Origin of the sequence: Paenirhodobacter ferrireducens, from assembly GCF_004022265.1 — a bacterium.
In the GTDB taxonomy this organism is placed as follows: Bacteria; Pseudomonadota; Alphaproteobacteria; order Rhodobacterales; family Rhodobacteraceae; genus Rhodobacter; species Rhodobacter ferrireducens.
In genome coordinates, this window is sequence record NZ_SAVB01000024.1 from 1 (window position 1) to 54,473 (window position 54,473).

At 67.6% G+C, this 54,473-nt stretch carries 55 protein-coding genes and 1 tRNA gene (1 of these 56 running past the window's edge); 28 read left to right on the top strand and 28 right to left on the bottom strand.

Annotated features, from left to right (window positions below):
• Positions 1-84: 84 nt before the first annotated feature.
• Together EOW65_RS16115 and EOW65_RS16120 are read right to left on the bottom strand one after the other, a co-directional pair.
• Positions 85-429 carry a hypothetical protein gene (locus tag EOW65_RS16115; RefSeq protein ID WP_128151177.1) on the bottom strand — a complete coding sequence of 115 codons (345 nt, stop codon included), beginning with the start codon at positions 427-429 and terminating at the stop codon, positions 85-87.
• Positions 430-559: 130 nt separating this feature from the next.
• Entirely contained in the window at positions 560-808 is a 249-nt protein-coding gene (locus tag EOW65_RS16120; protein ID WP_128151179.1) for a hypothetical protein, read from the bottom strand.
• A 364-nt stretch (positions 809-1,172) separates the two neighbouring features.
• Between EOW65_RS16120 and EOW65_RS16125 the strand changes: the two genes are divergently transcribed.
• The 4 genes from EOW65_RS16125 to EOW65_RS16140 all read left to right on the top strand — a co-directional run bounded on the left by EOW65_RS16125 (position 1,173) and on the right by EOW65_RS16140 (position 7,116).
• Positions 1,173-2,309, top strand: coding sequence for a hypothetical protein (locus EOW65_RS16125; protein WP_128151181.1), 1,137 nt, complete (start codon positions 1,173-1,175; stop codon positions 2,307-2,309).
• A gap of 272 nt (positions 2,310-2,581) precedes the next feature.
• Positions 2,582-3,205 carry a recombinase family protein gene (locus tag EOW65_RS16130; protein WP_128151183.1) on the top strand — a complete coding sequence of 208 codons (624 nt, stop codon included), beginning with the start codon at positions 2,582-2,584 and terminating at the stop codon, positions 3,203-3,205.
• A 535-nt stretch (positions 3,206-3,740) separates the two neighbouring features.
• The gene (locus EOW65_RS16135) at positions 3,741-6,902 is read left to right on the top strand and encodes a phage tail tape measure C-terminal domain-containing protein (RefSeq protein WP_128151185.1); all 3,162 of its coding nucleotides are present in this window, start codon (positions 3,741-3,743) and stop codon (positions 6,900-6,902) included.
• Between the two features lie 10 nt (positions 6,903-6,912).
• Positions 6,913-7,116 carry a hypothetical protein gene (locus EOW65_RS16140; protein ID WP_128151187.1) on the top strand — a complete coding sequence of 68 codons (204 nt, stop codon included), beginning with the start codon at positions 6,913-6,915 and terminating at the stop codon, positions 7,114-7,116.
• 226 nt (positions 7,117-7,342) lie between these two features.
• Here EOW65_RS16140 and EOW65_RS16145 read toward each other — a convergent pair.
• The 9 genes from EOW65_RS16145 to EOW65_RS16185 form a co-directional block, all read right to left on the bottom strand.
• Positions 7,343-7,419: transfer RNA gene (locus tag EOW65_RS16145), tRNA-Pro, on the bottom strand.
• 181 nt (positions 7,420-7,600) lie between these two features.
• A complete protein-coding gene (locus EOW65_RS20465; RefSeq protein WP_394342754.1) occupies positions 7,601-7,900 on the bottom strand; it encodes a transposase in 300 nt (99 codons plus the stop codon).
• A 6-nt stretch (positions 7,901-7,906) separates the two neighbouring features.
• Positions 7,907-8,662 carry an HpcH/HpaI aldolase family protein gene (locus tag EOW65_RS16155; protein WP_128151189.1) on the bottom strand — a complete coding sequence of 252 codons (756 nt, stop codon included), beginning with the start codon at positions 8,660-8,662 and terminating at the stop codon, positions 7,907-7,909.
• Between the two features lie 162 nt (positions 8,663-8,824).
• Complete coding sequence (locus EOW65_RS16160; RefSeq protein WP_128151191.1) at positions 8,825-9,694, bottom strand: transporter; 870 nt, start codon at positions 9,692-9,694, stop codon at positions 8,825-8,827.
• Positions 9,695-9,727: 33 nt separating this feature from the next.
• Positions 9,728-10,249 carry a flavin reductase family protein gene (locus tag EOW65_RS16165; protein WP_128151193.1) on the bottom strand — a complete coding sequence of 174 codons (522 nt, stop codon included), beginning with the start codon at positions 10,247-10,249 and terminating at the stop codon, positions 9,728-9,730.
• 79 nt (positions 10,250-10,328) lie between these two features.
• On the bottom strand, positions 10,329-11,501 hold the full coding sequence (locus EOW65_RS16170) for a p-hydroxyphenylacetate 3-hydroxylase oxygenase component (RefSeq protein ID WP_128151195.1): 1,173 nt from the start codon (positions 11,499-11,501) through the stop codon (positions 10,329-10,331).
• 41 nt (positions 11,502-11,542) lie between these two features.
• Complete coding sequence (locus EOW65_RS16175; RefSeq protein ID WP_128151197.1) at positions 11,543-12,223, bottom strand: alpha/beta fold hydrolase; 681 nt, start codon at positions 12,221-12,223, stop codon at positions 11,543-11,545.
• A complete protein-coding gene (locus tag EOW65_RS16180) occupies positions 12,220-12,690 on the bottom strand; it encodes a nuclear transport factor 2 family protein (protein WP_128151199.1) in 471 nt (156 codons plus the stop codon). Before EOW65_RS16180 ends, EOW65_RS16175 begins: the two co-directional genes overlap by 4 nt.
• A gap of 56 nt (positions 12,691-12,746) precedes the next feature.
• On the bottom strand, positions 12,747-13,661 hold the full coding sequence (locus EOW65_RS16185) for a VOC family protein (RefSeq protein ID WP_128151201.1): 915 nt from the start codon (positions 13,659-13,661) through the stop codon (positions 12,747-12,749).
• 662 nt (positions 13,662-14,323) lie between these two features.
• Between EOW65_RS16185 and EOW65_RS16190 the strand changes: the two genes are divergently transcribed.
• A complete protein-coding gene (locus tag EOW65_RS16190; protein ID WP_128151203.1) occupies positions 14,324-15,079 on the top strand; it encodes a TetR/AcrR family transcriptional regulator in 756 nt (251 codons plus the stop codon).
• Positions 15,080-15,088: 9 nt separating this feature from the next.
• Here the strand turns inward: EOW65_RS16190 and EOW65_RS16195 are convergent, their stop codons facing one another.
• Complete coding sequence (locus EOW65_RS16195; RefSeq protein ID WP_128151205.1) at positions 15,089-16,006, bottom strand: hypothetical protein; 918 nt, start codon at positions 16,004-16,006, stop codon at positions 15,089-15,091.
• A gap of 161 nt (positions 16,007-16,167) precedes the next feature.
• Here EOW65_RS16195 and EOW65_RS16200 point away from each other — a divergent pair, with 161 nt between their 5' ends.
• Entirely contained in the window at positions 16,168-16,755 is a 588-nt protein-coding gene (locus EOW65_RS16200) for an NAD(P)H-dependent oxidoreductase (RefSeq protein WP_128151207.1), read from the top strand.
• On the opposite strand, the gene EOW65_RS16205 is transcribed toward EOW65_RS16200, so the two are convergent.
• Together EOW65_RS16205 and EOW65_RS16210 are read right to left on the bottom strand one after the other, a co-directional pair.
• Positions 16,740-17,507 carry a DNA-binding transcriptional regulator gene (locus EOW65_RS16205; RefSeq protein WP_128151209.1) on the bottom strand — a complete coding sequence of 256 codons (768 nt, stop codon included), beginning with the start codon at positions 17,505-17,507 and terminating at the stop codon, positions 16,740-16,742. The two genes, EOW65_RS16200 and EOW65_RS16205, sit on opposite strands and share 16 nt — an antisense overlap.
• A 212-nt stretch (positions 17,508-17,719) precedes the next feature.
• The gene (locus EOW65_RS16210; RefSeq protein ID WP_128151211.1) at positions 17,720-18,265 is read right to left on the bottom strand and encodes a flavin reductase family protein; all 546 of its coding nucleotides are present in this window, start codon (positions 18,263-18,265) and stop codon (positions 17,720-17,722) included.
• Between the two features lie 147 nt (positions 18,266-18,412).
• Here EOW65_RS16210 and EOW65_RS16215 point away from each other — a divergent pair, with 147 nt between their 5' ends.
• The 4 genes from EOW65_RS16215 (at position 18,413) to EOW65_RS16230 (ending at position 21,302) form a co-directional block, all read left to right on the top strand.
• Positions 18,413-18,871, top strand: a complete 459-nt coding sequence (locus tag EOW65_RS16215; protein WP_128151213.1) for a RidA family protein — start codon at positions 18,413-18,415, stop codon at positions 18,869-18,871.
• A complete protein-coding gene (locus EOW65_RS16220) occupies positions 18,868-19,632 on the top strand; it encodes a glycerophosphodiester phosphodiesterase family protein (protein WP_128151215.1) in 765 nt (254 codons plus the stop codon). Before EOW65_RS16215 ends, EOW65_RS16220 begins: the two co-directional genes overlap by 4 nt.
• Before the next feature lie 49 nt (positions 19,633-19,681).
• The gene (locus EOW65_RS16225; protein WP_128151217.1) at positions 19,682-20,848 is read left to right on the top strand and encodes a GNAT family N-acetyltransferase; all 1,167 of its coding nucleotides are present in this window, start codon (positions 19,682-19,684) and stop codon (positions 20,846-20,848) included.
• A 64-nt stretch (positions 20,849-20,912) separates the two neighbouring features.
• A complete protein-coding gene (locus EOW65_RS16230) occupies positions 20,913-21,302 on the top strand; it encodes a 4a-hydroxytetrahydrobiopterin dehydratase (protein WP_128151219.1) in 390 nt (129 codons plus the stop codon).
• 28 nt (positions 21,303-21,330) lie between these two features.
• On the opposite strand, the gene EOW65_RS16235 is transcribed toward EOW65_RS16230, so the two are convergent.
• A complete protein-coding gene (locus EOW65_RS16235) occupies positions 21,331-21,819 on the bottom strand; it encodes a peroxiredoxin (RefSeq protein WP_128151221.1) in 489 nt (162 codons plus the stop codon).
• 74 nt (positions 21,820-21,893) lie between these two features.
• Here EOW65_RS16235 and EOW65_RS16240 point away from each other — a divergent pair, with 74 nt between their 5' ends.
• Genes EOW65_RS16240 through EOW65_RS16250 form a run of 3 tightly spaced genes read left to right on the top strand, consistent with a single transcriptional unit; the run spans position 21,894 to position 24,294 of the window.
• Positions 21,894-23,090, top strand: coding sequence for an NAD(P)/FAD-dependent oxidoreductase (locus tag EOW65_RS16240; protein ID WP_128151223.1), 1,197 nt, complete (start codon positions 21,894-21,896; stop codon positions 23,088-23,090).
• Entirely contained in the window at positions 23,087-23,650 is a 564-nt protein-coding gene (gene rsmD, locus EOW65_RS16245) for a 16S rRNA (guanine(966)-N(2))-methyltransferase RsmD (protein WP_128151225.1), read from the top strand. The genes EOW65_RS16240 and rsmD overlap by 4 nt, the downstream gene beginning before the upstream one ends.
• The gene (locus EOW65_RS16250) at positions 23,647-24,294 is read left to right on the top strand and encodes an HAD family hydrolase (protein ID WP_128151227.1); all 648 of its coding nucleotides are present in this window, start codon (positions 23,647-23,649) and stop codon (positions 24,292-24,294) included. Before rsmD ends, EOW65_RS16250 begins: the two co-directional genes overlap by 4 nt.
• Before the next feature lie 64 nt (positions 24,295-24,358).
• Here the strand turns inward: EOW65_RS16250 and map are convergent, their stop codons facing one another.
• A complete protein-coding gene (gene map / locus EOW65_RS16255) occupies positions 24,359-25,171 on the bottom strand; it encodes a type I methionyl aminopeptidase (protein WP_121534041.1) in 813 nt (270 codons plus the stop codon).
• 115 nt (positions 25,172-25,286) lie between these two features.
• Between map and EOW65_RS16260 the strand changes: the two genes are divergently transcribed.
• From EOW65_RS16260 to EOW65_RS16270, 3 genes are read left to right on the top strand one after another with little or no spacing between them, the layout of a single operon-like run.
• Complete coding sequence (locus tag EOW65_RS16260) at positions 25,287-26,015, top strand: competence/damage-inducible protein A (protein ID WP_128151229.1); 729 nt, start codon at positions 25,287-25,289, stop codon at positions 26,013-26,015.
• A complete protein-coding gene (locus EOW65_RS16265) occupies positions 26,012-26,722 on the top strand; it encodes a GNAT family N-acetyltransferase (RefSeq protein WP_128151231.1) in 711 nt (236 codons plus the stop codon). Before EOW65_RS16260 ends, EOW65_RS16265 begins: the two co-directional genes overlap by 4 nt.
• The gene (locus EOW65_RS16270; protein ID WP_128151233.1) at positions 26,719-27,654 is read left to right on the top strand and encodes an OmpA family protein; all 936 of its coding nucleotides are present in this window, start codon (positions 26,719-26,721) and stop codon (positions 27,652-27,654) included. The genes EOW65_RS16265 and EOW65_RS16270 overlap by 4 nt, the downstream gene beginning before the upstream one ends.
• 34 nt (positions 27,655-27,688) lie before the next feature.
• On the opposite strand, the gene EOW65_RS16275 is transcribed toward EOW65_RS16270, so the two are convergent.
• The 9 genes from EOW65_RS16275 to mutM form a co-directional block, all read right to left on the bottom strand.
• Complete coding sequence (locus EOW65_RS16275; protein ID WP_128151235.1) at positions 27,689-28,594, bottom strand: LysR family transcriptional regulator; 906 nt, start codon at positions 28,592-28,594, stop codon at positions 27,689-27,691.
• A 178-nt stretch (positions 28,595-28,772) separates the two neighbouring features.
• Positions 28,773-31,223: a DNA topoisomerase (ATP-hydrolyzing) subunit B gene (gene gyrB, locus EOW65_RS16280; RefSeq protein WP_128151237.1), complete on the bottom strand. Its 2,451-nt coding sequence runs from the start codon at positions 31,221-31,223 to the stop codon at positions 28,773-28,775.
• Between the two features lie 73 nt (positions 31,224-31,296).
• Positions 31,297-31,743, bottom strand: coding sequence for a VOC family protein (locus tag EOW65_RS16285; RefSeq protein WP_128151239.1), 447 nt, complete (start codon positions 31,741-31,743; stop codon positions 31,297-31,299).
• A complete protein-coding gene (recF, locus tag EOW65_RS16290) occupies positions 31,740-32,795 on the bottom strand; it encodes a DNA replication/repair protein RecF (RefSeq protein ID WP_128151241.1) in 1,056 nt (351 codons plus the stop codon). Before recF ends, EOW65_RS16285 begins: the two co-directional genes overlap by 4 nt.
• A 52-nt stretch (positions 32,796-32,847) precedes the next feature.
• Entirely contained in the window at positions 32,848-33,966 is a 1,119-nt protein-coding gene (gene dnaN / locus EOW65_RS16295) for a DNA polymerase III subunit beta (RefSeq protein WP_128151243.1), read from the bottom strand.
• A 100-nt stretch (positions 33,967-34,066) separates the two neighbouring features.
• Positions 34,067-35,431, bottom strand: coding sequence for a chromosomal replication initiator protein DnaA (gene dnaA, locus EOW65_RS16300; RefSeq protein WP_240664743.1), 1,365 nt, complete (start codon positions 35,429-35,431; stop codon positions 34,067-34,069).
• 478 nt (positions 35,432-35,909) lie between these two features.
• Positions 35,910-36,176 carry a 30S ribosomal protein S20 gene (gene rpsT, locus EOW65_RS16305; RefSeq protein WP_113901618.1) on the bottom strand — a complete coding sequence of 89 codons (267 nt, stop codon included), beginning with the start codon at positions 36,174-36,176 and terminating at the stop codon, positions 35,910-35,912.
• Positions 36,177-36,349: 173 nt separating this feature from the next.
• Positions 36,350-37,126, bottom strand: a complete 777-nt coding sequence (locus EOW65_RS16310) for an enoyl-CoA hydratase (RefSeq protein ID WP_128151247.1) — start codon at positions 37,124-37,126, stop codon at positions 36,350-36,352.
• 86 nt (positions 37,127-37,212) lie between these two features.
• Positions 37,213-38,058: a bifunctional DNA-formamidopyrimidine glycosylase/DNA-(apurinic or apyrimidinic site) lyase gene (gene mutM, locus EOW65_RS16315; RefSeq protein ID WP_128151249.1), complete on the bottom strand. Its 846-nt coding sequence runs from the start codon at positions 38,056-38,058 to the stop codon at positions 37,213-37,215.
• A gap of 75 nt (positions 38,059-38,133) precedes the next feature.
• Here mutM and ubiE point away from each other — a divergent pair, with 75 nt between their 5' ends.
• Positions 38,134-38,886 (top strand): bifunctional demethylmenaquinone methyltransferase/2-methoxy-6-polyprenyl-1,4-benzoquinol methylase UbiE, encoded by a 753-nt coding sequence (gene ubiE / locus EOW65_RS16320; RefSeq protein ID WP_128151251.1) that lies wholly within the window; start codon positions 38,134-38,136, stop codon positions 38,884-38,886.
• 1 nt (position 38,887) lies between these two features.
• Entirely contained in the window at positions 38,888-40,417 is a 1,530-nt protein-coding gene (gene ubiB / locus EOW65_RS16325) for a 2-polyprenylphenol 6-hydroxylase (RefSeq protein ID WP_128151253.1), read from the top strand.
• Here the strand turns inward: ubiB and EOW65_RS16330 are convergent.
• The gene (locus EOW65_RS16330) at positions 40,405-41,079 is read right to left on the bottom strand and encodes a flagellar hook capping FlgD N-terminal domain-containing protein (RefSeq protein ID WP_128151255.1); all 675 of its coding nucleotides are present in this window, start codon (positions 41,077-41,079) and stop codon (positions 40,405-40,407) included. The two genes, ubiB and EOW65_RS16330, sit on opposite strands and share 13 nt — an antisense overlap.
• Positions 41,080-41,089: 10 nt before the next feature.
• Positions 41,090-42,106: a flagellar hook-length control protein FliK gene (fliK, locus tag EOW65_RS16335; RefSeq protein WP_164880133.1), complete on the bottom strand. Its 1,017-nt coding sequence runs from the start codon at positions 42,104-42,106 to the stop codon at positions 41,090-41,092.
• A gap of 1,671 nt (positions 42,107-43,777) precedes the next feature.
• Between fliK and EOW65_RS16345 the strand changes: the two genes are divergently transcribed.
• The 10 genes from EOW65_RS16345 (at position 43,778) to EOW65_RS16390 (ending at position 52,313) form a co-directional block, all read left to right on the top strand.
• Positions 43,778-44,065 (top strand): rod-binding protein, encoded by a 288-nt coding sequence (locus EOW65_RS16345; RefSeq protein ID WP_128151260.1) that lies wholly within the window; start codon positions 43,778-43,780, stop codon positions 44,063-44,065.
• Entirely contained in the window at positions 44,058-44,402 is a 345-nt protein-coding gene (gene flgN / locus EOW65_RS16350) for a flagellar export chaperone FlgN (protein ID WP_128151262.1), read from the top strand. Before EOW65_RS16345 ends, flgN begins: the two co-directional genes overlap by 8 nt.
• A gap of 391 nt (positions 44,403-44,793) precedes the next feature.
• Positions 44,794-45,306, top strand: a complete 513-nt coding sequence (locus tag EOW65_RS16355; RefSeq protein ID WP_128151264.1) for a hydrogenase maturation protease — start codon at positions 44,794-44,796, stop codon at positions 45,304-45,306.
• Entirely contained in the window at positions 45,303-45,725 is a 423-nt protein-coding gene (locus tag EOW65_RS16360; protein ID WP_128151266.1) for a hydrogenase expression/formation C-terminal domain-containing protein, read from the top strand. The genes EOW65_RS16355 and EOW65_RS16360 overlap by 4 nt, the downstream gene beginning before the upstream one ends.
• Entirely contained in the window at positions 45,722-46,825 is a 1,104-nt protein-coding gene (locus tag EOW65_RS16365) for a hydrogenase small subunit (protein ID WP_128151268.1), read from the top strand. The genes EOW65_RS16360 and EOW65_RS16365 overlap by 4 nt, the downstream gene beginning before the upstream one ends.
• Positions 46,825-47,478, top strand: a complete 654-nt coding sequence (locus EOW65_RS16370) for a nitrate reductase (protein ID WP_121534062.1) — start codon at positions 46,825-46,827, stop codon at positions 47,476-47,478. Before EOW65_RS16365 ends, EOW65_RS16370 begins: the two co-directional genes overlap by 1 nt.
• Positions 47,475-48,851: a (Fe-S)-binding protein gene (locus EOW65_RS16375; protein ID WP_128151270.1), complete on the top strand. Its 1,377-nt coding sequence runs from the start codon at positions 47,475-47,477 to the stop codon at positions 48,849-48,851. Before EOW65_RS16370 ends, EOW65_RS16375 begins: the two co-directional genes overlap by 4 nt.
• Complete coding sequence (locus EOW65_RS16380) at positions 48,848-50,569, top strand: nickel-dependent hydrogenase large subunit (RefSeq protein ID WP_128151272.1); 1,722 nt, start codon at positions 48,848-48,850, stop codon at positions 50,567-50,569. The genes EOW65_RS16375 and EOW65_RS16380 overlap by 4 nt, the downstream gene beginning before the upstream one ends.
• Before the next feature lie 16 nt (positions 50,570-50,585).
• Positions 50,586-50,984, top strand: coding sequence for an SCP-2 sterol transfer family protein (locus EOW65_RS16385; protein ID WP_128151274.1), 399 nt, complete (start codon positions 50,586-50,588; stop codon positions 50,982-50,984).
• A gap of 81 nt (positions 50,985-51,065) precedes the next feature.
• Positions 51,066-52,313, top strand: a complete 1,248-nt coding sequence (locus EOW65_RS16390; protein ID WP_128151276.1) for an OmpP1/FadL family transporter — start codon at positions 51,066-51,068, stop codon at positions 52,311-52,313.
• 41 nt (positions 52,314-52,354) lie between these two features.
• Here EOW65_RS16390 and EOW65_RS16395 read toward each other — a convergent pair whose 3' ends face one another.
• Positions 52,355-54,473, bottom strand: the 3' portion of a protein-coding gene (locus EOW65_RS16395) for a hypothetical protein (RefSeq protein WP_128151278.1). It continues 80 nt past the right edge of the window; 2,119 of the gene's 2,199 nt are visible here — the last part of the coding sequence; its start codon lies beyond the right edge, outside the window; its stop codon occupies positions 52,355-52,357.

Here is a 54,473-nt window from a genome sequence, read left to right on the forward strand (position 1 = left end):
GCCCCACGCCGCCCATGGCGGAAAGCCGCCCGCCGTGGTCTACTTCAACCAGATCGAAACCGACCAGCAGGCGCAGAGAGTAGCTTAAATCATCCCGGAAACTGTCCAAGGGATCGGGAGTAGCTCACCATCGGTCGAATGCAGCGGGACCATCGCTTTTATGAAGCTATCTTCGGGTTCCGGGATCATCTGCCGAAGGCGATCCTCGCCATACCGATCTATGCCCATCTGAACGAACCGCTCGAAATCAACATCGAATGCCACACGTTTCGCCTGCATTCCCCTTGGCTCTGCAAACTGGAGGTATCCCGTCACATTCACATAGGCTTGAAGGCAAGTCCGGTAGTCTTTGACAGAAGCACTAGCGGCACCAGTAACCCAAGCTGACACTGCGAGCGCAAGGAACGGGATCATACGGCGGTTGATCATACGGCTGTCCTCTCCAAACACACCGCATCTAGCCAAAGAACATGGCAATTATTAGGCCCTCATCGCCAGCAGACAGCCCTACTGGCGGGGAAGGTTAGCCGAAGACACAAGCACGGTCCTTTCCTTTCAGTCAGCGCTTCTTGTTCGACTGCGACAGGACCGACCCCGCCAATGCCTTTGTATCCGCGCTGTACTTCGGACTGGAAAGGACCTGCGATGCGCGATCTTCCATCCGTGCGCCTGTCTGCTTGGCTGTCCCGGCCTGCGCCAGTGCCGACCCCGCGAGGCTGCGGGCGGTTACCGAAGCGTTCGGGTTGCCGAGGATAGAACCTGCCTTCGATGCCATACCGCCCGAAGTGCCTTTGGTATTCTTAGACATGGCATTGCTCCAATGGGTGACTGACACCACATCTAGCAGATGTTCGCCTTTCGTCCAAATGGATTCCGCAAGACATAGTGCTAGACAGAAGCGCGGCGAGGTCGCACACTGCGCGACATGATCAAACGTAGAAACTGCCCCACCTGTCACGGGACTGGCGTCCTGACCTTACCGCCCACGCCTTGCAGTTATTGCGGTGGCAAGGCGCGAGAGCGGGACTCCGAGGAATGCCCAGCCTGCGGCTTCTCCGGCGTTCAGTCAGAGCGGATCACCTGCCCAAGCTGTCGGAACAAGGGCTAATTAACCTGATCGTTTTTTAGATGACCCCATGAGAGTAGTTGTAACCTATAAGGTAAATAGCCGAGTGAGGGTTCAGACCCCCTTTTCGATCAAGTCGGAGGGGCGAATTTACCACGTTGAACGGGATGGCGAACGGATCAGTTCTGTTTCTGTTATATTTCCCGGTGTAAGCGTTGATGAGGCGCCAAAAATAATTCCAGCCGTCGAGGCGAAAACAATTCCAACAATCTCCATCACGGACAGGTATACTCTGATTGCCGAACGGGACATAAGGACATGGCAAGCCATTCTTGCGACCTATCAAGGTCTGGAAATAGACTTTAATCATGCTGAGGTGTCTTACAATGCCGAGACACCGGAGGAAGAATCCTTAATATCACTCAAGTCTTTTACTATTGGAAAGGATCACTATCCAGAAATCGCCGCTCAGGACTATTCCATGTTTGGCCGCGCATTTCTGGCCATCAAGGATAGCTATGAGGATATAGACAAGATAGCATTCTATGTTGAGGGTTACAGGCACCTCAAAGCAGGTCACTGCATTGATGCCTATAATCAATTTTACCTGTTTCTTGAGGCAAACTTTGGGCTTCCCTTCAAAACAAAGGATGCAGTCAAGGCTCTACAAGGCAACAGGCAGTTCATCGACGCAGTCAATGAAGTTATCTCTGAAAAATCTTGGAAGACGGACAGGGTCAAGCTTACCTTAAAAGGTTTTGAGGGGGACACCTACGATATTTCGGCTGTCACAAATAGCATTGTGCTTTTGCGAGGCCACCTGCGACACAATACACTATCAAATCCCAATAGATGGAATCCAAACGATCAAGAGAAGCATCGCTTGGACGCGTTGTTCATTGCCGCAGTTTGTCAGGCAATAGCCCGACCAACTTTCTTAAAGACATTCAATGAAATATACGCGAAGGAGTTTTTTGATCAAGCCGTGGAGAACAAGCACATGCTAAAGGTTCGCGTCACTATCACCATGAAAGATATGGAGCGGGTTCGCGATCAGCAGATCGACATGAATTTCCCCACAAGAGACGAGTCACCGGAACTTGCAAAGGTCGTTATGCAAAAGGCACTTGAAGCCTTCGATCACAATGCGGCTGGTGCTGATCTGTACGCGATCAGAGCAGTGGTAATTCCCACTGGCAAGGAGCTATTCCGCTATGATCTTGGCCCGAGCATTTCTCGTTAAGTTCCGCATTTAGCCGCCGCCGACCGATGGGTCAGCAACTTCCCGGATTCGTTCACATCCCAGATGAGAATCGTTCTCAATCCCTAAAGCCCGAAACCGCCACTCCCCCGCCAGAATCCCCGCCTAACGGCGGGCACCGTACCCCTTCGCCATGACTTTTTGGGTACACCTTTGCCGAACCGCCCTTTGCCCGGTTCTATAAATACCATTTTACAACCCATAGCGAACCGAATATAAGGGAACCATCCAAAACGAACCGATGGAGGTTTGCCATGTTCATTCGCGCCTATCTGCGCGCATCCACCGCCGACCAAGACGCCACCCGCGCCGCCGCTGATCTGGAAGCCTTCGCCGCTGAACGCGGCCTCAAGATTGCCGCCCGCTACGTCGAGAACGAGTCCGGGGCCAAGCTGCACCGGCCTGAGCTGTTCCGGCTTCTGAATGACTGCCAGCCGGGCGACGTGCTGTTGATCGAACAAGTTGACCGCCTTTCCCGCCTGACGGCGGCGGACTGGGCACTTTTGAAGGCAAAAATTGCGGAAAAGCACGTCCGAGTCGTCGCTCTGGATTTGCCCACCTCGCACCAGCTCGCACAGGTGAGCGATGACTTCACCGCCCGGATGCTGGACGCACTCAATAGCATGATGCTGGACATGCTCGCCGCCATTGCCCGCAAGGACTATGAGGACCGGCGCAGACGGCAGGCGCAGGGCATCGCCAAGGCCAAGACGGAAGGCACCTATAAGGGCCGTCCTGAGGACACCAAGCGCAACGCTGCGCTCATGGGAATGCTCAAGGCTGGGCAGTCTTGGGCCTCTATCGTGGCGGCAACTGGGTGCTCGCGGTCCACGCTGGCCCGGCTGTCGAAGAGGCTGGCAGAGGCGGGGCAGGCATAGGCGGGCTTGCTCTGGTTGCCCGCGTGAGCGGGCAAAATTGCCAAACACGACACTGTTGCCGCCTTCGGGACAGTCGCCCCGCAACCCACCCCCACCCCCCCCACCCCACCAGATTTAGTGCCGGGGGACCCAAGGACCACTACCCATAGGGGAGGCAAAGGGCGCGCAGATACTACCAGCAGGTTGCAGAGCAACTTTTCAGTTTCCAAACTGGCGATAGTCAGGTTTATGAATCCCGCGTTGTACCCCTATTGACCGGTGCAACTTCGGCCCCAGAAGTGCGGGCCAGAAGTAAACTAAACCCCTAAACGGATTACACAAAAGCTGAACCGTTGCAGGCGGTTTGCTAGGTGGCTCGCGCGTGCTGTGCTATCATGTCCCTGTCGAGTGGAGAGCTTGCGCGGGCGGGCGGTTCTGGGTCTTTCGCCCGCCCGCGTCTTTTCTCCCGTGACCCCGACAAACTCCCCTCCCTCACCCCGCGCCTGTGCTGGACCCAGCACGCCCCCGACAGGCAATAGCGCGAAAGCTCACCACCTTGGAACAAACCCACGAAATCCGACTCAAGATTGACGCCGCTGCCGCCGAAGCTGGCAGCAAGCGTTTCACTGCCGCGCTGTCCGCCGTCAAGAAGGCGGTGCAGGACCTTGACCGCGCCGCCGATGGCACCTTTGCCAAGCTCGCCAATCACAAGCCGCAGTTTGACGTTACCCCGCTGACGCGGGCCACCACCGAAGCCCAGAAGCTCAACACCACCCTTTCCGCCACCACCCGCGCATCCGACAAGGCCGCAGCCGATATGCGCCGCGTCATGTTGGCGGCGGATGCTTCGATCCGGCAGGCCGACACGTCCGCCCTCAAGCTGGGCTACCGCCTCGGCGATCTGGGCGACACCGCCGGAATGGCGAAGCTGGAGTCGGCGCTCGCCCGCCTCAAGACGGCCCTTGCCGCACCTGCCGACTTGATGGCGGTCAAGACCGCCCGGAACGATTACGAAAACGCGCGCGTGGCTATCAACAATGCAGCCACGGCGGCGGAATACGCCAAAGGGTCCCTCGCCCAGCTCGCGCGAGAACAGACCGAAGCGGCGCGTTCCGCCGCGACCCACAGCGCCGCGCTGGACGCCCTGCGGGCTGAATTCAACCCGCTCTTTGCCGCCAGCAAGCAATACGAAGCCACCCTTGAGCGGATCGCAGCCGCAGAGCGTGCGGGCGTGATCAGCACGCAGCTTGCCGCCCGCGCGCGGGAACAGGCCGCTGCCACCCTTGAGGGGGTAGGCCGCGTAGGCACCGCAGCCAGCAAGGCGGGCTATCAGGTCCAGAACGCCAGCTATCAGGTGGGTGACTTCTTTGTGCAGGTCGCGGCGGGCACCGACGCCACCCGCGCCCTCGCCATGCAGTTGCCCCAGCTTCTCGGCGGCTTTGGCGTCTGGGGTGCCGTCGCCGGGGCCGTCGCTGCGATCATGGGCGCGCTTGTGCCGATCCTGCTTTCCGGTGGCGAGGCCACCCGGAAGTTTGACGACGTGGTCAGCGATCTTAACACGACCCTGACCACCTATCGCGACTCCGCCGCCGCCGTAAACGGCGGGACGCTCGCGCTGCGGGAGGAATTCGGGCTGGCAGCCGAGTCCGCGCAGAAGTTTCATGCCGCAATGGCAGCCGTCGCGGCGATGAAGATGGAACAGCAGTTGCAGGAAGGCGTTGCCGCCCTCGCCGCCACCATGTCGGGGGTGACGGACCTCATGGCCCAGTGGGACTCCGCGACCTTCCTCCCCGAGGCCCTGCGCCCCGAAACCATCTATCTCACGGCTGACGCCGTTTCCCGACTCCAGTCCGAATTCGGCCTTACGTTGAATCAGGCGCACGCGCTTTCCGAGGCGTTGAACGAAGCCAAGATGGCGAAGGGACCGGAAGCAACGTCCGCCGCCATGGGCAAGGTTGTGGCCCAGCTTCTCGCGGCCCGCGACGCCGGGGCCAAGCTGCCGCCTGAACTGGTGAAGGCCGTGGAAGAGGCTGCCACGCTTGGCCTGACGGCTGACCGCCTGTCTGCCATCCTCGCGCCCATGCCGTCCATGATCGGGCAGGCCACGGGCCAGACCAATTCTTGGGCCAGCGCCATGAGCGGCGTCCGCGCGGAAATCAGCGCCATCATGTCCAGCCTTTCCGCCATCGGCGGCGGCGCGATCAGCAATGCCGCCAAGCGGGCCGAACTGACTGCCTTGCAGGCTGGGCAGACGGTTCGGCAGGCCGAAGTCGCCCGCCTGCGGTACGAGAATGAACAGCGCCTTGCCGCGCGGGAAATGGGCGCAGGAAGCGGAATTTCTGGCTGGGCACAGCGCCAGTTGATCGGGATGGAACGCTTCCAGTTCGAGGAAGGCATTCGGCTGGACGATCAGTTGAACGCCCAGCGCGAGGCTGCCCGGAAGCGCGAAACCTCGACCAAGGGCGGCGGTGGAGGTGGCGGGGGGCGCAGCCGCGTGGAAGCGCTGGGTGACGAAGAGCGGGCGCTGTCTAAGCTCACGAAGTCCATGAATGACCGTATCGTCAGCCTCGACTCCGAGAACGCCGCTTTGATGTTGCTCGCGACGGGTCAGGCCAAGACCGAAGAGTCCGCCCGCTTCATGGCTGACGCCATGGCCGCGAACGGCGGCGTGCTGGACGATACGACCATGGCCATCGTTCGGCAGTACGAGGCCGCAAGCGTTCTGAATGAACAGCTTACGCGCTTGGCGCGCGATCCGGTCAAGGAGTGGATGGACTCCGTTCCCGACTGGCAGTCCGCCGCGAAGGACATTCAGGCGAGCATGACCGAAACCTTCTCGACCACGCTTGCCGACTTCCTCAAGACGGGCGAATTCGACGCCACCGCCTTCGCGGATGCGCTCTTTGCGCCGGTCTTTGACGCCGTGGCGCAGAAGGCCACCAAGGAGCTTTTCACCGCCCTTGGCGCTGACAACGGCGGTCTTCTGTCTGGCCTGTTCTCTTCGCTGGGCCTGTCCAGCATGGGCGCCACCGACGCCACCGACGCCGCCGCGATGACCACGGGCGCGGGTCAGGCAGGCAGCACCATCGCCGCGTCTATGGTGCAGGCGGGTGGACAGGTCGCGGCGCAGATTCAGGCTGCCATGACCGGCGCAGGCGCGCAGGCTGGGGCCGCTGTGCGTTCTGGCGTCCAGACGGGTGGCGCAATGGCCGGGGCGCAGATCAGCACCGCCGCCAGCACGGGCGGCGCAACGCTGGGCGCTGGCGTGGTACAGGGCGCGGCACAGGGTGCGCCCATCCTTGCGTCTGGCGTGGCCTCTGGCGCGTCTGGCGGGGGCATCCTGTCCGGTATCGGCGGCTGGCAGGAGCTGCTTGGCATGGCCTTGGGGGCGTTCTCGGAGGGGGGCGTGTCCACTTCGCCCGTGGGCTTCGCCGCCATGCCCGCTTCCGCGTTCCGGCACGCGCCGCACTTCTCGCAGGGCACCGCGAACACCAGCGGCATTCCTGCCGTACTCCACCCGAATGAGGCAGTCATTCCCCTGTCGCGCGGGCGGAAGATTCCGGTGGAAATGGGCGAGACGGCGGGCGGAACGATCATCCACGCTCCCCAGACGATTAACATCAATACGCCCGACGCAGACAGCTTCCGGCGCAGCCAGAAACAGATTGCCGCAGATATGGCCCGCGCAGGGCAGCGGGCAGTCAGCCAGAACGGATAAGGAGTCCGACATGACCGGTTACGTATACGCAGGCGCGCCGAACCCGCGCGGCATGTTCAACACCCCTGAGATTGAGGCCAAGGCGGAAAGGCTGCGCGACCTGTTCGAGTCGAAGGTCCCGGTCACCGCTTCCGGCGATGGACTGAGCTTCACCGCCCATGGGAAGCGCCCGCCGCCCGCTGACGCGGGCGAAGACGAAGACCACGACACCTAGTCGCCTGAGCAAGGAAGGGGCCAGCTAGGCCCCTTTTCTATGTCGGTGGCTTGCCGATGGCCCCGCGTCAGCGGGGAGTCTGGGTCTGGACGGGGCTTCCACCCTCAGGAAAGGCCGAATCCTGCACAGATGCGCGTGGCAAAAACTACCATACAAAAACACACAGGCCACCATACAGAGGCCTAGCGTTTTTCGCGTAAGTTGTTGATTTTGTTCGGGAAAATTTTGGTCGGAGCGAGAGGATTCGAACCTCCGACCCCCTGCTCCCGAAGCAGGTGCGCTACCAGGCTGCGCTACGCTCCGACCGTGAGCGCGGAACTACAGAGTTGCCCGGGGATTTGCAAGGGGCTTTTCGCGGATTTTTCGATGCATCGCATGCGCCGCCTCTTTGAGGCTCCGCGTTTGCGTGGTTCCCCGGTGCCGGCTTTGGTCCCGCGCTGACCAGGGCGCCGATGCTGTTCCACCGGGGGGCTGGCTGCGATCGTCACCGTGTTACGTGGCGCGGGGCCGCCTGATCAGGAAGCCGCGGCGGGCGCTGATGGCGGCACCTTCGCCCGTCAGCGGGCTTCCCGCGCCATGTCGCGGACGCGCTGGACAGCCCATTCGTCGCTCTGTTCCAGAAACGGGCGGCGACGATCCGCCCGCCGTGCCGGACCTTGCAGTCGGTGGCGTCGATCCACAAGGAGGGCCAGTCACCTTCGAGAGGGTGGGGGAGGAACGCCTTCACCTCGCCGTCGATCTCTTCGCAAAGCCTCAACACTCGGCTCGTGCCGCTCCCCGACATGTCCCCTCAGCTGTCCGGGCGTGGCAGGAAGCTTGCCCGCGCCTGCGCCGCGCTGGCAAGCAGGAAGCCCTGATCCGACCCCGTGAGAAAGCTCGTTGCCCCATGCGCGCGCAGATGGGTCAGTTCGACCGAATTGGCGGCCAGGATCATCACCGGCAGGCCCACGGCCACCGCCGCCGCAAGCACACGGTTCACCGCCGCCTCGAGATCGCTGCCGCGCAGATTGTCCCCCATCGACACCGCCAGATCGGCGCGCCCGATGAAGATTGCATCAAGCCCCTCGACCGCGACGATTTCCTCGATCGTGCCGATCGCCTCGGCATCCTCGATCATCGCGACGACCGCACAGCGCGCATCCTGTTGCGCGAGATGCTGTGCCATGCCCAGGGTGCCGAAAGCACCCGCCCGCGTGCTCGGGGAAAAGCCCCGCGCGGCGGCATAGCGCGCCCGCGCCACCGCCTCGCGCGCAACCCGGGCATCGGTCACATGCGGAACCAGCACGCCATCGGCGCCGCTGTCGAGCACGCGCAGGATCTCGGAGGTGGCCCGCACGCGCACCAGTCCGGCCATGCCATGCGCCCGACAGGCAAGCACGATGGCATCGGTGGTCTCGGGGTTCAGCGGCGCATGTTCCTCGTCGATCACCGCGAAGTCGAAGCCGAGCTGACCGAGGATCTCGGCCGGCTGTGTCGAGGGGATCTTCAGGAAGGTGCCGAGCAGCGGCTCGGTCTCCCGCAGGCGGGCTCGAAAACCGGTCAGCATCGCGCCCCGGCCCTTTCCGCGCCGGGGGCGCAGGCTGCCCGCGACGCGACGCAAAGCGGCACGGACCGCCGCGGGGCGGCGGCGTCGGCTCGGAACAGAGTGGTCTTTGACATGTTCGCTCCTTTCAGGAAGACGGCCCGGGGCTGCCCGGGCCGGTCGGGGTCAGAACACCTTGACGAGGCGCAGCTGCACGGCGCTGTCGTATTTGTAGCCGCCTTCGACATTGAAATCGCGCGCCAGCAATCCCTGGATCTGGGTCGTGGGGTCGATGAAATGCGTCAGATAGAGGCGCAGCTGATCGCGGTGGGTCTTCAGGCCGGTCTCGGCGCCCGCCACCTTCTGCTTGCCGCCGCGCTGGCCGGAATAACCGACCGTCAGCGAGGTGGCCGGCCCCCATTGCTTGCGCAGCATCGCCTGCAGCTGCCACGACGGGCTGCGGGAATGCTCGGCTCCGGCCTCGCGGTGATCGCCCTGAAAGGCAACGTCAAGCGCGCCGTCGAAGAAGAACCCGCCGCCCAATCCCTGAATCACACCGATCTGCGGCGTCAGCGACCAGGTGCCCTCGCCAATGCCGAGGCGTTCCGGGTTGTAGTTGCCGGTGGGCAGCGTCGCGAAGAGCGAGACGCCGAAGCTGGTGCCGGTCTCGGGCGTCTTGGGCTGCACCGGCCAGACCGTCAGGCCGAGCGTGGTGTCGCCAAGGCCGCTGCTGGCCGGCTGATCCGCGCCGCCGATCCGGGCGCGGTCGATGTCGGCGAAGGGGATGACGAGGTGATAGGCCGCCGGCAGATCACCGAAGGCAGTGTAATAGAGGCCGCGCAGGATCCCCACATTCGCCTCGAAGGACGAGCCGGGCACGGCGGTGCCGTTCACCTCGAGGCTGTCGGCGCTCAGGTGCTGCAAATAGAGCATGGCAAGCGCCGTGCCGCTGGGCAGGATCGTGTAATCGGCCGGGCCGACGTCGATCGCGCGCGCCGGCAGCGCGGCAAGCGCAAGCGCAACCGCGCCGGCGCCCAGGATCTGTGTCATCTTCATCAAGGTCTCCTCCCTTATGATGTGCGACGATGGTCAGCGCGCGGCGGCCTGCGGGTGCGGCTGCGCCAGCGAATAGGCGCCGCGGTGGTACAGAAGCGGGTCGGCGTCGGTCTGCGCGAAGCCGGTGACGCGCCCGATCAGCAGCCAGTGGTCGCCGCCATCAAGAACGGCCGCGCGGGCGCATTCGATCGTGGCGCAGGTGCCCGGCAGCAGCAGGCAGCCGCCCTGGCCCTCGGTCACCGCGACGCCGGCGAACTTGTCGTCACCCCGCGCGGCGAAGGCGCGGCACAACGCGATCTGGTCATGCGCAAGGATATTGACCGCGAAATGGCTGGCGGCCTCGAACACCGGATAGCTTGCCGAGGTCTTCACCAGGCTCCACAGGATCAGCGGCGGATCGAGCGAGAGCGAATTGAAGCTGTTCGCGGTGACGCCGACGCGGCGGCCGCCGGCCTGGGCGGTGATCACCGTGATGCCGGTGGCAAAGCAGCCAAGCGCGGCGCGGAAGGCGCGCGGATCGAACCCGGTCGTAGCGGGGGAAGAAAGATCGGTCATGGGAACTCCTGTCAGGACGACGCGCGCAGGGCGCGCCGGCGCGGGGGCCCGGCCCGGGGGGAGGCCGGGCCGGGCGGGCTCAGAACAGGGACGGGTCCGGCTCGAGCCCCATCAGCGCGCGGCCGAGGATCTGCGCGCAGATGTCATAGTCGGTATAGGCATGGGCGGCGGTCATGTGGCTGTTGCGGAACAGCCGCTGCGCCTCGGCGTCGTCGAACCAGGCCGAACCGCCCGAGGCCTCGAACAGCCGGTCCACCGCGGCGACGAACATCTTCACCGCATAGGCCTGGTTGGTGCGCCAATGGGCCATCTTCTGCGCATCGGGGAAAACCCGGCGCTCGGCGTGGTCGCGCATGTCCTCCCAGGTTTTTTCCAGGAAGGCGCGGCCCGCGGCCACCTGATGCGCACTTTCCGCCAGACGCATGCAGGCGGGGATCGACTGGCCGACCTTCGCGCCGGTGTAGGCGCGCACGCGGCCCTGGGTGCGCTCGGTGTAAAGCGCGATCATCCGTTCGGCGATGCCGAGGCTGACCGAAGAGAAGCAGCTTGCGAAGACATAGATGAAGGGGACGTGGAAGATCTTGCTGTCGGGATACAGATGCCCTCCCGCCGAGGTCAGACTCATCAGCGCCGGCACGCTCTCGATGCGGTGGTTCGGCACGAAGGCGTCCTTGACCACCAGCGTCTTCGAGCCGGTGCCGCGCATCCCCTGAGTGAACCAGGTGTCGCGGATCTCGTAATCGGCGCGCGGCAGGATCGCGAAGCTGTAGACCTTGCCGCCCTCGGGCGCGTCGCGCAGGAAGCCGAGGATCGCCCATTGCGCATGGTCGCAGCCCGAGGACCAGCCGAACTCGCCCGAAAAGCGCACCCCGCCCTCGACCTCGACCGACTTGCCATAGGGCGCGATCGAGGAGGAGGCGACGGTGTCCGGGTCCTCGCCCCAGATCTCGTCCTGCAGCTCGCGCGAATAAAGCGCGATCTGGTGGTTGTGCTCGGCCAGCAGCGAGAAGGCCCAGGCGGTCGAGCCGCAGGCGGTGGCGATCAGCGCGATGCAGTTCTCGAACTCGGGCACCGGCAGCTCGAGCCCGCCATAGGCCCTGGGCTGAAAGGCGCGGTGCAGGCCGGTGGCCTTCAGCAGCTCGATGTTCTCCTTCGGGACCATGCGGTCCCCTTCGGCCTGCACGGCGTTGGCCGCGATCTGTGGCAGGATCGCGCGGATGCGCTCGATCATGGTGGTGGACGCGTCGAACATGGGTTCCTCCCTTTGGTCGGTGTCGTGGTCTGCCGGCGGCGTCAGCCCCGGCTCAGAAAGGCAAGCGCGGCGTCTTGGAAACGGAGGTCGGAGGGCAGGCCGACATGGCCGGTGCCGTCGATCAGCCGGTGCGTGGCGCCGGGCAGCGCGGCACACAGGCGGGTGTCGGGCTGCGCCACAGCATCGGCGCGGCTGTTGAAGATCAGGATCGGCGTGCGCACCTGCGCGAGCCGGGCCTCGGTCAGCACCGGATTCGCCGGCCGCTCCAGCACGGCCGCAAGGCAGGCCGGATCGGAGCCGCTGAGCCGCGCATAGTCGAGCAACGCCGCGACCTGCGGCGCGGGAGGTTCCTGCGCCGCACCGCGCAGCGCGGCGACAAGCGCGGGACCGGCCTGTTCCGGCGCGAAGAGATTGTCGCCGATGCCGCCCAGCACCAGCCGCCCGTTCGCCCCCGGCCGTCGCGCCTCGAGTTCAAGCAGCAGCTTGGTGCCGAGCGAGAAACCGATCGCGCCGAACAGATCCTCCGGCAACCGTGCCGCCAGATCGCCGGCAAGATCGGCGTAATCGGCCGGATCGTGCGAGCCGCCCTGCGGCCCATGCCCGGCGATGTCGAACCCCACCGGCTCGAACCCCGCCGCGCGCAGCGCGTCGTCCCAGCCGTCTGCCTGCCAGGTCGCGGCATGGGAGCCGCCCCAGCCATGGATCAGCGCAACCTTTCTCATGTCGTCTCTCCCCTTGCCGCGGCGGCGGCCTTGTTCAGATCGGGCGTGTCGGTGCCGGCGAAGATCAGCGCGCCGGTGACGCCGGCCAGGCGCCAGCCCGCCGCCGTCTCGACACAGTCGAAGATGAAATCGGCCAGCGACGAGGGCGGCCCAAGCGCGACGGGGCGTGCCCCGCTGCCGGAAAACACCGTGATCGTCGCCGCCAGTCGCACACCCGCGCCGGGCAGCCGCCGCAGGTTGGTGCACAGATGGCGGGTGAGGCGCCCACGCTCGGCCGAGAGCGCACGGCGCGCGGTGAAGTAGCGCGCCAGCGCCGCCTGCCCCTCGGCGCGGAAGCTCTCGATGACCAGCGCACCGTCCGCGGTGAACAGCTCCGGCCCCTCGATCGGCGCCGTTTCGTCGACGCAGGCCCAGAAGCGCAGGACCAGATCCTCGAGCGCGTGGAACTGCTGCCAGGTGAGTGTCATGGAATGCCCTCCGTTCGGGCGCCTCCCCGCATGGGGAGACCGCCCTGTGCCCGTGCTCAGGACCCGACCGTCATGAAGGTCTCGGCCATCTCGTAGCCCCAGCCGTTCATCACCTCGGGCATCTGCGCCGGCACGATGTCGACGCTGAGCGGCGTCGCGTCGTCGGCGAACTGCTCCATCCCCGAGGAGAACTCGTTGCGGTTGCCGAAGGGGTCGAAGACGTAGGCGTAATTGTTGGTGCCGAAGCCGGTCGAGGAGCCAAGCCCCGCGTTGTGGCGTCCGGGGCCGAATTCCCAGCGGTGGCCGGTCTCCATCAGCCGGTCCGAGAGGCGGAAATAGTGGTTGCCGTCCTCGACCGCGAAGGCGACGTGATGCAGCCGGTGCGCCGGGTTCACCGCCTTCATGTAGGCGATGTCATGGTCATAGGCCGAGCCGCGCAGCCAGATCCCGGCGAGCTTGCCCTCGACCGAGATGTTCAGCGACGACTTGAACCCGATCATCATCAGGAAGTCGCGCATCACCTCGGGCTCGACCTCGCCCAAGAGATTGATGTGGTCCATGTCGCAGGGCACATGCGAGCCGCGGGCGTCGAAATCCGAGATCCCGGCGCGGCGCTCGGCCCCGCCGGTGGCCAGGCGCAGCTGATGCCCCGAGGGCAGGTGGAATTTCAGTGCCGCGCCCTCGCCCGGACGGCTGTCACCGGCGAAACGTTCATGCGCCACGCCCTTGCGGGTCAGGATCGCGCCGACCCGGTCGAGATCCTCCTCATCATCGACGCCGAAGGTGAAATTGTCGAGCGAGCAGCTCCCCTTCACCAGCGTCAGATCGGCGGCCGCGCCGCGGCAGGCCAGATGCGCGCTGTGGTCGCTGCGGCTCAGCACCGTCAAGCCCAGCACGTCCTCGTACCAGCTCAGCGCCTTGCCGATGTCGCCCACGTAGATCGCGGCGTGATCGATGCGGTTGATCCCCATGTCTTTGTCCTTCCCGTGTTCAGTCAATGATGCTCGCTGCGGCGGCCACGGGATGTGGCGCCGGCTGTCGCAAGTGGCGGTGGCAGAGGGCCCGCCCGGGGCACACCCCGGCCGCCGCGCGTCTTGTGCGCGCAGCCCGCTGCGAAATGTCATGGAATGTTCGGCCCGCAGCCCCGCACCGACCGGCGCAGGCCCCACGCGGCACGGACCGGCTCAGCCCGGTCGCGATGCGTCAGCCATCGTGATCTCCTCCGTTCGGCTCTCCCGGGCCGATCCTCTCCCTCGCAGCCCTCCAAGCTGCCCGGAAAGACTACGACAGAATGTCAAAATGACAAATCGTCATTTTACAAATTCCACCAGATGGAATAACCTCTGGGGACATTCCATCTTCCACCGCCCTCCGAGGGGCCTTGGAACGCTTTTGCAGGACGTGATTTCAAATGGTTGACAGAACACGGCCGCGCCGGGGCGAGCCGCCAGCCACTCCCTCCCGGGACGCCCCTCGCCCCGCGCGGGGCGGTGCCTCCGGGCCCGTCCCGCCTGCGCAAAGCTGGACCTCGGGGACAATCCAGACCATACCGGAGGGGGCGACCGGCACCGCGCCGCAATGCGGCAAGCCGGGCGATTCTCCCGCGCAGATGCAAGGGCAGCAAGACCGGTTCATGGCGGAAAACGACGACAGCCAGCTTTCGACCCTCGGCTACCGGACCGCCGGCAGCGGGCGCCGCGCCGAGATCGGCGCCGCCCGCCGCGCCCGCTCGCGCAACACGATCCTGACGGCCGCCTTCACCTGCTTTGGCCAGGAGACCGGTCAGGCCTCGCGGATCGAGGACATCTGCAAATGTGCCGGCATCGCGCGCGGCACCTTCTACAACCACTTCGAAGATCTCGGGCAGCTGAAATACCAGCTCCTCGAGGAGCTGACCGGCGAGTTCGACCGCGCCGTCCACCTGATGTTCGCGGCGCTCGAGGGCCCGGCCGAGCAGACCGCCGTCGCGATCCGCTACTATCTGCATGCTGCCGGGAAAAACCCCGCCTGGGGCTGGGCGATGATCCACTCGAGCGCGCCGGGCCACACCTTCGGCGAAACGGTCTGGCACAATTCGCTGGTGACGATCCGGCGCGGGCTCGATCAGCGGGTGTTCTCGATCAGCACCGCCGAGATCGGCCGCGACATCCTGATGGGGGCGGTGGCGGCGGCCATGGTCTCGATCACCCAGGGCGCCACGCCTGCGGATTACCCCGAGCAGATCGCGCGTCACATCCTGCTGGCCTTCGGCATGAGCGCGGCCGAGGCGCACGAGATCGCCACCCGGCCGCTGCCGGCGCTGCCGGCGATTGCACATGAGAAGATCGTCATCGCCAGCATGCCGGCGCTTGGTGAGATCGGCGGCCCGGACCAGCCGGGCGGGCGCTAAAGGTCGCGCCTATTCGATTGCGGTGCGCGCCATCGGATAGTCCTCCGCATTCAGAACCCAGCCCGCGCGCTGCGAAAAATCCATCCGCGGCGGCGCGAAGATGTCGACGATCTGTGCCTCGGGCGAGGCCCAGAGCGTGGTGTGCAGCGCTGGCGGCGGCAGTACCGTGGCCGAGGGGCTGGAACAGGCGATGCGCATGTCGGGCAGCCAGTGCGCCTGATCCGGCGTCCAGGGCCAGCGCAGGAAATGCTCGAACTCCCCCGCCAGCGTCAGCGAGACCTGCTCGAAGCTCGCGTGGAAATGCGGCGAGACCTTCGCGGTATCGCGCGGCGCGGTGAAGCGCGGCAGGATGTTCACCATCAGCGTTGTGCAGCGGAAGATGCGGCCAAAGCGCCCCTCCTGCGCCGGCACATCCAGATCATAGGCGCGCAGCCGAAAGCCGCCGGGCGGGTCGGGCCAGGGCTGGAACGGCGGGATGCAAGGATTTGGCGCAACCGGCTGCGCAGCGGGCGGGCATTGCGCCACAAGGTCGGCGGAACGGGCGGTGAAGATGAAGGTCACCGTGCCACGACCCTGCGCCGTCACCCGGCTGTCGCCCGGCGGCACGATGAACAGATGGTTGCCCGGGTGATCCTCGACCGCGCCCGCACCGGTGGTGATGGTGAAGCGCACCTCGGGCCCGAGCGAGAACACCATGTATTCGTCAAGCTGCCCGGAGCGCGCGAACTCGGCCGTGCCATCCAGCTCGACCACCCGCAGCACCATCTGCGTCGCGCCGAGCATCCACGCCCGCCAGCCGGCCCCCGTCGCAAGCGGCGGATCCTCGTGGAAGCGCCCGACCTGCGGCAGGCAGAACGGGCCGGTCGCCGTCGCCTCGGCCGGGGCGGTCCTGAGAAGCGCCTTGCGCGGATCGCTGTCGTCGAACATGGCCATCTCCCTGCGTCGTCCTGTCTCCTCCACAGCTCTCACGGGAGCGCACGCGGCGCACGCGAAACCTGCACCAGTTCCACGAGGCGGAATTGACGCCCGGCCCGCTTGAGCCTTCGTCCGCGCGGTGAGACGGTGCCCCGAACGAGGGGAGAAGAGAGATGGCAGGCACGCTGGTGATCGTTGCGCATCCGGACCTGGCGCACAGCCGGGTCAACGCCGCCTGGGCCGCGGCGGCCCGCGCCTGCGCGAGCTGCACGGTCCACGACCTTTACGCAGCCTATCCGGGCGGCCCGATCGACGGCGCGCACGAGCGCGCGCGGATCGAGGCCCACGACCGGATCGTGCTGCAATTCCCGCTGACCTGGTATTCCTGTCCGCCGCGGCTGTCAGAGTGGATGGGCGCGGTCCTGCAACGGGGCTGGGCCTATGGCCCGGGGGGGCGGGCACTGCGGCTCAAGACGTTGGGCATCGCGGTCTCGACCGGCTCGAACGGTGCGGATTACAGCCCCGATGGCCGCTACGGGCACACGCTCGATGCGGTCACCTTGCCCTTCGAGTTGCTGGCGATCCATACCGGCATGCACTACCTGCCCGCCTACACCCTGACCGGCGTGCGCGACTGCGACGACGCGGTGCTCGCCCAATCGGCCGCGCGCTATGCCCGCCACCTGTGCCATGCCGCGCCGCGCCGCATCGCCTCGGGGGCCGATGACGCTCGCGCGAAGACCCGTTACCCGACTGCTTGAGCGCCGCTCTCGCAGGCCACGACGGCGGCGCGCAGCTCGGCCTTCAGCGCCGGCACATCGACCTGCGCGCGGGCGAAATAGGTGACGCCGAGTGTGCCGACGAGCTTTGCCCCAAGCCGCAGCGGCAGCGCGAGCGAATGGGTCTCGGGCTGGACATTGCCACTGCGCTCGCCAAAGCCGCTGGCGCGGGTCATCGCCACCACGGACGCCGCGCGCTCCTCGATTGCCTGCGCCTCGGCCGGCGTCGCGGCCGATTGCTGCAGCAGCGCGACCAGATGGCGCCGCTCGGCCGCCGGGCAGAAGGCGAGATAGGCGCGGCCATGGGCGTAGTCGAGCAGCGTCATCCGCCGGTTGATCGTCGACTGGTAATGCGACAGCGGGCTCATCGGGATCGTGCTGAAGCGGATCACCAGCGCGTCGACGTCGAGCGTGGCAAGCGCCGCCGGCCAGAGCGTGCGCCGGGTCAGCGCCTCGGCGGCCTGTCGCGCGCCCTCAAAAACCTGTGGCAGCCCGTGATGCCCGGCCCCGAGCGCAGTGACCTTCTCGGTCACGCAATAGCCTGCGGTCCGGCCCAGCTTGCGCACATAGCCTGCGGCAATCAGCGTTTCGAGCAACCGCACCACCGTTGGCGCCGGCAGGTCGGTCTGCGCCGCCAGATCCTGCACCCGGACCACGGCGACCCGGTTCATGAACTCGAGCAGCTGCAAGGTGCGTTCGACCGAGCGCACGGTTTTCGAAGGCGTTGGCGTCATCGGATCGGTCCGGGGGCGAGGCATCTCGCCGAGCATCCGATACCGCGGGGGGCAAAAATGCAAGCCGTCCGGTTGCGCCGGCCGGGGCCGGACCTTGGTGGCCTTGCCCCTTTGGGCTCTCCTTTCCCACGAGAGTCGGCGGGGGCGCGATTGGTCGTCGGGCCGGGGGGCTCAGCGGGGCAGGCCCCTCCCGGTCGTGTTGATCCCCGCGCTCAGCTCGGCTCGAACCGGCCATAGCGGCCGCCGGCGAAGACCAGCGGCTCACCCTCGCGGCACAGCGCAAAGCGGATCACCCGACCGATGATGATGGTGTGGTCGCCGCCCTCGTGCGTCGCCTCGGTGCGGCATTCGAACCGGGCAAGCACATCATCGAAGACTGGCACGCCCTCGGCGTTCTGCCGGTGGTCAAGCCCGGAAAACCCCTCGCCCTTGCCGGTGAAGCGCTGTGCGAGGCTCTGCTGGCCGAAGCCCAGCACATGCACGGCAAAGGCCTGTGCGACCGAGAAATGCCGGTGCCGCATCGAGGAGCGTGCCGCCGACCACAGCACCAGCGCCGGATCGAGCGAGACCGAGGCGAAGCTGTTCGCGGTGATCCCCACCGGCGCGGCGCCATCGGCCTCGCAGGTGGTGATGACGGTGACCCCGGTCGCGAACCGGCCGAGTGCGTCGCGGAACTGCCGCGGATCGACCGGATCGGGCAGCGGGCGCGCCTCTTCGGCCCGGCTGACGGCGGCTTCGATCTGGTGGCTCTCGCGCATCGCATCCCCTTTCGACGACGCCGGCCTGTGCCGCCGGCTGCCCCTGATCTAGCGCTTTGCTGCGCATTTCACAGCCTCTTTCGTCGGCAAAAGCGCTTGAGCCGGGGGCGCCGAGCCCCTAGCGTCGCCCCGGACATGGAGGGAATCATGAGCCTGATCGAAACGCGCCTTGCCGAGCTTGGCCTCGAGCTGCCGCCGGCCCCGGCGCCGGCCGCGAATTACGTGCCCTTCGTGCGCACGGGCAACCAGCTCTTCGTCTCGGGGCAGATCTCGTCGGATGCGGCGGGGCTGATCACCGGCCGCCTCGGCGCCGATCTGAGCATCGAGGAGGGCGCCGCCGCCGCCCGCCGCTGCGGCCTTGCGCTGCTGGCGCAGGCGCGCGCCGCGCTGGGCGATCTCGACCGCGTGACGCGGGTGGTGAAGCTTGTGGGCTTCGTCAACTCGACGCCCGAGTTCACCGACCAGCCGAAGGTGGTGAACGGCGCCTCCGACCTGATGGTCGAGGTCTTCGGCGAGATCGGGCGCCACGCCCGCTCGGCGGTCGCTGCGCCCTCGCTGCCGCTGGGCGTCGCCGTCGAGATCGAGGCGATCTTCGAGGTCGCATGATGCTGTCCCCCGATTTCCTGCGCCTGCCGGTCGCGCATCGCGGCTATCACGACCGCGCCGCCGGCCGCCCCGAGAACAGCCTGGCCGCCGCGCGCGCCGCGATTGCCGCGGGCTATGCGATCGAATGCGATCTGCAGCCCTCGGCCGATGGCGTGCCGATGGTGTTTCACGATTACGACCTGCGCCGGCTGACCGGCGTGGCGGGCCGGATCGGCGGTTTCACCGCGGCCGAGCTGGCGGCAACGCCGCTTCTGGGCGGTGACGAGGGGATCCCGACGCTCGCCGGGCTTCTGGCCCTCGTCGCCGGCCGGGTGCCGTTGCTGATCGAGATCAAGGACCAGCATGGCGCCATGGGCGGCACCGACGGTGCGCTCGAACGCGCGGCGGCGGCGCAGATCGCGGCCTATGCCGGGCCGGTCGCGGTGATGTCCTTCAACCCGAATGCGATCGCCGCCTTCCGTGCCGCGGCGCCCGATGTGGCGGTGGGGCTGACGACCTCGGCCTATAGCGCCGAGGACTGGCCGCTGCTGCCCGCCGCGGTGCGCGACAGCCTGCGCGAGATCCCCGATTACGACCGCGTCGGCGCGTGCTTCATCTCGCACGAGGCGGCGGCGCTCGATGCCCCACGGGTCGCGGCGCTGAAGGCGCAGGGCGCTGCCATCCTGTGCTGGACGATCCGCTCGCCCGAGGCCGAGGCCGCGGCGCGCAAGATCGCGCAGAACATCACCTTCGAGGGCTATCCGGCGCCGATCCCGGCTTGACGCCGCGCCGCGGCGCGCCACCATCGGGGCAGGTTTCCCGAGGGGGCAGATGAGCGCGGCCGTCGAAGTTTCTATTCTTTCCGGAATTTCCGAGATTTCGGAAGCCGACTGGAACGCCTGCGCCTGTCCCGAGGCGCAGGACGGGGCGCGCCCGTTCGACCCGTTCACCACGCATCGCTTCCTGACCGCGCTCGAGACCTCGGGCTCGGTCGGCGAGGGCACCGGCTGGATGCCGCGGCCGATGGTGGCGCGGGCGGCGGGGCAGGTGATCGCCGTCGCGCCGCTCTATCTGAAAAGCCATTCGCAGGGCGAATATGTCTTCGACCACGGCTGGGCCGAGGCCTTCGAGCGCGCCGGCGGGCGCTATTACCCGAAACTTCAGGGCGCGGTGCCCTTCACCCCGGTCGCCGGCCGTCGCCTGCTGACCCGCCCGGGGCACGAGGTCGCGGGCCGCGCCGCGCTGTTGCAGGCGATGGCCGAGGTGGCCGAGGGCGCGGGGCTCTCTTCCGTCCACCTCACCTTCTGCACCGAGGACGAGGTGACGGTGGCGACCGGGGCGGGCTGGCTGCACCGCACCGGCATGCAGTTCCACTGGACCAACCGCGGCTATGGCAGTTTCGAAGATTTCCTTGCCGATCTCGCCTCGCGCAAGCGCAAGGCGCTGCGCAAGGAGCGCGAGCGGGCGCAGGGCTTTGGCGGCACGATCCGGGCACTGACCGGCGATGCGATCTTGCCCGAGCACTGGGCGGCGATGTGGGCCTTCTATCAGGACACCGGCGGGCGGAAATGGGGCCGGCCCTACCTGACGCGCGCCTTCTTCGATGCGCTGCACGCGATGCGCGACGAGGTGCTTCTGGTGCTGGCCGAGCGCGATGGCAGTCCCGTCGCCGGGGCGCTGAACATGATCGGGCGCGAGGCGCTCTTCGGCCGCTATTGGGGCTGTCTCGAGGATCACGCCTTCCTGCATTTCGAGCTGTGCTATCATCAGGCCGTCGACTGGGCGATTGCCCATGGCCTGGATCGCGTCGAGGCCGGCGCGCAGGGCGAGCACAAGCTCGCGCGCGGCTACATGCCGGTGACCACCCATTCCGTGCATCTTCTGACCCATCTCGGGCTGCGCCGGGCGGTCGACGACTATCTTCAGGCCGAACGCCGGGCCATCGCCGGGGAAATCGAGGCGCTGGTCGCGCTTGGCCCCTTCCGCGCCGAGGAGTGAACCGAGGGCTTTGGCCCCGCGCCCCGATGTGCAAGGATGGGGCGAACAGCACGGAGGACCGAGAATGGCCGAGATCCTGAGCGAGGAAGAGCGCGCCGCCCTGCTGCCCGCGCTCGAGGCGACGGGCTGGCAGGCCGCCCCCGAGGGGGACGCGCTGCGCAAGGTCTGGAAGTTCCGCAACTTCTCGCAGGCCTGGGGGTTCATGGCGCGGGTCGCGCTCGAGGCGGAGAAGATGGATCACCACCCGGACTGGCGCAACAGCTACAACGTGGTCGACATCCGCCTGACCACCCATTCCTGCGGCGGGCTGAGCGTGCTGGACACCGAACTGGCGAATTGTCTCGACGCGATCAAGACCGAGGCCGAGATCGTCCTCGACCTCTCGCGCCCGATCGCCTGCCTCTGCGCCGAGAAGGCCGCGCCCGAGGCGCCCGAGGCTCCGCCCGAAGGCTGAGGGGCGCCACGCGGCGCCCCCCGGATCGTCACATCGCGGCGAGCAGACCTTCGCCGGCGGAAATCTCGCAGGTGCCGGGCGATTCCTCGCGGTGCAGAATCTTCACCACGCCATCCTCGACCAGCATCGCATAGCGGGCCGAACGGTTGATGAGGCCGGCGGGCGGGGCCGAGAAATCCATCCCGATCGCGGTGGTGAAGGCCGATTCCGCATCGGCGAGCATCGAGATCCCGGCCGCATTCGCGCCGGTCGAATCGCCCCATGCCTTCATCACGAAGGGGTCGTTGACCGAGATGCAGATGATCTCGTCCACGCCTTTCTCGGCGAACTTGTCCTTGGTGCGGATGAAGCTCGGTACATGGGCAGTGGTGCACACGCCGGTATAGGCGCCCGGCACGGCGAAGATCACCACCTTGCGGCCCTTCATCTTGGCGCCAAGGCTCACCGCCTCGGGCCCGTTGTCCCCCAGAACCAGCAGCGTGGCCCCGGGAAGCACATCCCCTACCGTAACAGTCATGTCGTCCCTCTCGCGTTGCATGTCGTTGCCCCGAGGATATAGGGTCGGCGCGCAACGGGACCAGAGGTGAGATGATGGCGGGGATCGTGATTGTCGGCGGCGGCCAGGCGGCGGCGTCGATGGCGGCAAAACTGCGGGGGCTCGGCTATGTCGGCGCGGTGACGATCCTCGGCGAGGAGCCGGTCGCGCCCTATCAGCGCCCGCCGCTGTCGAAGGGCTATCTGCTCGGCCAGATGCCGCTCGACCGGCTGACGCTGCGCGGCGACGACTGGTGGTCTGCGAATGACATCACCTTGCGCACCGGCACCCGGGTCGAGGCGATCGACCGCGCCGCGAAGACGGTGACGGCGGGGGGCGAGGTGTTTTCCTATGATCAGCTGGCACTGTGCACCGGCGCCGTACCGCGCCGCCTGCCCGCGGCGATCGGCGGCGATCTGCCCGGCGTCTATACCGTGCGCACCCTCGCCGATGTCGACGCGATGGCGCCCGAGTTCCGCGCCGGCCGCCGCCTCGTGGTGATCGGCGGCGGCTATATCGGGCTCGAGGCGGCGGCGGTCGCCTCGAAACTCGGGCTCGGCGTGACGCTGATCGAGGCGGCGCCGCGCATCCTCGGCCGTGTCGCCTGCGCCGAGACGGCCGATGCCATCCGCGCCCTGCATGTCGCCCATGGCGTCACCATCCTCGAGGGGATCGGGCTGAAGCGGCTGACCGGCGAGACCCGCGTCACCGGCGCCGAGCTGGCCGACGGCCGGGTCATCGCGGCCGATTTCGTCATCACCGGCATCGGCGTCACGCCCGAGACCGGGCTGGCCGCGGCGGCGGGGCTGAAGGTCGAGAACGGCATCGCCGTCGATGCAACGGGCCGCACCGACGACCCGTCGATCTGGGCCGCGGGCGACTGTGCCGCCTTCCCCTGGAAGGATGCGCGGCTCAGGATGGAAAGCGTCGGCAACGCCATCGACATGGGCGATCTGGTGGCCGAGAACATGCTCGGCGCCGGCAAGGCCTATGCGCCCAGGCCCTGGTTCTGGTCCGACCAGTTCGAGGCCAAGCTGCAGATCGCCGGGCTCAACGCCGGCTATGACCGGGTGGTGACGCGGCAGGGCGAGGGCGCCTCGTTCTGGTATTTCCGCGGTGAGACTCTGATCGCCGTCGATGCGCTGAACGATGCCCGCGCCTACATGATCGGCAAGCGGCTGATCGAGGCGGGCAAGCCCGTGACGCCCGAGCAGATCGCCACCGAAACCGACCTGAAGGCGCTGATGAAATGAGGATCATCGGGGGAGAGCGGCGCGGCCTGAAGCTCGCCGATGTGGGCGAGGGCGATGCGCAGGCGCATCTGCGCCCGACGACCGACCGCGTGCGCGAGTCGATCTTCAACCTTCTGATCAACGGCACGCACGGCAACCCGGTGCCCGGCGCGCGGGTGCTCGACCTCTTCGCGGGAACCGGCGCGCTTGGGCTCGAGGCGCTGTCGCGCGGCGCGGCGCGCGTGGCCTTCGTCGATGACGGCACCGCGGCGCGTGCGCTTTTGCGCCGCAACATCGAGCTGATGCGGGCGATGGGCGTCACCGATGTCTGGCGCCGCGACGCCACCGCCATGGGCCCGTGCCGCGGCGCGGGCTATGACCTTGTCTTCCTCGATCCGCCCTATGGCATGGGGCTGGGCGAGAAGGCGCTGGCGTCGTGCCTCGCGAATGGCTGGATCGCCCCGGGCGCGATGGTCGTCTGGGAGGAAAGCGTTTCCCCCGCCGTGCCCGCGCCGCTCGAACAGATCGACCAGCGCCGCTACGGCGATACCCTTGTCACCCTTGCCCGGATGCCCGCATGAAACCTCAGGCCGTTCTTTTCGACTGCGACGGGGTGCTCGTCGACAGTGAGCCCGCCACCTTTGCCCTGATCCAGTCGGACTTTGCCGCGCACGGGCTGGCGATGGAGATCCCGGCGCTCGAGGATCTGTTCATCGGCGGCACGATCGAGGGCGTGGCCGAGCAGGGCCGGGCGCTTGGCGCGCGCCTGCCCGCCGATTGGGTCGACAGCTATTACCCGCGCCTTTATGCCCGGCTGCGGTCGGGCACGCCGCTGATGCCTGGGGTGGCCGCGCTGCTCGCCCGGCTCGATGCCGAGGGGATTCCCTTCGCCGTCGGCTCGAACGGGCGCGGCGCGAAGATGGAGGCGACGCTGGGCCAGCATCCGAAGATTCGTGCGCGGCTCGAGGGGCTGCTGTTCTCGGGGCAGGATCTGGGCTGCCCGAAACCCGCGCCCGATCTTTACCTGCACGCCGCCCGCGCGCTTGGCGCCGATCCGGCGCGCTGCGTGGTGATCGAGGACAGCGCCACCGGCGCGCGCGCGGCCAAGGCCGCGGGGATGCGCTGCCTCGGCTATGCGCCGCAGGGCGAGAACCCGCGACTTGCCGCGGCGGGGGCCGAGCTCTTCACCGACATGGCACAGGTGCCGGCCCTTCTGGGGCTGTGAAGAAAAGCAAAAGGCCCGGTGCGCATACGCCACCGGGCCTTTCGACGATCCGTGCCGGCGGCGCTCAGCGCCAGGTCGGATGGAAGCGGTTCGCCGGCGAAAGCGTGAAGATCTCGCAGCCGTCGGCGGTGACGCCCACGCAATGCTCGAACTGTGCAGACAGCGACTTGTCGCGGGTGACCGCGGTCCAGTCGTCGGCCAGCACCTTGGTTTCATAGCGGCCAAGGTTCACCATCGGCTCGATGGTGAAGATCATCCCCTCTTCCAGCACCGGGCCCGAGCCCGCGCGGCCGTAATGCAGCACGTTCGGCGGGGCGTGGAACACGCGGCCGACGCCGTGGCCGCAGAAGTCGCGCACCACGCTCATCCGGTTGCCCTCGACATAGGTCTGGATCGCGTGGCCGATGTCGCCGAAGGTGTTGCCGGGCTTCACCTGCTCGATGCCGATCATCAGCGATTCATGGGTGACGTCGATCAGCCGCTCGGCCTTGCGGCTGAGGTTGCCCGCGACATACATCCGCGAGCTGTCGCCGAACCAGCCGTCGAGGATGACGGTGACGTCGATGTTCAGGATGTCGCCGTCGTGCAGGACCTTGTCCGACGGGATGCCATGGCACACGACATGGTTCACCGAGATGCACGAGGCGTGCTTGTAGCCCCGATAGCCGATCGTCGCCGAGGTGGCGCCGAGCTCGACAAGGCGGTTGCGGATGAAATCGTCCAGCTCTGCCGTGGTCACGCCCGGCTTCACGAGGTCTGCAACCTCGTCGAGGATTTGTGCGGTGACCTGACAGGCGGCGCGGATGCCATCGAAATCGCTGGTGGTGTTGTAGATGCGAATCCCGTCCTTGGTGACGCGGCCCCGACTCTCTTCCACTGGTCTTCTCCTGCTTGTAGGCCCTCTAGATAGTCACAAAAGCATGGCTTGGCCAGAGCCGGGCTTCCCCGGCACCGGGCGCGGGCCTATACATTTGCGCAAAAGGAGGCCCGACATGCCCAATCCGACCGCTGCCATCCTGATCATCGGTGACGAGATCCTCACCGGCCGCACCCGCGAGGGCAACGCCTGGTTCCTGGCGCAGGAGCTGGTCAAGGTGGGCATCGACCTGCGCCAGATCCGCGTCATCGGCGACGACCACGCCACCATCGTCGCGGCGGTGCGCGAGCTGTCGGTGGCGCATGACCAGCTCTTCACCTCGGGCGGCATCGGGCCGACGCATGACGACATCACCGCCGATGCCGTGGCCGATGCCTTTGGCCGCACGATCGGCGTGCGCGAGGATGCCCGCGCGATCCTGGCCGCCCATTACGCCGCCCGCGGCCTCGAATTCACCGAGGCGCGGCTGCGCATGGCGCGCATCCCCGAGGGCGCGACGCTGATCGACAACCCGGTGTCCTCGGCACCGGGCTTCTCGGTCGAGAATTGTCACGTCATGGCAGGGGTGCCGAACATCTTTCAGGCGATGGTGGCGGGGCTTCTGCCGCGGCTGACCGGGGGCGCGCCGCTTCGCAGCCGCAGCCTTCAGCTGATGGTGCCCGAGGCGACGATTGCCGACGCGCTGCGCGCGCTTGCCGAGGCGCATCCCGAGGCGAGCTTCGGCTCCTACCCCTTCGTCACCGAGGGGCGCTATGGCACCAACCTCGTGGTGCGCTCGACCGATCCTGCGGCGCTCGAAGGGGCCTTCGCCGAGCTGCAGGCCACCTTCCCGGAGGGGCAATGACCGATCTCTTCGAGGTGATCGACGCCACCTGGCCTGCCGCGAGCACCCGGCTTGCGGGCGGCTTCAAGGTGCGCGAGGGGCTCGGTGGCGGCTCGCGCGTCAGCGCGGCAAGCCTCGAGGTGCCGCTGGACGAGGCCGACATCGACGCGGCGGTGGCCGCGCATCGCGCCCTTGGCCAGCCGCCGAAGTTCATCCTCCGCCCGGGCGAGGCGGCACTGGATGCGGCGCTGGCCGGGCGTGGCTTCGAGCTCTTCGACCCGGTCACCCTTTTCACCGCGCCGATTGCCGCGCTGTCCTCCGACGTGCCGCCGGTCACCGCCTTTGCGCATTGGCCGCCGCTCGCCATCACCCGCGAGGTCTGGGCCGAGGGCGAGATCGGCCCCGAGCGGCAGGCCGTGGCCGAGCGCGCCGCGGGACCGAAGGCCGCGGTGCTGGGCCGCACCTCGGACCGCGCCGCGGGGGCGGGGTTCGTGGCGATCCATGAGGGCGTCGCGATGCTGCACGCGCTCGAGGTCCTGCCGGCCTTCCGCCGTCGTGGCCTCGCCCGTTCGATCATCACCGAGGCCGTCCGCTGGGCCGGGGGCGAGGGCGCCGAGACCTTCGCCCTTGTCGTGCGCAGCGCCAATGCCCCGGCCATCGCCCTTTACACCGCGTTCGGCATGGTGCCGGCCGGCAAGTACCATTATCGCCGCGAGCCTGTCGCATGAGACTGTCCCTTCTGGCGCTGACTGCCGCCGCCCTGATTGCCACCCCGGTGCTTGCCGCTCCGCTTGAGCTTGCCTTGCCGGACGGGGCCGCGGTTTCGGCCGAGGCGACCACCGCGGCCACCAGCTATCGGATGCTGACCGGCCCCTGGCAGGAGGGGGCAGGTCCGGCGAGCACGCTCGAGGGCACGCGCACCGACACCGCCTGGCGGCTGCGCGCCGATCAGGAGACGACACTGCAGATTTTGGCGCCCTTGCGCGACCAGATCCAGGCGGCGGGCTACAGCATCGTTTACCAGTGCGAGACCGAGGCCTGCGGTGGCTTCGACTTCCGCTATGAGCTCGACCTGCTGTCCGAACCCGAGATGCACGTCGATCTGGGCGATTTCCGCTATCTCGCGGCGCGGCGCGGCACCGACTGGCTGGCGCTGACGGTGTCGCGCTCGTCGGAATCGGGCTTCGTGCACCTGACGACGATGACGGTGCAGGACGTACGCCCGGCCACGCCGGACAATCCGCTTGCCTCGCCGACGCCCTCGCCGGCGATCGCGCCCTCCGATTTCGCCACGCAGATCGAGGCGAAGGGGGCGGTGGCGCTCGACGATCTGATCTTCGAGAGCGGTGCCACTGATCTTGGCCCCGAGGATTTCACCTCGCTCAAGGCGCTGGCCGATTATCTGTCGACCCGGCCCGAGGCGGTGATCGTCCTTGTCGGCCATACCGATGCGACCGGCGGGCTCGAGGCGAATATCGCGTTGTCGAAGCGGCGGGCGGAATCGGTGCGGGCGCGGCTCATTGCCGATTACGGCGTCGCCCCCGAGCAGTTGAGCGCCGAGGGCGCGGGCTGGCTGTCGCCGCGCGCGGGCAACATGACCCCTGAGGGGCGGGATAAAAACAGACGGGTCGAAGCCGTGCTGGCCCCGACCCGCCAGTGACGGCGCCGGACGGAGTGGCGCCGCGCGAGGGAATTCACCAGTTGTCGGGGCCCTTGTCGGCGAAGGTCTGGGCCAGGAAGTCGATGAAGGCGCGCACCTTGGGCTGGGTGAAGCGCCCGGGCGGATAGACGGCATAGATGCCCAGTGTCTCCATCGGCAGATCGGGGATCGCCTCCTCGACCAGCCCCTGTTTCATCGCATCGGCATAGAGGAACGAGGGCAGATAGGCGATGCCGAGCCCGGCGATGCAGGCATGCAGCAGCGATTGCCCGTCGTTCACCGTCAGCCAGCCGGCCGAGCGCACCTGCCGCCGCTCGCCCGAAGGCGCGGTGATCTTCCAGACGTTGCCGTTCGACTGGCTGGAATAATGCAGCAGCTTGTGCTCGTTCAGATCGTCGATCTTCTGCGGCCGGCCGTATTTCTGGAAATAGGAAGGCGCGGCGATCATTCGGCGCGAGCTTTCGGTCAGCTTGCGGGCGCGCAGCGTGCTGTCCTCGAGCTCGCCCACCCGGATCGCCATGTCGAAGCCTTCCGAGATCAGCTCGACATAGCGGTTGGTCAGCACCATGTTCACGGTGATTTCCGGATATTCCTGCAGGAAGTCGCCCAGCACCGGCGAGAGCAGGTTCACCCCGAAATCGGTGGCGACCGAAATCCGCAGCAGACCCGAGGGCGCCACCTGCATCGCGGTGACCAGCGCATCGGCCTCTCCGGCGTCGTTCAGCACGCGGCGGGCGCGGTCGTAATAGGCAAGGCCGATCTCGGTCGGCGAGACGCGGCGGGTGGTGCGGTTCAAAAGCCGCGCCCCGAGCCGCGCCTCGAGCGCCGAGACATGTTTCGACACGGCGGACTTGGAGATGCCCATCTTCTTCGCCGCATCGGTGAAACCGCCCTGATCGACGACAGTGGCGAAGGCTTCCATTTCGGTCAGGCGATCCATTGTGCACCCTTCGGGAACGTTTCTCGGTTCCCTCATGCATCGGTGTGAAATCGGGCACAAATGGGGCCCGGCGGGGACAATACGGGGGAATTGCCCTGCGCGGGGAAACGATCGCCATCAGCGAGCGGGCAGGCCCGGTGGCGGGATCGGGCGCCGGCGTGCCGGCGCCCGATCGGGCTCAGAAGTCGAGGTTCTCGACGCTGAGCGCGTTTTGCTGGATGAATTCGCGGCGCGGTTCGACCACGTCGCCCATCAGCTTGGTGAAGATGTCGTCGGCCTCGGCCACGTCGTCGATCTTCACCTGCAGCAGCGTGCGCGCCGAGGGGTCGAGCGTGGTTTCCCACAGCTGTTCCGGGTTCATCTCGCCCAAGCCCTTGTAACGCTGCAGCGTCAGGCCCTTCTCGCCCTCGGACAGGATCGCCTGCAACAGCGCCAGCGGACCATAGATCAGCTGCTCGCGGTCCTTGCGGATCAGCTTCGCGGGCGTGCCATAGACTTCCTGCAGCAGCGTGGTGTGCTGCGCCAGCCGCCGCGCCTCGCCCGAGCGCAGCACGGTGCCGTCAAGCGTGCGGTGCTCCTCGACGCCGCGCACCATGCGGGCAAAGCGCAGCCCGTGGTCCTGCGTCGGCCGGCCGCTCCAGCCGCGCTCGTATTCCAGCGCGACAAGGTCGAGCCGTTCTGCCACGGCATTCGCCACGCCCTGGGCATCGGCATCGACGCGCCCCGGCACCAGCGCGCCGGCGATCGCCGCCTGTTCGAGGATGCTTTGCGGGTAATGCGTCGGGAAGGCCTGCAGGATGCGGCGGATCATCCGCGCCTCCTCGACCACGCGCTCGAGATCGGCGCCGATGATCTCCTGACCGTCGCCAAGCCGCAGTCGCGCGCCCTCGATGCCCTGATGGATGAGGAATTCCTCGAAGGCGGCCTGGTCCTTCAGATAGACCTCGGACTTGCCGCGCGTCACTTTGTACAGCGGCGGCTGCGCGATGTAGAGATAGCCGTGCTCGATCAGAGACGGCATCTGCCGGAAGAAGAAGGTCAGCAGCAGGGTGCGGATGTGGGCGCCGTCGACGTCGGCATCCGTCATGATGATGATCTTGTGATAGCGCAGCTTGTCGATGTTGAACTCGTCACGGCCGATGCCGGTGCCAAGCGCGGTGATCAGCGTGCCGATCTGCTCGGAGGACAGCATCCGGTCGAAGCGCGCGCGCTCGACGTTCAGGATCTTGCCGCGCAGCGGCAGCACCGCCTGGTTCTTGCGCTCGCGCCCCTGCTTGGCCGAGCCGCCGGCCGAATCCCCCTCGACCAGGAAGAGTTCGGAATCGGCGGGGTCCTTCGACTGGCAATCGGCGAGCTTGCCGGGCAGCGAGGCGACGTCCATCGCCGTTTTGCGCCGGGTAAGTTCGCGCGCCTTGCGCGCCGCCTCGCGGGCCAGCGCCGCCTCGACGATCTTGCCGACGATCTGCCGCGCCTCGCCCGGGTGTTCTTCGAACCACTCGCCGAGCTTCTCGTTCACCAGGTTCTCGACCGCCGGCCGGACCTCGGAGGAGACCAGCTTGTCCTTGGTCTGGCTCGAGAATTTCGGATCGGGCACCTTGACCGACAGGACGCAGGTCAGCCCCTCGCGGGCGTCGTCGCCGGTGAAGTCGATCTTCTCCTTCTTGGCGATGCCGCTGTCCTGCGCGTATTTCGTCAGCGTGCGGGTCAGTGCGCCGCGCAGGCCGGCAAGGTGGGTGCCGCCGTCGCGCTGCGGGATGTTGTTGGTGAAGGGCAGCACGGTCTCGTGGTAGCCGTCGTTCCACCACAGCGCCACCTCGACTCCGATGCCGCGCACCTCGCCGACCATGTAGATCGGCTCGGGGATCAGCGCGCTCTTCGAGCGGTCGAGATATTTGACGAATTCCTTGACGCCGCCGTCGTAATGCAGCTCGACATGCAGCGGCTCGGCCGGGCGCTCGTCCTCAAGCAGGATGCGCACGCCCGAGTTCAGGAAGGCGAGCTCGCGCAGCCGCGTCTCAAGCGTCTTGAAGCTGTAGTCGAGGTTCGAGAAGGTGCCCTCGGGATCGGTCGTCTTGGCCGAGGCCATGAAGCGCACCTCGGTGCCCTTTTCGCCCGGCGCATCGCCGATCTCGCGCACATGCTCGACACATTCGCCCTTTTCGAAACGGGCGAAATAGACCTTGTCGTTGCGCCACACCTTCAGCTCGAGCCAGTCGGAGAGCGCGTTCACCACGGAAACGCCCACGCCGTGCAACCCGCCCGAGACCTTGTAGGCGTTGCCGCCCTCGTCGGTGTTGTTGAACTTCCCGCCGGCGTGCAGCTGGGTCATGATGACCTCGGCCGCCGAGACGCCCTCTTCGGGGTGCATGTCGACCGGGATGCCGCGGCCGTTGTCGCGCACCGAGACCGAGCTGTCGGCGTGGATCTTCACCGAGACGTAATTCGCATAGCCCGCGAGGGCCTCGTCGATGCCGTTGTCCACGACCTCATAGACCATGTGATGCAGGCCCGAGCCGTCGTCGGTGTCGCCGATATACATGCCCGGGCGCTTGCGCACGGCCTCCAGGCCCTTGAGAACCTTGATGGACTCCGCGCCGTATTCGGACTTCTTCGGGCTGTTTTCGGTCATGCGCGCCTATCCTGACAAGTGTTGCGGACTTATAGGAGTTCGGCGCGGCAATGTCACGCGATAGCAGGGGTTTTCAGGGCAGGACGGCCCCGTCCGGCAGGCTCAGCGCGCCGGTCTCGTCAAGCGGCCAGAACGGGTTTCGCGCCACTTCCCAGACATGGCCGTCAAGGTCGGCCCAATAGCCGGAATAGCCGCCCCAGTGGGTGCGCGCGGGCGGCTTCACGGCTTCGGCGCCGGCGGCAAGCGCGGCGGCAAAGGCGGCGTCGACATCGGCCTCGGTGGCGAAATTCTGCGCCAGCGTGATCGCGCCGGTGCCGAGCGGCACCTCGGGCCGGCCCTGATCCTCGGCCAGATCCTTCAGCCCGAAGAGGCCAAGCGCCATCCCCGGCAAGCGGAAGAACACCACCGCCTGCGTCGCCTCGGCCGGGCGCCAGCCAAGCGCCTCGTAGAAGCGTCGCGCCGTCGTCAGGTTGCGCACGCCGAGCGTGATCAGGCTCACGCGCTGCACCGGATAGCTCATCGCACCTCCTCGACCTGCGAGGTGCCCCCCGCCTCGGTCACTTGCCAGCCCTGACCCCGCGCGCCGAGACCGTCGAACAGCTCGGCCCCGGTGCCGGTCATCATCACCTGCGCCGAGAGCGCACAGACTTCGTCATAAAGCGCCGCGCGCCGGCCCGCGTCCAGATGCGCCGCGACCTCGTCGAGCAAAAGCACGCAAGGCGCACCGGCAACTGCCCGCGCATTGGCCAGCAAAAGCGAAATCAACAGCGCCTTCTGCTCGCCGGTCGAACATTGCGCGGCCGGGATCGCCTTCTCGGCATAGATCGCCTCGAGATCGGCGCGGTGCGGTCCCTCGAGCGTGCGCCCCGCCGCCATGTCGCGCCGCCGCCCGGCGGAAAGCGCCGCGGCCAGATCCGCCGGGCCCTCGTTCACCAGCGCGAGCGTCGCCGCCGGAAAGGCCGTCGCTGCCCCGGCCTGCGCCGCCGCGATCCGGGCCAGAGCGTCGGCCCGCGCCGCGGTGATCCGCCCGGCGGCCTCGGCCATCCGGGTTTCGAGCGCGCCATACCAGCCCGCGTCGGTCACCATGTCCTTGAGCAGCCGGTTGCGCTCGCGCATCGCCTTTTCATAGGCCAGTACCGCCTCGGCATGGGACGGATCGAAGGAAAGCGTCATTCGGTCGAGAAACCGCCGCCGCCCCTCCGCCGCCTCGATCCAGAGCCGGTCCATCGAGGGCACGAGCCACAGCACCCGCATCAGCCGGCCAAGCGCCAGCTGCGGCGCGGCCTTGCCGTCGATCGTCACCTCGCGCGAGGCGCCGGGCAGGGCCATGGTCTCGACCGCCTGACCGCCGATCTCGGCGCGGATCTTCCAGCCCACGGCCTCCTGCCGGCGGATCAGCTCCTCGGCGCCCGCCCGGCGCAGCCCGCGCCCCGGCGACAGCAGCGACACGGCTTCAAGCACCGAGGTCTTGCCCGCGCCATTCGGCCCCCAGATCGCCACCGGCCGGCCGTCGAAGGCGAACTGCGCACGGCGATGCGAGCGGAACTGCAGCAGCGTCAGGTCCCGCAGCATCGGCCCCTCGTTTTCCTGGCAAAAAGACTCCCGCCGGAGGCGTTCGTGCGCCTCACACGCGCATCGGCATCACGACATAGACCGCCGAGGTGTCATTGCCCTCGCGCATCAGCGTCGGATCGCCCGAGGAGTTGAACAGGAAGACGGCGTTCTCGCGGTCGACCTGGCTGGCAATCTCCAGCAGGTATTTCGCGTTGAAGCCGATCTCCAGCCGCTCGTCGTCATAGGCGACGGCCAGCTCTTCCTCGGCCGCGCCGGAATCGGGCGCGTTGACCGACAGCACCAGCCGATCTTCCTCGAGGCTCAGCTTGACGGCACGCGAGCGTTCCGAGGACACGGTGGCCACGCGGTCGACGGCCTTGGCGAATTCCGCCGCGTCCACTTCCAGCCGGCGGGCATTGCCCATCGGGATCACGCGTGAATAATCGGGGAAGGTGCCGTCGATCACCTTCGAGGTCAGGGTGATCTCGGGCGTGGCGAAGCGGACCTTGGTCTCGCTGACGGACACCGCGATATCGGCCTCGTCGTCATCAAGAAGCTTGCGCAGCTCGTTCACCGTCTTGCGCGGCACGATCACGCCCGGCATGCCTTCGGCGCCCGCGGGCAACGGCGCGTCGATGCGGGCCAGACGGTGGCCGTCGGTCGCCACGCAGCGCAGCACCGGGCCGCTCTCGCCGGTCGCCACATGCATGTAGACGCCGTTCAGGTAATAGCGCGTCTCTTCGGTCGAGATTGCGAATTTCGACTTGTCGAACAGCCGCTTCAGCGTCCCCGCCTTGGCGGTGAAATTCGCCGTGTATTCCGACGAGGCCATGACCGGGAAATCTTCGCGCGGCAGCGTGGCTAGGTTGAAGCTCGACCGCCCCGCCTGGATCGTCAGCCGCCCCGCGGCCGGATCGTCGGCCAGCACCACCAGCGCGCCGTCGGGCAGCTTGCGCACGATCTCGTGCAGCATCACCGCCGAAACCGTCGTCGCGCCCGCGCGTTCGACCTGCGCCGGGGCCTTGTTCACCACCTCGATGTCGAGGTCGGTGGCGCGGAAGGAAACGCTGTCGCCCTCTGCCTCGACCAGCACGTTTGCCAGGATCGGGATGGTGTTGCGCCGCTCCACGACCGACTGGGCCTGCGCCACGGCCTTGAGCAGTGCGGCGCGTTCGATGCTGATCTTCATTTCCATCCCTCACGGCAACCGGGGGCGGAAAGGTAGCATCTCCCCGCACCGGCACAAGTTTTTTCGGACATTCGGCCGCTTTGGCCGAAGCGTCAAGACGTCAGGACTCGAGAAGGCGGCGCAGCAGGTCGATATCCTCGGCGATCTGGCGGTCCGAACCCATCAGCTCCTCGATCTTGCGGATGCCGTGCATGATCGTGGTATGGTCGCGCCCGCCGAAGCGGCGGCCGATCTCGGGCAGTGACCGGGTGGTGAGCTGCTTCGAGAGATACATCGCCACCTGCCGCGGCCGGGCGATGGTGCGCACGCGCTTCGGCCCGATCATGTCGGACAGGCGCACGTTGTAATGCTCGGCCACCTTGCGCTGGATCTCCTCGATCGTGACCTTGCGGTCCGAGGCGCGCAGGATGTCGGTGAGGCATTCCTGGGCGAGGTCGAGGGTGATCTCCTTGCCGACAAGCGAGGCGAAGGCAAAGAGCCGGGTCAGCGCGCCTTCGAGCACGCGCACGTTGGTGGTGATCCGATGCGCGAGGAACTCGAGCACGCCATCGGCCATCGTCAGCCCCGGATATTGCGCGCGGTAAGCCTCGGTCTTGGTCTGCAGGATGCCGAGACGAAGCTCGTAATCGGTGGGGTGCAGGTCTACGACAAGGCCGCATTGCAGGCGCGACTTGATGCGTTCCTCGAGATCCTTGATCTCGCCCGGCGCGCGGTCGGCCGAGATGATGATCTGCTTGCCCTGATCGACGAGCGCGTTGAAGGTGTGGAAGAACTCTTCCTGCGTGCTGTCCTTGCCGGCGATGAACTGCACGTCATCGACCATCAGCACGTCGACCGAGCGGAACATCTCCTTGAAGTCCATGATCTGGCGTTCGCGCAGCGCCTGCACGAAGCGGTACATGAACTGTTCGGCCGAGAGATAGCGCACCCGCGCCTCGGGGCGGCGGATCTGCAGCTCATGTGCGATGGCGTGCATCAGGTGGGTCTTGCCGAGGCCGACGCCACCGTAAAGGAAGAGCGGGTTGAAGGTGACCGGGCCGCCCTCGGCCACGCGGCGCGCGGCGGCATGGGCAAGCTCGTTCGGTTTGCCGACGACGAAGCTGTCGAAGGTGAAGCGGGCATCGAGCGGTGCGCCGGGCAGGTCCTCGTCACTGCGGGCTTTCGGTGCGGCGGGCGCCGGTGCGGCAACGGGTCGCGAGACCTCGTTTGCCGGAATCGGGCGCAGCTCGGGCACGCGGAACTCGATCCGCTCGACGACGTGGCCGTCGTTGCGCAGCTCGCGCAGGATCGCCTCGCCGAAGTTGCGCGACACCCAGTCGCGCATGAATTTCGTCGGAGCCTCGAAGGCGGCGATGCCTTCGGACATGTCGATCATGCGCAGCGGCGCGATCCAGGTCGTGTAGTTGCTCTTGCCGACAGTCTTGAGAAGTTCATTGCACACCCGCCCCCAGGTTTCTTTGGTCATCTTCTTGTTGCCTTTAGAGTCTACATGCAGTTTCGGTGCACACATCTCCCCGGAACAGGGACCCGCGCGGACGCGGGTCGGAACCCCTGCAATAGGACACGGCAACAGGCCCGGCGAAAACCGGGCAAGGCACTGGATGCCGAATCTCGGAAGGCGGCAGCCTTCAGAATCGGATTCGCTTCTTCGACACCGGAACCCCCGGCTTTTTTCGTTGTCGTGGCAGACTTTATGCCTGCTCCGGCGGTCGAAGACGCGTCATGTCCCCCAAGGCGATGTGAATCGCTGAGGCAAGCTAGCGCGCCCTCCTGCCGTGCTGCAACCGAACTTCGCGCTTGACGGAGGATTCCCGAAATCGAATCTCCGGGGATGGGAAAACGCGCAACAGCCGCGAATAATGCATTGAAATATCTTGAAAATATGAAAAAGGGCGCCCGAAGGCGCCCTTAAGCTGAGTCTCTGCGCTGCAGCAATCTGCGGCTCAGTTCGCCAGCGCTTTCACGCGGGCCGAAAGGCGCGAAACCTTGCGCGAGACGGTGTTCTTGTGCAGCACGCCCTTGGTCACGCCGCGGGCCAGTTCCGGCTCGGCGGCCAGCAGCGCGGTCTTGGCAGCGGTCGCGTCGCCCGAGGCGATCGCTTCTTCGACCTTGCGCAGGAAGGTGCGGATGCGCGAGCGGCGCGCGCGGTTGATGTCGTTGCGGCGCTCGTTCTGACGGGCGCGCTTCTTGGACTGGGGCGTATTGGCCATGGTTCTTTCCCACTTTCCGGGTCAGTTGCGTCAGGATAGCGCACAGAGCCCGGTCTTTCGAAGAACCGGATGATTCTAGCCAAAGCGGGCTGCACGCGCATGTGAGGGCTGCCATTACGGCAAAAGCCGCCGAAAGGGAAGCCCCTTCGGCGGCCAATCGGCTTCGGGACGGCTCAGCGGTCGCGGAACTGCGGCTCGCGCTTTTCGAGGAAGGCCGACATGCCCTCCTTCTGGTCCTCGGTCGAGAACAGCGCGTAGAAGATGCGGCGCTCGAAATGCACGCCCTCGGCGAGGGTGGTCTCGTAGGCGCGGTTGACGCATTCCTTCACCACCATCGTGCTCATCAGCGATTTCTCGGCGATCTTGTGTGCGGCGGCCATCGCCTCGGGCAGCAGCTGGGCCAGCGGCACGACGCGGCTGACAAGGCCCGAGCGTTCCGCCTCGGCCGCATCCATGAAGCGGCCGGTCAGATGCATGTCCATCGATTTCGACTTGCCGACGAAGCGGGTCAGCCGCTGCGTGCCGCCCATGCCGGCGACGACGCCGAGGTTGATCTCGGGCTGGCCGAACTTGGCGTTCTCGGCGGCGATGATGAAATCGCACATCATCGCCAGCTCGCAGCCGCCGCCGAGCGCATAGCCCGCCACCGCCGCGATCACCGGCTTGCGGGTCTTGAGGATCCCGTCGGTCTCGGTGCTGAAGAAGTTCTTGGTGAACATGTCGACGAAGCTCTGCTCCGACATCTCCTTGATGTCGGCACCGGCCGCGAATGCCTTCTCCGAGCCGGTGATGACGATGCAGCGCACCTTGTCGTTCTTGTCCGCCGCGGCGAGCGCATCGGCCAGCTCGCCCAGCAGGGTCGAGTTCAGCGCGTTCAGGGCTTCGGGACGGTTCAGCCGGATCAGGGCGACATAGTCTTCGATCTCGACGATCAGGGTCTGGTAGGCCATGTGGCAGTGCCTTTCCTTGTGCTGGGCCGGAGTCGTAACAGGGTCTGGGCGATTATCAAGACCCCCTCGCAGCTGCAGCATAGCCGCTATTTCTGGCACTGCGGGCAGAAATAGCTCGACCGGCCCGATTGCACGATGCGCCGAACCGGGGTGCCGCAGGTGGGGCAGGGCTCATCCTCGCGGTCGTAGACGCGGAAGGAATGCTGGAAATAGCCAAGCTCGCCGTCGGCCTGGCGATGGTCGCGCAGCGACGATCCGCCGGCCTCGATCGCCTCGCTCAACACCTCGCGCACCAGCGGCACGAGCGCCGCGATCCGCTTCGATGCAATCCGCCCGGCCGCCCGGCGCGGGTCGATGCCGGCGCGAAACAGCACCTCGGAGACATAGATGTTGCCCAGCCCCGCGACGACATGCTGGTCGAGCAGCGCGGTCTTGACCGGGCTCGCCCGGCCCTTCAGGCGCTCGACAAGGTACTCCTCGTGGAACTCGTTGCCGAAGGGCTCGGGGCCGAGCCCCGCCAGCAGCCAATGCGCCGCCTCGCGGTCGGTGCGCACAAGGTCCATCGCCCCGAAACGGCGCGCGTCGTTGAAGGTGACGCGGGCGCCGCCTTCCATTTCCAGCACCACGTGATCGTGCTTTTGCGGTGCCGGATGGTCGAGGTGATAGTCGCCGAGCATCACCCCCGAGACCAGCATCCGCCCCGACATGCCGAGGTGGATGAGCAGGCTCTCGCCGCTGTCGAGATCGGCCAGGATGTATTTCGAGCGCCGCCGCAGCCGCTCGACGCGCCGCCCGGTCAGCCGCCCGGCCATGTTCTCGGGCAGGGGCCAGCGCAGGTCGGGGCGGTTCACCTGCGCGGCCATGATCCGCCGCCCCTCCATCGCCGGGGCAAGGCCCCGTCGCACGGTTTCCACCTCGGGCAGTTCGGGCATCTTCGTTCCTGTCGCATTGTCTTGGCCGAAAGGGCCCCTATAAGAAGGGGGAGATTTCGGGATCGGCAAGAGACCATGACGACAGAACAGACGAGAACCACGCATTTCGGCTTCCAGACCGTGGACGAGGACGCGAAGGCCGGAATGGTCCATGGCGTGTTCTCGCGCGTGGCCTCGAAATACGACATCATGAACGACCTGATGAGCATGGGCATCCACCGCGTCTGGAAGGATGCGATGATGGACTGGCTCGCGCCGCGGCCGGGGCAGCGGCTCCTCGACGTGGCGGGCGGCACCGGCGACGTCGCCTTCCGCTTCCTCAAGCGTGCGCCCGGCGCCACCGCCACCGTCTGCGACATGACGGAATCGATGCTGATCGAGGGGCAGAAGCGCGCCGAGGCCGAGGACATGGCCGAGCGGCTGAGCTGGGTCGTCGGCGACGCGATGGAGCTGCCCTTCGAGGACAACACCTTCGACGTCTACACGATTTCCTTCGGCATCCGGAACGTGACCCGGATCCCCGACGCGCTCAGCGAGGCCTATCGCGTGCTGCGGCCGGGCGGGCGGATCATGGTGCTCGAGTTCAGCCAGATCCCGAACGACATGCTGCAATCGCTCTATGACGCCTATTCCTTCAACGTCATCCCGGTGATGGGCCAGATCGTGGCGAACGACCGCGACAGCTATCAATATCTGGTGGAATCGATCCGCAAGTTCCCGAACCAGGAGCTTTTCGCCTCGATGATCCGCGAGGCGGGCTTCGACCACGTCAAATATCGCAACCTGACCATGGGCATCGCCGCGCTGCATTCCGGCTGGAAGATCTGAGATGCGGGGCCCCCACAATATCTGGCGGCTGATCCGCACCGGCGCCACCTTCGAGCGCACCGGCGCGATGAGCGTCGCGCTCGAGGCGATGGAAGCGCCGCCGCGGCTGCGGCTGGTGGCGCGGATCATCGGCTGGCCGTTCAAGTGGCTCGGCTACAAGGGCGACCCGGCGCTGCCGCCGGTGACGCGGGCGATCACCGCGCTCGGGCCTGCCTACATCAAGTTCGGGCAGGTGCTGTCCACCCGCCCCGACGTGGTGGGCGAGGATCTGGCGAACCAGCTGCGCGTGCTGCAAGACAAGCTGCCGCCCTTCGACACGGCGCTGGCCAAGGCCGCGATCGCCGAGGAGCTCGGCCGGCCGGTCACGGAGATCTTCGCGGACTTCTCTGAACCCGTCGCCGCCGCCTCGATCGCGCAAGTGCATTCGGCGGTGCTGGCCGACACCGGCGAGACCGTGGCGGTGAAGGTGCTGCGGCCGGGAATCGAGCGCGCCTTCCGCCGTGATCTCGACGCCTTCCATTTCGCCGCCGGGATGATCGAGCGGCTTCTGCCCGGCACCCGCCGGCTGAAACCGACCGAGGTGGTGAGCCATTTCGAGCAGACCGTTCTGGGCGAGCTCGACCTGCGGCTCGAGGCGGCCGCTGCCTCGCAATTCGCCGCGAACACTGCGCAGGACGCGCATTTCCGCGTGCCGGCGCCGGTCTGGGCGCTGTCGGGGCGCACCGTGATGGTGATGGACTGGGCCGAGGGCACGGCGATGGGTGATGTGCCGGCGCTGCGCGCGGCGGGCCACGACCTCGTGGCGCTGTCCGAGCGCGTGCTGCAGCTCTTCCTCAGCCATGCGCTGCGCGACGGCTATTTCCACGCCGACATGCATCAGGGCAATCTGAAGGTCGCGGCGAACGGCGATGTCATCGCCTATGACTTCGGCATCATGGGGCAGATCGACGAATACACGCGCCGCGTCTATGCCGAGATCCTGATGGGCTTCATCCGCCGCGACTATCGCCGCGTCGCTGAGGTGCATTTCGAGGCGGGCTATGTGCCGGCCGACCGCGACGTGAACGCCTTCGCGCTGGCGCTGCGCGCCGTGGGCGAGCCGATCTTCGGGATGAACGCGACGCAGATCTCGATGGCGAAGCTGCTCGCCTATCTCTTTGAAGTGACCGAGCGCTTCGGCATGCAGACCCGCACCGAGCTGATCCTGCTGCAGCGCACGATGGTGGTGGTCGAGGGCGTGTCGCGCTCGCTCAACCCGGCGATGAACATGTGGGAGGTGGCCCGGCCAGTGGTCGAAACCTACATCCGCGAGAACCTCGGCCCGCGCGCGGCGCTGCGCGATCTGAAACGCACGGCGCTGGTGCTGGGCCATTTCGGGCCGCGGATGCCGGCGCTTCTGCAGGAGCTGATCGAGCGACGGGTGAACGGGCCCGCCCCGACGCCCGAACCCGAGCGGCGTCGCACGGGCTGGCTGGCGCTTGGCGGGATTGCGGCCTTCGCGCTCGGGCTGATCGCGGCTCAGGTGCTCTGATCGGGGTCGCGCAGCCCGGTGATCTCGGCAGGCGCGACCTGCGCGCCCCCGCGCAGCACCAGAACCGATCCCTCGGCGGTGCCCTGCACCTCGGTGATGGTGCCGTAGACCTCGGCAGGGTCGGTCGAAAGCAGGGTACCGCTGTTGTAGCTTTCAAGCTCGAAGGAATAGACCCCGGCCGGCAGGGTATTGCCCGAACTGTCGGTGCCGGCCCAGTCGATCGTCTCGGCCGTGGTGCCGACGTCCCGTCGCGCCACCTCGGTCCCCGCGGCGTCCTTCACCACCAGCACCGCCTGGTCGGCGCCGGTCACCGGATTCGGCGCGACGGTGAGCGGGGTCGTGCCGTCGAAATAGGCGGGCGCCGCCACCCGCGCCTCCATCCCCACCCAGCCCGCATATTGCGTCACGCCGAGCAGGCCGAGCTGCGTCGTCATGCTGGTCAGCAGCTCGTTCGTCTTCACCTGCTGCTCGACGCCCGAGAAGGTCGCGAGCTGCACCGCGTAATCCGAGCTGTCGATCGGGTCGGTCGGGTCCTGATTCTGCATCTGCGTGGTCAGCAGCTTGAGGAACATCTGGTAGTCGGAGCTGATCTTGGTGCCCGAGCCGGTGCTGCTGCTGGCCGGGCCGGCGGTGGCCGGGGTGATGCCGGAAACGGTGCTCATGGCGCTGTCCTTACATGCGAAGATCGAGGGAGCCGTCCGTGCCCCGGGGCGCGGGGCGGGGCGGGGCGGCGGCGGGTGTGACGGGGGCGGGGCGGTCCGGCTCGGCACCGAAGCTGTTGTCCGGGGTGGTTTCGCCGCGCTGCTGCCGGCCGCTCTCGGCGCCGAAGCTGAAGGAGACGTCGGTGTAGCCGAGATCGCGGAAATCGCGCGCCAGCATCTCGATGTTGCGCCGCATCAGGTCGAGCGTTTCGGGGCGTTCGGCCTGCACTGCGACGGTGATGCCGTGCTCGGCCGGATGCAGAGTCAGGCGGACGCGGCCCAGTTCTTCGGGAGAAAGCGCAACCTCGACCGGGCCGTCGGGGTGGTGCACGACGGCCTCGTGCAGCTGGCGCAGCACGTGATGCGCGGGCACATGGCCGATCTCGCGGCCTGCCGGTGTCGGTGCCAGTGCCGGCGCGGCAAGGCCGGGGCCGGGGCCAGCGCTGTCTGGACCTGATGCGGCGGGCCCTGCGGCGGTGGCGCGGGCCTGTCCCGCAGCATCGCCGCCCTCGTCCGGGGGCGGCCGGACGGCGGCACGGGGGGCGGAGCGCGGCTCTGTCGCTGTCGGTCCGGCCGTAGCCCGGGCGGGCGCCGCCGGTCGCGCGGCGGTCCACTCCTGCGAATTGGCTCGGCCCGCGAAGACGGGGGCCACCATCTGGGGCGCGGCGGGCGCCGCCTCGGATCGGGGCCGTGCCGCCGCCGCGGCCGCCTGCGCGCCGGTCTCGGGAGCGGGGCGCCCGGTTCCGGCCTGCTCCGGTGCCGGCTGCGGTTGTGGGGCCGCATCGGGGGCAATGCCGGCGGCGGCACTCCTGGCCCCATCGACCCCATCGGCCCCTGCCGGCGCGGTGGTGATCGGCCGGACCGGGGCCTCGGATGTCCGCGAATCGGGTGCGGCCTCGGCCGGCGGCGCGGGGGCGGGGGCTGCCTCGGCCGGCGCCGGCGTCTGTGAGGGCTCGGTCTTGGTGGCGGGCGCCGGATTGTCCGGCATGGAAGCCGTGATCTGCATCGGCGCCGGCGAGGGGACGGCGCCAGTTCTCTCGGCCGGTTCTGCCCGACCGGCAGCCGACGGAGGGACGGCGGGCGGTGCCTGCGGTCCCGGTGTCTGCGGTCCCGGTGCCGGAGCGTCGCCGCGGCGGGCGGGCGCGGCCGGGGCGCGGCCGGTTGCGGCGATGGTCGCCGGGGTGGCGGCTGCGTGCCGCTCCGCTGTCGGGGCGGGGCGGGACTGCGGCTGACCCGCGATGGGGCGGCGGACCTCTTCCGGGGCCGCGGTCGACGCGGGGACACGCTCTTCTGCCCCGGTGGGGAGGGCAGCGCTGGGCGCGGCCGCGGGCATCGTCCGTGACCAGTCCGGCAGGACCGCGCGCCGCCCGTGTCCGGCCCGGGGCGCAGAAGCTGTGTCTTCGGCGGTGGCGTCGCGACTTTCGGCCGCGGGGGCGATTGCTGGCACCACCGGGCCGATTGCGGCGGAAGGCTCTGCGGGGAGTTCCTTGCGGGAGGCGGGGCGGTGCTCTGTCGCCGTTCTGGCGCCGGTGTCGGTCGTCCCGCGCCCGGCCCCTGTGTCGGGGCGCGGCGAAACGGCCTGTTCCACGGCCGGGCTTGCGGGGGCCGGGGCGCCGAAGGCCTGCCCGGCCGCCGATGCGGCAGGATGCCCGCCGGCGGCTCCGTCCTCCGGACCGGGCGCGCGCGGCTGCAGATCCGGGGTGATGCCGGGCACCGCCCCGGCACGGGGCGGGGGCGCCGTGCGCGGGGTCCCGGACGCCGGTTCCGGTTCGGGGGCATTCGGCAGGGGCGGCGGAGAGCCGATCGCGGCGGCGGACATGGCGGAAGCGGACGGGGCGGAAGTGGACGGGGCGCCATCGCGCGGCGGATCGGTCGGATCGGCACCGCCGGCGGCGGGCGGGTCATCTGTTGGCCGGGAGGCGGGCGTGGTGGCTCCTCCGGCCTGGCCCGGTGCCGGGGGCCGGGCGGCGGCCTTGCTCAGATGCCCCGCTGCGCCGGCGGCGATACCGGCTTCCGCGGCCGCAGCGAGCGGCGGTTGCATGGGCGGAGCCGCCGGCGTCTCGGCGGAGCGCCGCGGCTGATCGGGGGCGATCGTTGCGCGGCGCATGCCGGGGGCGCACGTCTGCGCCCCGCTGGCGGTCGAGGGCGGGGCTCCTGCCGGCAGATCGGCCGGAAGAAGGCCGCTCCCGGCAGCTCCGGCAGGAGTTCCGGTCGCGGCGGGGGCTGTCCCGGACGACGGGCCAAGGCGCGGGGCCGGGGCGGCGGAGGGGGGCGCGATCACTGCGTTCAGGTCCCGCCCGGCACCGGGTCGGGGCGGCGATTCGGGGGACAGAAGCGGGGCCGCCAGCGCGCCGAGGTTCGGTCCGGGGGCCGCCACGGGGCTGCCGGCCATCGGCGCAGAGGTTTCCTCGCCCGTGGTCGAAAGCGCGTCGATCACCACGGCGAAGGCCATGCCTGCGGCCGGGTCGCCCGCCTTGTAGTCGCGCCCGCGGGCCGAAGGCGTCGCGAGCTGCGCGAGAGGGGCGGGGAGGAGAAGCTGGGTCATGGGCCATCGCGACATCTGCCGGGTCTGCGCAGAATGGCAGCAGGAAGTTACCGCTTCTTTACGGAGTCCTGCGAATTTCGGTGGAAATCCATCCATCTGCAGCGGGGCGACAGGATGCAGGATCTTCAGCCGATACCGGTGGCGCCGAGTGGTGCGACGCCGGCACCGACCGGGCAGAAGCTGCACGCGCAGGCGGTGCAGCTCGAGGCGGCCTTCCTGTCGGAGATGCTGAAATGCGCGCAGGTCGGGCGCCCGATGGAAAGCTTTGGCGGTGGCATCGGCGAGGAGCAGTTCGCCTCGTTCCTGCGCGACGCCTATTCGGAAAAGATGGCGGAGAAAGGCGGCATCGGGCTGGCCGAGTCGATCTTTCACGCGTTGACGAGAGGACAGGGCAATGTCTGAGAGCAGCGATGGGGCCATCCGGCAGCTGCTGGATCATCTGCGGCAGGAGCGGGAAGCGCTGCGTGCCGGCCGTTTCGAGGAGCTCGGGCCGCTGATCGAGCACAAGGAGGCGCTGCTTGCCGGGCTCGCCGGAACGCCGGGGGCGCGGCTCGCGCGGGTGCAGCACATGGCGCAGGAGAATCAGCGCCTGCTGAAGGCTGCGATCGAGGGGGTGCGGGCGGCGCGCACCCGGCTGGGCGAGATCGTGCAGGGCGCGCAGGGGTATCACAGCTATGACCAGCGTGGCCGGGCGCAGCGGATCAGTCCCGAGCGGCCGACGCTCGAGAAGCGCGCTTGAGGAGCGGGCAATGCCCCGGCCGACGGGATACACGCCGAAGTGGCGCGCCCGCGGATTGGCGGGCGGGGCCATTGCCCGGACGGGCTGTGCTGCGGCGCGGCAACGCCGGAAGGCTGTTCCGGGGCCGGGAGAGGAGGGCGGCGGGAGTGAAAGACTCTCTTCCAGAGAGAATTTCATATGGAAGGCATGTTTCCAGTATGTGGCCTCCTCTTTCCCGCAACCATCCTCCGGCTGTGATGAAGAAGCATTCATCTTCAATGCGTTGTGTGAAATTTGATGCCGGTTTCGCGTGGCGCTGTGATACACTGTCGCAGGAACACGCTGCCGCTGGTTCTGCGGCTGAAATATTCAAATATTATGACGTGTTAGAGCGTTCCTGGAGGACAAGGGCGTGAGCAGAGTCGAAACAGGTGACGCCTTGCGAATCCTCGCCCTTGGCGTCGGCAACACGCTTCTGACCGACGAGGCGGCGGGGCCGCTCGCCCTGCGGTTGTTCGAAGACCTGCATGGCGCGACGCTTGGGGTGAGCTGCCTCGACGTCGGCACGCTCGGCTTTCCGCTTGCGGAGGAGATCGGCGCCGCCGATGCGCTGATCGTCTTCGACGCGGCCCGTTTCGGCGCGGCCCCGGGCACGGTGCGTGCGCTCGAGGATGCCGAGATGGACCATTTCGTCCGCGCCGGCAGCCTGAGCGTGCACGAGGTCGGCCTGCGCGATCTGCTCGACATGGCGCGCCTGACCGGCGACCTGCCCGCCCGTCGCGCGCTCATCGGCATCGAGCCGGGCGAGATCGGCTGGGGCCTTGCCCCGAGCGAGGCGATTGCCGCGGCGCTGCCGGTCGCGGCCGAGGCGGCGCGGCAGATCGTCGCCCGCTGGCAGGCCGCGGTGGCGGAGGCCTGCGCATGAGGCCCGATCTGAACGAGGTGCTGCGCCGGCGCGCCGCCGGGACCGGGAACATGGTTCTGGTGCTGCACGAGGTGGCCCATGCGCTCGACCGCCTCGCCCGGACGGGCGAGACCCATGTGATCGACCTCAGCAGCCTGCCGATGACGCCGGTGGAATTGCAGCAGCTCATCGCCTCGCTCGGCGCGGGCGAGGTGCGCGCCGCGATCGAGGCCGAGGGCCGCTCGGAGGTGACCGAGACCGGCTTTTCCGGCGTCTGGCTGGTCACGCATCGCGACACCGACGACATGCTGCGCGGCCGCTACATCGAGATTACCCCCCTGCCGGAGATCCTGCGCAGCCAGGACGCCGACATCCGCGCCGCCGCCGCCCGGCTCGCGCGCAAACTGGACCAAATCAGCGACCTGGAGGAGGCATCATGATCCGAAGGCAGCAAACACTGGGCGAACGGCTGGAGGAGCGCGGCATCTCGCGGCGCAGTTTCCTGAAATTCTGCACCACCACCGCGTCGCTTCTGGCCCTGCCGCCGGCCTTTGCCCCGCGCATCGCCGAGGCGCTAGAAAGCCAGCGCCGGCCGTCGGTGATCTGGCTCAGCTTCCAGGAATGCACCGGCTGTTCGGAATCGATCCTGCGCGCCGGTTCGCCCTCGATCGAGAGCCTGATCTTCGAGGCGATCTCGCTCGATTATCACGAGACGCTGCAGGCCGCCGCGGGCCATCAGGCCGAAGCCGCGCGCGAGCAGGCGATGGCCGAGAACATGGGCAAGTATCTGGTCGTCGTCGACGGCTCGGTGCCGCTGGGCAATCCGGGCTTCTCGACCGTTGCCGGACAAAGCAACGTCGAGACGCTGAAACAGGTGGCAAAGGGCGCGGCGGCGGTGATCTGCATGGGCACCTGCTCGGCCTTCGGCGGCATCCCCTACGCGAAGCCGAACCCCACCGGCGCGGTGCCGGTCTCGGAGATCATCACCGACAAGCCGATCGTCAACGTGCCCGGCTGTCCGCCGATCCCGGCGGTGATGACCTCGGTCATCGCCCATTACATCACCTTCGGCAGCCTGCCCGAGCTCGATGATCTCGGCCGGCCGAAGGTGTTCTACGGTCAGAACATCCACGACCGTTGCTATCGCCGGCCGTTCTATGAACGCGGCCAGTTCGCGCAAAGCTTCGACGACGAGGGCGCGAAGGCCGGCTGGTGCCTTTACAAGCTCGGTTGCAAGGGCCCCACCACCTACAACGCCTGCGCGGTGCTGAAGTGGAACGAGGGCACCTCCTTCCCGATCGAGGCCGGGCATGGCTGCCTTGGCTGTTCGGAGCCGAACTTCTGGGACAAGGGCAGCTTCTATGCGCCGCTGTCGACGGCGACCGAGCTTGGCTCGGGCACGGTTGCGGCGGGCGTTCTGGCCGGTGCGGTGCTGGGGGCCGGTGCCGGCTATGCCGGGCGCAAGATGCAGGAAAAGGGCAAGACCGGCCCGTTCGAGGCGCCGCCCGTGGCGGATGCCGGGCAGAAGGAGAACAGCTGATGACCCTTCTTGATTTCGCACGCGGTCCCGCGCTTCAGGGCGCCGCCTTCATCTTCGTCGTCGGCATGGTCTGGCGCGCGCTCGGCCTGCTTTTGCTGCACCGCAACACGCCGCTGTCGCGCAACCGCGACAACCATCTGGCGCGGCACGGCTTTCGCACCGTGCTCAGCCGCTTCATCCCCGCCCCGGTGTTCGAGCGGCGGGTGTCCTTCCAATATGTCGCGGGCTGGATCTGGCATCTCGGCTTCTTCGTCGTGCTGCTGTTCTTCAAGATCCATGTGATGTTCTTCCAGGGGCTGCTGGGCTTCGGCTGGCCGACGCTGCCGAACGGCGTCGTCGTCGCCGTTGCGGGGATCACGCTTGGCGTGCTGCTGTGGCTTCTGGGCCGGCGCATCGTGAACCCGGTGCTGCGCTACATCTCGACCTTCAACGACTATTCGAGCCTGGTCGTGACGATGCTGCCCTTCATCACCGGCTTCCTCGCCTTCGCCCATTACGGCTTCGCCTATGAAACGATGCTGGCGCTGCACATCCTGTCGATTTCGCTGCTGCTGGTGTGGTTCCCGTTCTCGAAACTGATCCATGTCATCACGCTTCTTCCGTCCCGCTATATCCTGGGCGTGAAGTTCTGGCGCAGGGGGGTCCAAGCATGACCGAAGTCGTCACCAAGCAGGAACTCGACGAAGCCTTCGCCATGTTCTACGGCATGGCCGCGAGCCTGAAGGACCTTGCCAGCCCGCCGGTCGAAGTGGCCGACGAGGAGCGTGTCGCCGCGGCGAAGCGGGTCTTCCTCAAGGGCATCGACGCGAATTTCGCCACCCAGCTCGACGCCTGCGTGCATTGCGGCGCCTGTGCTCAGGCGTGCCAGTTCTACCTCGGCACGGAGGACCCGAAATACACGCCGGTGCACAAGCTCGACCTGATGAAGCGGGTCTATGACCGCGAACTGTCGCCGCTGAGCTGGCTGAAGAAATTCATCGTGAAGGACATCACCGCCGACGATCTGCGTGCGCAGCAGGAACTCGTCTATGATTCCTGCACGATGTGCGGGCGGTGCAACCTTGTGTGCCCGGCGGGCATCAACATCGCCGACATGGTGGCGATGAACCGCTCGGCGCTCGCCGCGGCGCGGCTGATGCCGGACGAGCTGCGCTTCATGCAGGAAGGGCAGGAGGCCGACGGCACCATCTTCGGCGCCGACGAGGATCTGTTCCGCTTCCGCATGGATGCGCTGCAGGAAAAGCTCGGCTTCGAGATCCCGATCGACAAGCCGAAGGCCGATGTGCTGCTCGTCACCACCGGGCTCGACATCCACCTGTTCCAGGATGCGACCGGCGGCACGATCGAGACGCTGCACCACATGGGCGTCGATTACACCCTGCGCTCGGACGCCTATGAGGGGGCGAACTTCGGCCTCCTTTCGGGCCACGAAGGCACGAAGAAGAAGATGGCCGCCAAACTGGCCAATGCCGCGATCGAGGTCGGCGCCAAGGTGGTGATCGTGCCCGAATGCGGCCACGCCTTCCCGGCGCTGCGCTGGGGCGCGGCCGAGGCGCTCGGCAAGCCTGTCGACTTCGACGTGATGACCGTGTCCGAATATTTCGGCAAGGCGGTGATGGACGGCCGGCTGAAACTCGAGAAGGACAAGGAGTCGCGCGTCGTCGCCCTGCACGACCCGTGCAAGGTCGGCCGCTGGGGCGGCGTCTTCGAGGAGCCGCGCGCCATCCTGAAGGCGATCGGCTGGGAGCTGCACGAGACCGAAAGCAACCGCGCCTACAACTTCTGCTGTGGCGGCGGGGCCGGCAACTTCCTGATCGAACGCGCCAACCCGCTCAAGCGCGCGGGCTATCGGGTGAAGATGGCCGAGATCGAGAAGACCGAGGCGAAGACCCTCGTCGTCTCCTGTGGCTCGTGCCGGATGAATTTCGAGGTCGGCAAGGTCAATGCCGGCGACACGATCCCGGTGGAAAGCCTCGCTGCGATCATCGCGGCGCATCTGCCGAAGACGGAAGGAGCCAAGGCATGAGCCGCATCGTCGTCGATCCGATCACCCGCATCGAGGGGCACCTGCGCATCGAGGCGCAGATGGAGGACGGCCGCATCGCGCAGGCCTTCTCCTCGGGCACTTCGGTGCGCGGGCTCGAGATCATCCTGAAGGGCCGCGACCCGCGCGACGCCTGGGCCTTCGCACAGCGGATCTGCGGCGTGTGCACGCTGGTGCATGGCATGGCCTCGATCCGCGCGGTCGAGGATGCGCTGAAGATCGACATCCCGACCAACGCGCAGCTGATCCGCAACCTGATGATCGGGGCGCAATACGTGCATGACCATGTGATGCACTTCTATCACCTGCATGCGCTCGACTGGGTCGACGTGGTCTCGGCGCTCGATGCCGATCCGGCGGCGACCTCGGCGCTGGCGCAGTCGATCTCGAAACATCCGAACTCGTCTCCGGGCTATTTCTCGGACATGAAGACGAAGCTGAAGAATTTCGTCGAAAGCGGGCAGATCGGCATCTTCAATCAGGGCTACTGGGGCCACCCGGGCTACAAGCTGCCGCCCGAGGCGAACCTGATGGCGGTCGCGCATTACTTCGAGGCGCTGGCCTGGCAGCGCGAGGTGGCGAAGCTGCACGCGATCTTCGGCGGCAAGAACCCGCATCCGAACTTCGTGGTCGGCGGCGTGCCGAGCCCGATCGACCTGAACTCGGACAGTGCGATCAACGCCGAGAAGCTCTCCAAGGTGAAGACCATCCTCGACATGGCGCAAAGCTTCGTCGACGAGGTCTATCTGCCCGACACGCTGGCCATTGCCGGTTTCTACAAGGATTGGGCGACGCGCGGCGAGGGGCTCGGCAACTTCCTGACCTATGGCGACTTCCCGTCGACCGGGTTGACCTCGGATCGTTCCAGCTGGCTGGTGCCGCCGGGCGTGATCCTTGACCGCGACCTGTCGACGATCCACCCGGTCGACCTGTCGGCCGAGGGCGAGATCGAGGAATACGTCGCCCATTCCTGGTATGAATACGAGGGCGGCAAGGACAAGGGCCTGCACCCCTGGGCGGGCGAGACCGCGCTTGACTACACCGGGCCGAAGCCGCCCTTCGATCAGCTCGACGTCGAGGGTGCCTATTCCTGGATCAAGGCGCCGCGCTGGAAGGGCAAGCCGGTCGAGGTCGGCCCGCTGGCGCGCGTGCTGATGATGTATGCCTCGGGGCAGGAACAGGCGAAGGCTCTGGTCGACAGCGCGCTCACCACGCTCGATCTGCCGGTGCGCGGGCTGTATTCGACGCTCGGCCGGGTGGCGGCGCGGACGCTCGAGACCAAGCTGATCGTCGATGCGATGCAGGATTGGTACGCGGCGCTGATCGCCAACATCAAGGCGGGCGACACCACCACCTTCAACGGCACGAAATGGGATCCGTCGAGCTGGCCGAAACAGGCCAAGGGCGTCGGCTTCATGGAGGCGCCGCGCGGCGGTCTGGGCCATTGGATCGTGATCGAGGATGGCAAGATCGCCAATTACCAGGCCGTGGTTCCCTCGACCTGGAATGCCGGGCCGCGCGATGCGCAGGGCCAGTCGGGCGCCTATGAGGCCGCGCTGCAGGACAATCACACGATGGCGGTCGAGGACCAGCCGCTCGAGATCCTGCGCACGATCCACAGCTTCGACCCCTGCCTTGCCTGCGCGGTGCATGTGATGGACCCCGACGGCGAAGAACGGCTGCAGGTCAAGGTCTGCTGAACAGGAGAAAGACAAGATGAGCGAGATTTTCAGCCCCGAATGGATGGCCGGTTTCGCCGCCGAATGGAACAAGGAGCCGGCGCTGGCCGGCGCGCTCGAGCAGATCGGCTTCAAGTCGACCATCGCCTATGGCTTCAAGGGCGATCCGGCGCCGAAGGGCGTGATGGTGATCGAGGGCGGTAAGGTGGTCTCGAGCGGCGCCTATGCCGGCGAGCCGCTGAGCTGGGACATCCGCTGCACGCCCGAACATTGGGACAAGTGGCTGAAGAAGCCGCCGACCATGATGGATCTGGGCGTTGCCTTCACCACCGGCAAGATGAAGTTCGAGGTCGGTGATTACAGTGCGATGATCAAGGACCCGCGGATGGCCGGTCCCTTCATCAAATCCTTCGCCGCAATGTCGCGCGTCGGATAACCTCTCGCTTCCGGATCGCCTTCGGCTTCCGCCGGGGCCGGTTCGGAAGATTTTGACCAACTCCAGCCCATGGAGGCTTGAATGAAGTCCACCCTGAAACCCCGCCTCGCGGGAACGGCGGCGCTGTGCCTTGTGGCGGCACTCGTGCCGGAATTCGCCTCGGCCACCGAAGGATATTTTGCCCTGGGCTACGGCGTCGCGCAGCGCGGCGTGGCGGGCGCGGGCGTGGCCTATAGCCAGGACGGGATGTCGAGCGCGATCAACCCCGCCGCGGCAGCCTCGGTCGGGAAGGAGTTCAGCCTTGGCGTGCAGGTGTTCTCGCCGCGACGCAGCTACACCGGCACCGACACCTACTTCGTCGCCCCGGGCAAGGTGGAAAGCGGGCACGAGTATTTCCTCGTGCCGAACTTCTCCTACAACATGCCGCTGCAGAACGGCGCGGTGCTGAACTTCGCGGCCTATGGCAACGGCGGGATGAACACCTCCTATCCGGCGGTCGCCAACCCGAATTGCGGCTATTTCGGCGGCGGCTCGGGCGTGCTGTGCGGCGGCAAGGCCGGCGTGAACCTGAACCAGCTGTTCCTGTCGGTGACCTATGCGCAGAAGATGGGGCGGCTGTCCTGGGGTGTCGCGCCCACGGTCGCCGTGCAGAGCTTCTCGGCGCGCGGTCTCGCGGCCTTTGGCGTGACGGCGAATGACACGGATTATTCCACCGGCGTCGGCCTCCGGGCGGGTGTGCAATACGAGGTCTCGCCGCAGCTGACGCTGGGCCTTTCGGCGCAGACCCGCTTCGAGATGTCGAAGCTCGACGATTATTCGAACCTGTTCGAGAACGGCGGCGATTTCGACATTCCGGCCTCGATCACCGCGGGTCTCGCCTATCACCCGCGCCCGGATGTGACGCTTCTGCTCGACTATTCGAAAATCTTCTACAGCGACGTCGGCGCCGTCGGCAATGCGACCGATGCCGGGCCGATGGGGGCGCCGGGCGGTGCGGGCTTTGGCTGGGACGATGTCGACGTGATCCGTCTGGGCGCCGAATGGCAGCAGACCCCCGACATGATCTGGCGCGTGGGCTATGCCCATGCCACGAATCCGGTCGGGCCCGAGGACGTGAGCCTGAACATCCTCGCCCCCGGCATCGTCGAGGATCACGTCAGCTTCGGCGGCTCGAAGATGCTGAGCGACAATGACCGGCTCGACTTCTCGGTGGGCTATGCGCTGTCGAATTCGGTCAAGGGCACGCTGCCGGCCTCGATGGGCGGCGGCACCGTCAAGCTCGAGATGCACCAGTTCAGCGCGTCGGTCGGCTGGACCCGGCGGTTCTAAGCCCTCGAAAGACCAGCAGGGCGTCCCCCGGCGGGGGCGCCTCAGGGTTCGGGGAAGTCGGCGCGCAGCCGGGCCAGCGCCTCGCGCTCTGCCTGACTGCGCGCGATCAGGTCCCTGAACCCCGCGACGCCATCGGCTGGCGAGGGGGGCGGGGCCGGTGGTTCCTCGGCGGTGAGATCGTAAAGCCGCACCAGCGCCTTCTCGGCTTCGCTGCCGTTCGCGGCAACGAAGCTCCAGTCGCCACCGCGCCAGGCCTCGGCCGTGGCGTTGGGCATGTCGCCTGCGGCCGCAAAGACCTCCTGCGCGATTGCATGCTCGTTCAGCAGCGCATGGGCGCGGGCTTTCAGCGCGGTGGCGCGGCTGCCGTCGAGCGCCTCGAGATAGGACAGCGCCGCCGGGCCGTCGCGTTCGGAGAGGGCCGCGGCGGCCAGCGCTACCCGCCCGTCGGGGGTGCGCCCGAGCGAGCCGGCAAGCAGGTCGCGCACGGGGCCCGGCAGGCCCGCGGCGGTGAGCCGGTCAGCCATCTGCAACCGCACGAGATTGGGCAGCTCCTCCACCGGCACCTGATCGTGCCGGGCAAGGAACTGGCCAAGGAACAGCGTGTCGTCCGGCACCTTGGCGAGCAGCCCCCACAGACTGCGCCGGGTTTCCTGCACCAGCGCAGGCGTGTCCTCGGCGGGCCAGGCCGCGAGTGCCGCGAAGGCCTCGGAAAACCGCCCGACCGAGCCCTCGCCGAGGATCTGCGCGCGCAGCAGCCGCGCCCCCTCGGGTGAGCCGCGCAGCTCGCGCGCGCGGGCGGCGGCAAGCTCGATAGTCGCCTCGTCGACCGGCTCGCCGCGGCTGAGGCGGGTGTCGACCAGCAGGATCAGCGCCTGCGCCGCGTCGGCGCTGTTGCGGTCGATCATCCCGGCCAGGACCGGTTCGGCCTGCGCCGGCGCGCCCCGGGCGATGTCGATGCGCGCGTCGATCAGGCCGCGTGCGGGATCGCCCTCCGGCACGGCCCGCGCGATCATCGAGCCGATCTCGCGCGCGTCGCTTTCGGCGCCAAGCGCCAGCAGCCGGCGCACCAGCTCGGGGCCGACGATCTTGCGGATCGGCACCGGCAGCGCCGAGAAGCTGCGCCGCACGGCGGCCAGGTTCGGCGCCTCGTTCTGCGCGGTCCCGCGGCCGAGCAGGGCCCAGAGTGCGACCTTGCCGTCGCAGGCGGCCATGTGCGAGATCGGCGAATTGGGCACCGGCAGCTCGTCGAGCACGGCGGCGACATAGGCGATTGGCCCGGCGGCGGGCGTGTCGAGGCCGAAGCCGCGCAGCGTGGCGCGCGCCTCGGTGCCGAAGCCGAGGCCGAGATAGGTGCGCGCAAGCCGTTCGACCGCGGCGGGGTCGGGGCGGTCGAACTCGCCCACCAGCCCCTGCCGCGCCGTCGCGATCTGCACGCCCGCCGGGGCGTCGGAGACCCAGCTTTCCAGTGCGAAGGCCCGGTCCGGCGCACAGCGCTGCCCGTTGGCAAGCAGCTGCGGCCCCGGGGCGCTGCCCATCATGTCGCGGTCGAAGACTGTCTGTGATTCGATCGCCAGATGCGGGGAAGCGCCCTCGGGCGGTCTGGCATCCGGCGGCAACGGTTCGGGGGCTGCGGTTCTTGGCGCGACGAAGGCGCTGATTACGCCTTGCGCGGCGGCACGGCTGAGCTGGGCAAGCAGCTCGGTCTCGGCCTCGCGCACACGTGGGTCGGGCGTGGCAAAGCGTGGCAGCCGCGTTCCGGGCGCGGTCGTGTCCGCTCCGGCAGTTGCGGGGATGCCGCGGTCGCGCCAGTAGGTTTCAAGATGGTCGAGGCGCAGTGGCGTGCTGGCCGCCGCGCGTGGCGGGCTGGTGGGCATCGGCAGCTCGGGCGCGTCGAGGACATCAAGCACCACGGCCCCCGAGGCAAGCTGGAACGCCTCATGCACCGTGCCCGAGGCCGTCGCGATGCGCAGCCCCTCCGTCTGCGGCGCAACCCCGGTGATCCGGGTGCGCGGGATCAGCCGGAAGATCCCCGCGGTGTCATAGCCGAAGCTCTCGCCCGGGGTGCGCAGGGTGATCGCTCCCTCGCTCTCGCTTAACTGCCAGTCGGTGCCGGGCGGCAGCATGAAGACGAGGCGCGAAAAGCCGTCATGTTCGCCGGAA

Excerpts from the sequence above, each read along its gene's own strand:
- gyrB (WP_128151237.1), bottom strand. The coding sequence starts at position 31,223 with ATGACCGAAAACAGCCCGAAGAAGTCCGAATACGGCGCGGAGTCCATC.
- EOW65_RS16225 (WP_128151217.1), top strand. The coding sequence starts at position 19,682 with ATGAGCGCGGCCGTCGAAGTTTCTATTCTTTCCGGAATTTCCGAGATT.
- EOW65_RS16330 (WP_128151255.1), bottom strand. The coding sequence starts at position 41,079 with ATGAGCACCGTTTCCGGCATCACCCCGGCCACCGCCGGCCCGGCCAGC.
- EOW65_RS16170 (WP_128151195.1), bottom strand. The coding sequence starts at position 11,501 with ATGTTCGACGCGTCCACCACCATGATCGAGCGCATCCGCGCGATCCTG.
- rsmD (WP_128151225.1), top strand. The coding sequence starts at position 23,087 with ATGAGGATCATCGGGGGAGAGCGGCGCGGCCTGAAGCTCGCCGATGTG.
- EOW65_RS16385 (WP_128151274.1), top strand. The coding sequence starts at position 50,586 with ATGAGCGAGATTTTCAGCCCCGAATGGATGGCCGGTTTCGCCGCCGAA.
- EOW65_RS20465 (WP_394342754.1), bottom strand. The coding sequence starts at position 7,900 with ATGTCGGGGAGCGGCACGAGCCGAGTGTTGAGGCTTTGCGAAGAGATC.
- EOW65_RS16185 (WP_128151201.1), bottom strand. The coding sequence starts at position 13,661 with ATGGGGATCAACCGCATCGATCACGCCGCGATCTACGTGGGCGACATC.
- EOW65_RS16230 (WP_128151219.1), top strand. The coding sequence starts at position 20,913 with ATGGCCGAGATCCTGAGCGAGGAAGAGCGCGCCGCCCTGCTGCCCGCG.
- EOW65_RS16240 (WP_128151223.1), top strand. The coding sequence starts at position 21,894 with ATGGCGGGGATCGTGATTGTCGGCGGCGGCCAGGCGGCGGCGTCGATG.
- EOW65_RS16220 (WP_128151215.1), top strand. The coding sequence starts at position 18,868 with ATGATGCTGTCCCCCGATTTCCTGCGCCTGCCGGTCGCGCATCGCGGC.
- EOW65_RS16310 (WP_128151247.1), bottom strand. The coding sequence starts at position 37,126 with ATGGCCTACCAGACCCTGATCGTCGAGATCGAAGACTATGTCGCCCTG.
- EOW65_RS16275 (WP_128151235.1), bottom strand. The coding sequence starts at position 28,594 with ATGGATCGCCTGACCGAAATGGAAGCCTTCGCCACTGTCGTCGATCAG.
- EOW65_RS16175 (WP_128151197.1), bottom strand. The coding sequence starts at position 12,223 with ATGAGAAAGGTTGCGCTGATCCATGGCTGGGGCGGCTCCCATGCCGCG.
- EOW65_RS16270 (WP_128151233.1), top strand. The coding sequence starts at position 26,719 with ATGAGACTGTCCCTTCTGGCGCTGACTGCCGCCGCCCTGATTGCCACC.
- EOW65_RS16165 (WP_128151193.1), bottom strand. The coding sequence starts at position 10,249 with ATGACCGATCTTTCTTCCCCCGCTACGACCGGGTTCGATCCGCGCGCC.
- rpsT (WP_113901618.1), bottom strand. The coding sequence starts at position 36,176 with ATGGCCAATACGCCCCAGTCCAAGAAGCGCGCCCGTCAGAACGAGCGC.
- EOW65_RS16140 (WP_128151187.1), top strand. The coding sequence starts at position 6,913 with ATGACCGGTTACGTATACGCAGGCGCGCCGAACCCGCGCGGCATGTTC.
- EOW65_RS16265 (WP_128151231.1), top strand. The coding sequence starts at position 26,012 with ATGACCGATCTCTTCGAGGTGATCGACGCCACCTGGCCTGCCGCGAGC.
- EOW65_RS16235 (WP_128151221.1), bottom strand. The coding sequence starts at position 21,819 with ATGACTGTTACGGTAGGGGATGTGCTTCCCGGGGCCACGCTGCTGGTT.
- dnaN (WP_128151243.1), bottom strand. The coding sequence starts at position 33,966 with ATGAAGATCAGCATCGAACGCGCCGCACTGCTCAAGGCCGTGGCGCAG.
- EOW65_RS16115 (WP_128151177.1), bottom strand. The coding sequence starts at position 429 with ATGATCAACCGCCGTATGATCCCGTTCCTTGCGCTCGCAGTGTCAGCT.
- EOW65_RS16200 (WP_128151207.1), top strand. The coding sequence starts at position 16,168 with ATGGCAGGCACGCTGGTGATCGTTGCGCATCCGGACCTGGCGCACAGC.
- EOW65_RS16345 (WP_128151260.1), top strand. The coding sequence starts at position 43,778 with ATGCAGGATCTTCAGCCGATACCGGTGGCGCCGAGTGGTGCGACGCCG.
- EOW65_RS16365 (WP_128151268.1), top strand. The coding sequence starts at position 45,722 with ATGATCCGAAGGCAGCAAACACTGGGCGAACGGCTGGAGGAGCGCGGC.
- flgN (WP_128151262.1), top strand. The coding sequence starts at position 44,058 with ATGTCTGAGAGCAGCGATGGGGCCATCCGGCAGCTGCTGGATCATCTG.
- mutM (WP_128151249.1), bottom strand. The coding sequence starts at position 38,058 with ATGCCCGAACTGCCCGAGGTGGAAACCGTGCGACGGGGCCTTGCCCCG.
- recF (WP_128151241.1), bottom strand. The coding sequence starts at position 32,795 with ATGCTGCGGGACCTGACGCTGCTGCAGTTCCGCTCGCATCGCCGTGCG.
- dnaA (WP_240664743.1), bottom strand. The coding sequence starts at position 35,431 with ATGACCAAAGAAACCTGGGGGCGGGTGTGCAATGAACTTCTCAAGACT.
- EOW65_RS16130 (WP_128151183.1), top strand. The coding sequence starts at position 2,582 with ATGTTCATTCGCGCCTATCTGCGCGCATCCACCGCCGACCAAGACGCC.
- EOW65_RS16120 (WP_128151179.1), bottom strand. The coding sequence starts at position 808 with ATGTCTAAGAATACCAAAGGCACTTCGGGCGGTATGGCATCGAAGGCA.
- EOW65_RS16250 (WP_128151227.1), top strand. The coding sequence starts at position 23,647 with ATGAAACCTCAGGCCGTTCTTTTCGACTGCGACGGGGTGCTCGTCGAC.
- EOW65_RS16260 (WP_128151229.1), top strand. The coding sequence starts at position 25,287 with ATGCCCAATCCGACCGCTGCCATCCTGATCATCGGTGACGAGATCCTC.
- EOW65_RS16390 (WP_128151276.1), top strand. The coding sequence starts at position 51,066 with ATGAAGTCCACCCTGAAACCCCGCCTCGCGGGAACGGCGGCGCTGTGC.
- EOW65_RS16190 (WP_128151203.1), top strand. The coding sequence starts at position 14,324 with ATGGCGGAAAACGACGACAGCCAGCTTTCGACCCTCGGCTACCGGACC.
- ubiB (WP_128151253.1), top strand. The coding sequence starts at position 38,888 with ATGCGGGGCCCCCACAATATCTGGCGGCTGATCCGCACCGGCGCCACC.
- EOW65_RS16210 (WP_128151211.1), bottom strand. The coding sequence starts at position 18,265 with ATGCGCGAGAGCCACCAGATCGAAGCCGCCGTCAGCCGGGCCGAAGAG.
- ubiE (WP_128151251.1), top strand. The coding sequence starts at position 38,134 with ATGACGACAGAACAGACGAGAACCACGCATTTCGGCTTCCAGACCGTG.
- EOW65_RS16360 (WP_128151266.1), top strand. The coding sequence starts at position 45,303 with ATGAGGCCCGATCTGAACGAGGTGCTGCGCCGGCGCGCCGCCGGGACC.
- EOW65_RS16155 (WP_128151189.1), bottom strand. The coding sequence starts at position 8,662 with ATGCTGACCGGTTTTCGAGCCCGCCTGCGGGAGACCGAGCCGCTGCTC.
- EOW65_RS16160 (WP_128151191.1), bottom strand. The coding sequence starts at position 9,694 with ATGAAGATGACACAGATCCTGGGCGCCGGCGCGGTTGCGCTTGCGCTT.
- EOW65_RS16375 (WP_128151270.1), top strand. The coding sequence starts at position 47,475 with ATGACCGAAGTCGTCACCAAGCAGGAACTCGACGAAGCCTTCGCCATG.
- fliK (WP_164880133.1), bottom strand. The coding sequence starts at position 42,106 with ATGCCGGACAATCCGGCGCCCGCCACCAAGACCGAGCCCTCACAGACG.
- EOW65_RS16380 (WP_128151272.1), top strand. The coding sequence starts at position 48,848 with ATGAGCCGCATCGTCGTCGATCCGATCACCCGCATCGAGGGGCACCTG.
- EOW65_RS16285 (WP_128151239.1), bottom strand. The coding sequence starts at position 31,743 with ATGAGCTATCCGGTGCAGCGCGTGAGCCTGATCACGCTCGGCGTGCGC.
- EOW65_RS16180 (WP_128151199.1), bottom strand. The coding sequence starts at position 12,690 with ATGACACTCACCTGGCAGCAGTTCCACGCGCTCGAGGATCTGGTCCTG.
- EOW65_RS16370 (WP_121534062.1), top strand. The coding sequence starts at position 46,825 with ATGACCCTTCTTGATTTCGCACGCGGTCCCGCGCTTCAGGGCGCCGCC.
- EOW65_RS16195 (WP_128151205.1), bottom strand. The coding sequence starts at position 16,006 with ATGTTCGACGACAGCGATCCGCGCAAGGCGCTTCTCAGGACCGCCCCG.
- EOW65_RS16215 (WP_128151213.1), top strand. The coding sequence starts at position 18,413 with ATGAGCCTGATCGAAACGCGCCTTGCCGAGCTTGGCCTCGAGCTGCCG.
- EOW65_RS16205 (WP_128151209.1), bottom strand. The coding sequence starts at position 17,507 with ATGACGCCAACGCCTTCGAAAACCGTGCGCTCGGTCGAACGCACCTTG.